General features: G+C 64.5%; 52 protein-coding genes, 1 tRNA gene and 1 other RNA gene (2 of these 54 cut by a window edge). 25 read left to right on the top strand and 29 right to left on the bottom strand.

All coding sequences use genetic code 11. The annotated features are described in order from the left end of the window. Positions 1 to 182: the beginning of an LPS-assembly protein LptD gene (locus tag AC6H0W_RS06235; protein ID WP_497576293.1), read on the bottom strand. It extends 2224 nt beyond the left edge of the window; the window shows 182 of its 2406 coding nt (coding positions 1-182); it begins with the start codon at positions 180 to 182; its stop codon lies off the left edge, out of view. A 63-nt stretch (positions 183 to 245) separates the two neighbouring features. On the opposite strand from AC6H0W_RS06235, the gene AC6H0W_RS06230 reads away from it, so the two are divergent. The 9 genes from AC6H0W_RS06230 (at position 246) to hemF (ending at position 9806) form a co-directional block, all read left to right on the top strand. After that, the gene (locus AC6H0W_RS06230; RefSeq protein ID WP_497576292.1) at positions 246 to 1247 is read left to right on the top strand and encodes an aminoglycoside phosphotransferase family protein; all 1002 of its coding nucleotides are present in this window, start codon (positions 246 to 248) and stop codon (positions 1245 to 1247) included. 20 nt (positions 1248 to 1267) lie between these two features. Further along, positions 1268 to 1948, top strand: coding sequence for an N-acetylmuramate alpha-1-phosphate uridylyltransferase MurU (murU, locus tag AC6H0W_RS06225; RefSeq protein ID WP_497576759.1), 681 nt, complete (start codon positions 1268 to 1270; stop codon positions 1946 to 1948). 60 nt (positions 1949 to 2008) lie between these two features. Then, positions 2009 to 3355 carry a Xaa-Pro aminopeptidase gene (gene pepP, locus AC6H0W_RS06220; protein WP_497576291.1) on the top strand — a complete coding sequence of 449 codons (1347 nt, stop codon included), beginning with the start codon at positions 2009 to 2011 and terminating at the stop codon, positions 3353 to 3355. Continuing rightward, positions 3348 to 4481, top strand: a complete 1134-nt coding sequence (locus tag AC6H0W_RS06215; RefSeq protein WP_497576290.1) for an FAD-dependent monooxygenase — start codon at positions 3348 to 3350, stop codon at positions 4479 to 4481. Before pepP ends, AC6H0W_RS06215 begins: the two co-directional genes overlap by 8 nt. A gap of 211 nt (positions 4482 to 4692) precedes the next feature. After that, on the top strand, positions 4693 to 5715 hold the full coding sequence (dusB, locus tag AC6H0W_RS06210) for a tRNA dihydrouridine synthase DusB (RefSeq protein ID WP_497576289.1): 1023 nt from the start codon (positions 4693 to 4695) through the stop codon (positions 5713 to 5715). Further along, positions 5712 to 5948 (top strand): helix-turn-helix domain-containing protein, encoded by a 237-nt coding sequence (locus AC6H0W_RS06205; protein ID WP_497576288.1) that lies wholly within the window; start codon positions 5712 to 5714, stop codon positions 5946 to 5948. The genes dusB and AC6H0W_RS06205 overlap by 4 nt, the downstream gene beginning before the upstream one ends. A gap of 49 nt (positions 5949 to 5997) precedes the next feature. Further along, positions 5998 to 7569, top strand: a complete 1572-nt coding sequence (purH, locus tag AC6H0W_RS06200) for a bifunctional phosphoribosylaminoimidazolecarboxamide formyltransferase/IMP cyclohydrolase (RefSeq protein WP_497576287.1) — start codon at positions 5998 to 6000, stop codon at positions 7567 to 7569. A gap of 39 nt (positions 7570 to 7608) precedes the next feature. Then, complete coding sequence (gene purD, locus AC6H0W_RS06195) at positions 7609 to 8886, top strand: phosphoribosylamine--glycine ligase (protein WP_497576286.1); 1278 nt, start codon at positions 7609 to 7611, stop codon at positions 8884 to 8886. 11 nt (positions 8887 to 8897) lie between these two features. Next, positions 8898 to 9806 carry an oxygen-dependent coproporphyrinogen oxidase gene (hemF, locus tag AC6H0W_RS06190; protein ID WP_497576285.1) on the top strand — a complete coding sequence of 303 codons (909 nt, stop codon included), beginning with the start codon at positions 8898 to 8900 and terminating at the stop codon, positions 9804 to 9806. A gap of 64 nt (positions 9807 to 9870) precedes the next feature. Here hemF and AC6H0W_RS06185 read toward each other — a convergent pair whose 3' ends face one another. Genes AC6H0W_RS06185 through hemC form a run of 4 tightly spaced genes read right to left on the bottom strand, consistent with a single transcriptional unit; the run spans position 9871 to position 14103 of the window. Beyond that, positions 9871 to 11043 (bottom strand): heme biosynthesis HemY N-terminal domain-containing protein, encoded by a 1173-nt coding sequence (locus AC6H0W_RS06185; RefSeq protein WP_497576284.1) that lies wholly within the window; start codon positions 11041 to 11043, stop codon positions 9871 to 9873. A 10-nt stretch (positions 11044 to 11053) separates the two neighbouring features. Next, the gene (locus tag AC6H0W_RS06180) at positions 11054 to 12295 is read right to left on the bottom strand and encodes a uroporphyrinogen-III C-methyltransferase (protein WP_497576283.1); all 1242 of its coding nucleotides are present in this window, start codon (positions 12293 to 12295) and stop codon (positions 11054 to 11056) included. A 24-nt stretch (positions 12296 to 12319) separates the two neighbouring features. Further along, positions 12320 to 13132 (bottom strand): uroporphyrinogen-III synthase, encoded by an 813-nt coding sequence (locus AC6H0W_RS06175; RefSeq protein WP_497576282.1) that lies wholly within the window; start codon positions 13130 to 13132, stop codon positions 12320 to 12322. A gap of 38 nt (positions 13133 to 13170) precedes the next feature. Continuing rightward, entirely contained in the window at positions 13171 to 14103 is a 933-nt protein-coding gene (gene hemC / locus AC6H0W_RS06170) for a hydroxymethylbilane synthase (protein ID WP_497576281.1), read from the bottom strand. A gap of 190 nt (positions 14104 to 14293) precedes the next feature. Between hemC and AC6H0W_RS06165 the strand changes: the two genes are divergently transcribed. After that, positions 14294 to 14731 (top strand): thioredoxin fold domain-containing protein, encoded by a 438-nt coding sequence (locus AC6H0W_RS06165; RefSeq protein ID WP_497576280.1) that lies wholly within the window; start codon positions 14294 to 14296, stop codon positions 14729 to 14731. Between the two features lie 50 nt (positions 14732 to 14781). After that, on the top strand, positions 14782 to 17535 hold the full coding sequence (ppc, locus tag AC6H0W_RS06160) for a phosphoenolpyruvate carboxylase (RefSeq protein WP_497576279.1): 2754 nt from the start codon (positions 14782 to 14784) through the stop codon (positions 17533 to 17535). An 81-nt stretch (positions 17536 to 17616) separates the two neighbouring features. Here ppc and AC6H0W_RS06155 read toward each other — a convergent pair whose 3' ends face one another. Both AC6H0W_RS06155 and AC6H0W_RS06150 read right to left on the bottom strand, forming a co-directional pair. Next, a complete protein-coding gene (locus AC6H0W_RS06155) occupies positions 17617 to 18360 on the bottom strand; it encodes a LytR/AlgR family response regulator transcription factor (protein WP_497576278.1) in 744 nt (247 codons plus the stop codon). After that, positions 18320 to 19381, bottom strand: coding sequence for a sensor histidine kinase (locus tag AC6H0W_RS06150; RefSeq protein WP_497576277.1), 1062 nt, complete (start codon positions 19379 to 19381; stop codon positions 18320 to 18322). The genes AC6H0W_RS06155 and AC6H0W_RS06150 overlap by 41 nt, the downstream gene beginning before the upstream one ends. A gap of 66 nt (positions 19382 to 19447) precedes the next feature. Here AC6H0W_RS06150 and argH point away from each other — a divergent pair, with 66 nt between their 5' ends. After that, complete coding sequence (gene argH / locus AC6H0W_RS06145; RefSeq protein ID WP_497576276.1) at positions 19448 to 20866, top strand: argininosuccinate lyase; 1419 nt, start codon at positions 19448 to 19450, stop codon at positions 20864 to 20866. 7 nt (positions 20867 to 20873) lie between these two features. Then, entirely contained in the window at positions 20874 to 21782 is a 909-nt protein-coding gene (locus tag AC6H0W_RS06140; RefSeq protein WP_497576275.1) for a fructosamine kinase family protein, read from the top strand. Between the two features lie 51 nt (positions 21783 to 21833). On the opposite strand, the gene grxD is transcribed toward AC6H0W_RS06140, so the two are convergent. The 10 genes from grxD to AC6H0W_RS06090 all read right to left on the bottom strand — a co-directional run bounded on the left by grxD (position 21834) and on the right by AC6H0W_RS06090 (position 31285). Next, the gene (gene grxD, locus AC6H0W_RS06135) at positions 21834 to 22172 is read right to left on the bottom strand and encodes a Grx4 family monothiol glutaredoxin (protein ID WP_497576274.1); all 339 of its coding nucleotides are present in this window, start codon (positions 22170 to 22172) and stop codon (positions 21834 to 21836) included. Between the two features lie 69 nt (positions 22173 to 22241). Continuing rightward, the gene (gene prmC, locus AC6H0W_RS06130; protein WP_497576273.1) at positions 22242 to 23099 is read right to left on the bottom strand and encodes a peptide chain release factor N(5)-glutamine methyltransferase; all 858 of its coding nucleotides are present in this window, start codon (positions 23097 to 23099) and stop codon (positions 22242 to 22244) included. Then, positions 23096 to 24166 carry a peptide chain release factor 1 gene (gene prfA / locus AC6H0W_RS06125; RefSeq protein ID WP_497576272.1) on the bottom strand — a complete coding sequence of 357 codons (1071 nt, stop codon included), beginning with the start codon at positions 24164 to 24166 and terminating at the stop codon, positions 23096 to 23098. Before prfA ends, prmC begins: the two co-directional genes overlap by 4 nt. Positions 24167 to 24208: 42 nt before the next feature. Next, on the bottom strand, positions 24209 to 25462 hold the full coding sequence (hemA, locus tag AC6H0W_RS06120) for a glutamyl-tRNA reductase (protein WP_497576271.1): 1254 nt from the start codon (positions 25460 to 25462) through the stop codon (positions 24209 to 24211). A 240-nt stretch (positions 25463 to 25702) separates the two neighbouring features. Then, a tRNA-Phe gene (locus tag AC6H0W_RS06115) sits at positions 25703 to 25778 on the bottom strand. Positions 25779 to 25825: 47 nt separating this feature from the next. Continuing rightward, entirely contained in the window at positions 25826 to 27307 is a 1482-nt protein-coding gene (locus AC6H0W_RS06110; protein ID WP_497576270.1) for a sensor histidine kinase, read from the bottom strand. Continuing rightward, positions 27282 to 27968 (bottom strand): response regulator, encoded by a 687-nt coding sequence (locus tag AC6H0W_RS06105; protein ID WP_497576269.1) that lies wholly within the window; start codon positions 27966 to 27968, stop codon positions 27282 to 27284. The genes AC6H0W_RS06110 and AC6H0W_RS06105 overlap by 26 nt, the downstream gene beginning before the upstream one ends. A gap of 345 nt (positions 27969 to 28313) precedes the next feature. Further along, positions 28314 to 29957 carry a chaperonin GroEL gene (groL, locus tag AC6H0W_RS06100; protein WP_497576268.1) on the bottom strand — a complete coding sequence of 548 codons (1644 nt, stop codon included), beginning with the start codon at positions 29955 to 29957 and terminating at the stop codon, positions 28314 to 28316. A 49-nt stretch (positions 29958 to 30006) separates the two neighbouring features. Further along, a complete protein-coding gene (groES, locus tag AC6H0W_RS06095) occupies positions 30007 to 30297 on the bottom strand; it encodes a co-chaperone GroES (protein WP_497576267.1) in 291 nt (96 codons plus the stop codon). A 244-nt stretch (positions 30298 to 30541) separates the two neighbouring features. After that, positions 30542 to 31285: a TrmB family transcriptional regulator gene (locus AC6H0W_RS06090; RefSeq protein ID WP_497576266.1), complete on the bottom strand. Its 744-nt coding sequence runs from the start codon at positions 31283 to 31285 to the stop codon at positions 30542 to 30544. Positions 31286 to 31621: 336 nt separating this feature from the next. On the opposite strand from AC6H0W_RS06090, the gene AC6H0W_RS06085 reads away from it, so the two are divergent. From AC6H0W_RS06085 to AC6H0W_RS06065, 5 genes are all read left to right on the top strand, one after another. Further along, on the top strand, positions 31622 to 32569 hold the full coding sequence (locus tag AC6H0W_RS06085) for a nitrilase-related carbon-nitrogen hydrolase (protein ID WP_497576265.1): 948 nt from the start codon (positions 31622 to 31624) through the stop codon (positions 32567 to 32569). 70 nt (positions 32570 to 32639) lie between these two features. Continuing rightward, positions 32640 to 33176: a TRAP transporter small permease gene (locus tag AC6H0W_RS06080; protein ID WP_497576264.1), complete on the top strand. Its 537-nt coding sequence runs from the start codon at positions 32640 to 32642 to the stop codon at positions 33174 to 33176. Next, positions 33173 to 34453, top strand: coding sequence for a TRAP transporter large permease (locus AC6H0W_RS06075; RefSeq protein ID WP_497576263.1), 1281 nt, complete (start codon positions 33173 to 33175; stop codon positions 34451 to 34453). The genes AC6H0W_RS06080 and AC6H0W_RS06075 overlap by 4 nt, the downstream gene beginning before the upstream one ends. A 42-nt stretch (positions 34454 to 34495) precedes the next feature. Beyond that, positions 34496 to 35539: a TRAP transporter substrate-binding protein gene (locus AC6H0W_RS06070; protein WP_497576262.1), complete on the top strand. Its 1044-nt coding sequence runs from the start codon at positions 34496 to 34498 to the stop codon at positions 35537 to 35539. A 45-nt stretch (positions 35540 to 35584) separates the two neighbouring features. Then, positions 35585 to 36208, top strand: coding sequence for a flavin reductase family protein (locus AC6H0W_RS06065; RefSeq protein WP_497576261.1), 624 nt, complete (start codon positions 35585 to 35587; stop codon positions 36206 to 36208). Positions 36209 to 36214: 6 nt separating this feature from the next. On the opposite strand, the gene AC6H0W_RS06060 is transcribed toward AC6H0W_RS06065, so the two are convergent. Both AC6H0W_RS06060 and AC6H0W_RS06055 read right to left on the bottom strand, forming a co-directional pair. Beyond that, positions 36215 to 37945 (bottom strand): autotransporter assembly complex protein TamA, encoded by a 1731-nt coding sequence (locus tag AC6H0W_RS06060; RefSeq protein WP_497576260.1) that lies wholly within the window; start codon positions 37943 to 37945, stop codon positions 36215 to 36217. Continuing rightward, complete coding sequence (locus AC6H0W_RS06055; RefSeq protein WP_497576259.1) at positions 37945 to 38946, bottom strand: class 1 fructose-bisphosphatase; 1002 nt, start codon at positions 38944 to 38946, stop codon at positions 37945 to 37947. Before AC6H0W_RS06055 ends, AC6H0W_RS06060 begins: the two co-directional genes overlap by 1 nt. Before the next feature lie 132 nt (positions 38947 to 39078). Between AC6H0W_RS06055 and AC6H0W_RS06050 the strand changes: the two genes are divergently transcribed. Further along, positions 39079 to 40335 (top strand): D-amino acid dehydrogenase, encoded by a 1257-nt coding sequence (locus AC6H0W_RS06050; protein WP_497576258.1) that lies wholly within the window; start codon positions 39079 to 39081, stop codon positions 40333 to 40335. Between the two features lie 97 nt (positions 40336 to 40432). Further along, complete coding sequence (locus AC6H0W_RS06045; protein ID WP_497576257.1) at positions 40433 to 41008, top strand: glycine zipper 2TM domain-containing protein; 576 nt, start codon at positions 40433 to 40435, stop codon at positions 41006 to 41008. 6 nt (positions 41009 to 41014) lie between these two features. Here AC6H0W_RS06045 and AC6H0W_RS06040 read toward each other — a convergent pair whose 3' ends face one another. The 8 genes from AC6H0W_RS06040 to dnaX all read right to left on the bottom strand — a co-directional run bounded on the left by AC6H0W_RS06040 (position 41015) and on the right by dnaX (position 47889). Further along, positions 41015 to 41485 (bottom strand): ClpXP protease specificity-enhancing factor, encoded by a 471-nt coding sequence (locus AC6H0W_RS06040; RefSeq protein WP_497576256.1) that lies wholly within the window; start codon positions 41483 to 41485, stop codon positions 41015 to 41017. Between the two features lie 46 nt (positions 41486 to 41531). Beyond that, positions 41532 to 42128, bottom strand: coding sequence for a glutathione S-transferase N-terminal domain-containing protein (locus AC6H0W_RS06035; protein ID WP_497576255.1), 597 nt, complete (start codon positions 42126 to 42128; stop codon positions 41532 to 41534). A gap of 101 nt (positions 42129 to 42229) precedes the next feature. Further along, positions 42230 to 42970, bottom strand: a complete 741-nt coding sequence (locus tag AC6H0W_RS06030) for a cytochrome c1 (RefSeq protein WP_497576254.1) — start codon at positions 42968 to 42970, stop codon at positions 42230 to 42232. Continuing rightward, positions 42967 to 44253: a cytochrome b gene (locus AC6H0W_RS06025; protein WP_497576253.1), complete on the bottom strand. Its 1287-nt coding sequence runs from the start codon at positions 44251 to 44253 to the stop codon at positions 42967 to 42969. Before AC6H0W_RS06025 ends, AC6H0W_RS06030 begins: the two co-directional genes overlap by 4 nt. Before the next feature lie 3 nt (positions 44254 to 44256). Next, the gene (gene petA, locus AC6H0W_RS06020) at positions 44257 to 44847 is read right to left on the bottom strand and encodes a ubiquinol-cytochrome c reductase iron-sulfur subunit (protein WP_497576252.1); all 591 of its coding nucleotides are present in this window, start codon (positions 44845 to 44847) and stop codon (positions 44257 to 44259) included. A gap of 102 nt (positions 44848 to 44949) precedes the next feature. Further along, positions 44950 to 45543: a recombination mediator RecR gene (gene recR, locus AC6H0W_RS06015; RefSeq protein WP_497576251.1), complete on the bottom strand. Its 594-nt coding sequence runs from the start codon at positions 45541 to 45543 to the stop codon at positions 44950 to 44952. A gap of 135 nt (positions 45544 to 45678) precedes the next feature. Further along, entirely contained in the window at positions 45679 to 46002 is a 324-nt protein-coding gene (locus AC6H0W_RS06010) for a YbaB/EbfC family nucleoid-associated protein (protein ID WP_497576250.1), read from the bottom strand. Between the two features lie 21 nt (positions 46003 to 46023). After that, on the bottom strand, positions 46024 to 47889 hold the full coding sequence (gene dnaX, locus AC6H0W_RS06005; RefSeq protein WP_497576249.1) for a DNA polymerase III subunit gamma/tau: 1866 nt from the start codon (positions 47887 to 47889) through the stop codon (positions 46024 to 46026). Positions 47890 to 48184: 295 nt separating this feature from the next. Here dnaX and katG point away from each other — a divergent pair, with 295 nt between their 5' ends. The 3 genes from katG (at position 48185) to AC6H0W_RS05990 (ending at position 52840) form a co-directional block, all read left to right on the top strand. Beyond that, positions 48185 to 50338 carry a catalase/peroxidase HPI gene (gene katG / locus AC6H0W_RS06000; protein ID WP_497576248.1) on the top strand — a complete coding sequence of 718 codons (2154 nt, stop codon included), beginning with the start codon at positions 48185 to 48187 and terminating at the stop codon, positions 50336 to 50338. A gap of 298 nt (positions 50339 to 50636) precedes the next feature. After that, positions 50637 to 51851, top strand: coding sequence for a cyclopropane fatty acyl phospholipid synthase (gene cfa, locus AC6H0W_RS05995; RefSeq protein ID WP_497576247.1), 1215 nt, complete (start codon positions 50637 to 50639; stop codon positions 51849 to 51851). A 101-nt stretch (positions 51852 to 51952) separates the two neighbouring features. Further along, the gene (locus tag AC6H0W_RS05990) at positions 51953 to 52840 is read left to right on the top strand and encodes a ZIP family metal transporter (RefSeq protein WP_497576246.1); all 888 of its coding nucleotides are present in this window, start codon (positions 51953 to 51955) and stop codon (positions 52838 to 52840) included. A 57-nt stretch (positions 52841 to 52897) separates the two neighbouring features. On the opposite strand, the gene ffs is transcribed toward AC6H0W_RS05990, so the two are convergent. Next, positions 52898 to 52996: signal recognition particle sRNA small type (gene ffs / locus AC6H0W_RS05985), an RNA gene on the bottom strand. A 32-nt stretch (positions 52997 to 53028) separates the two neighbouring features. Next, positions 53029 to 54561, bottom strand: coding sequence for a phospholipase D family protein (locus AC6H0W_RS05980; protein ID WP_497576245.1), 1533 nt, complete (start codon positions 54559 to 54561; stop codon positions 53029 to 53031). A 356-nt stretch (positions 54562 to 54917) separates the two neighbouring features. Between AC6H0W_RS05980 and AC6H0W_RS05975 the strand changes: the two genes are divergently transcribed. Further along, positions 54918 to 56048 (top strand): ABC transporter permease, encoded by a 1131-nt coding sequence (locus tag AC6H0W_RS05975; RefSeq protein WP_497576244.1) that lies wholly within the window; start codon positions 54918 to 54920, stop codon positions 56046 to 56048. Beyond that, positions 56045 to 56486: the 5' portion of an ABC transporter ATP-binding protein gene (locus AC6H0W_RS05970; protein WP_497576243.1), read on the top strand. 338 nt of this gene lie beyond the right edge of the window; only the first 442 of its 780 coding nucleotides appear in the window; the start codon lies at positions 56045 to 56047; its stop codon lies beyond the right edge, outside the window. The genes AC6H0W_RS05975 and AC6H0W_RS05970 overlap by 4 nt, the downstream gene beginning before the upstream one ends.

The following is a 56486-nucleotide window of genomic DNA, read 5'->3' as shown; positions in this document are numbered from 1 at the left end:
TTGCTCGCAGCGGGGACCGGCGCAACAATGGCACGACCGCCAAGCAAGGCAGGGTCGACACGCAGCGGCGCCATGGTGCCGGCGTGAGCCAAACCCGGAAAAGAGAGCAACAGCAGAGCCAGAAACTTCGGCCGCCGGCGTTCAAAAGTGTTGTCGCGCAAGCGCTCCCTCATCTTGCTCATGTTCGGTCTGGCCGGGCCCTTTGATAAACTCGCAAAATTCTACACCAGCAATGCGGGGAACCCGTGCAAAGACGCGCTCGGCTTGAAACTTGGCTTGCCTCCGTGCTGCCTGGACGGAACATCGAACTGAGCGTCGCTTCAGCCGACGCCAGCTTCCGCCGCTATTTCCGCGTGAATGCAACGGAAAACACCCCCAGCCTGATCGCGATGGACGCCCCGCCCGAGCACGAAGACTGCCGCCCGTGGCTGACTATCGCCAAGCTGTTCGCAGCCACCGGCGTGCATGTGCCGCAGATCGTCGCGGAGAATCTCGACGAAGGCTTCATCCTGATGTCGGATCTCGGCAACACCACGTATTTGCAGGCGCTCACGCCGGACAATGCTCCGGGGCTGTATGCCGAAGCGCTCGGCAGCCTGATTGCCATTCAGCAGGCGAGCCGAGCCGACGCTCTGCCCGAGTATTCGCGTGAGATGCTGGAGCGCGAGATGCGGCTGTTCGAAGAGTGGTACGTCGGGCGGCATCTGGGCGTGGAGCTCGACGAAGCCGGCCGCAACGCGCTCGAAAAAGTGTATCGCCGGGTACTGGAGGTCAATCTGGCTGAACCGCGCGTGTTCGTGCACCGCGACTATCACTCGCGCAACCTCATGAGGCTGGACGCGGGCAACCCGGGCATCATCGATTTCCAGGACGCGGTGTATGGGCCCATCAGCTACGACCTCGTGTCACTGTTGAAGGACGCCTACATTCACTGGGAGGAATCCTTCGAACTGGACATGCTGATCCGCTACTGGGAAGCCGCCCGCCAGCTCGGCCTGCCGGTGCGCGCCGACTTCCCAGACTTTCATCGCGATTACGAATGGATGGGCGTGCAGCGCCATCTCAAGGTGATGGGCATCTTCGCGCGCCTCGCTCACCGCGACGGCAAGACCGGCTACCTCAACGACATCCCCGTGGTGCGCATGCATCTGCGACGCGTGTGCGCCCGCTACCGTGACCTCAAGCCCTTGCTCAACCTGCTCGACCGGCTCGAGCCCGAGGCCGTGGCCGTCGGCTACACCTTTTGAGCGAGCACCCCATGCGCGCGATGATCCTCGCGGCGGGGCGCGGCGAGCGCATGCGCCCGCTCACCAACCACGCACCCAAGCCCTTGCTCGAAGCCGGCGGCAAGCCGCTCATCGTCTGGCAGATCGAACGGCTGCGCGCGGCCGGCATCACTGAAATCGTCATCAACCACGCCTACCTCGGCCACATGATCGAGGCCGCCCTCGGCGACGGTTCGGCGCTGGGTGTCTCGATACGCTATTCACCCGAAGCCGTCGCACTCGAAACCGCCGGCGGCATCCGTCAGGCCCTGCCGCTGCTGGGCGACGGGCCGTTCATCGTCGTCAACGGCGACGTCTTCAGCGATGTTGACCTGGCCGCCGTTCGCGCAGCCGCCGAGCTGCTGCGCACAAACGGCGACCAGGCCCATCTGGTACTGGTAAGCAACCCCGAGCACAATCCGAACGGCGACTTCGCGCTGCAGGGGAGCCGCATCGTCGAGCACGCCCCCGCGCTGACGTTCTCCGGCGTCGGCGCCTACCATCCGGCGCTGTTCGCCGACGTCCCGACCGGGCAGCCAGCCAAGCTCGCACCGCTGCTGCGGGCCGCAATCTCGCAGGGCCACGTCGGCGGCACACACCACGCAGGCAGCTGGATGGACGTCGGCACGCCGCAGCGGCTCGAGGAACTCGACCAGCAACTGCGCGTCTCTGGCAGACCCTGACTTCCGTTTACCATGCCCGGGGCCAACCTGCGGCCCTCGCAGCGGTGCCATAATCACAGCATGAACACCGTAACCACCGACCTCCGCCCCGACATCGCGCCCTTCCGCAGCCGCCGCGAACGCCTGATGGCGCGCATGCAAGCCGCAGGCGGTGGCGTAGCCGTGCTCGCCACCGCGCCCGAGCGGTCGCGCAACCGCGACACGCACTACCCCTATCGCTACGACAGCTACTTTCACTACCTCACTGGTTTCGGCGAACCCGAAGCCATCGTGGTGCTGATCGCCGGCGCCACGCCGAAGAGCGTACTGTTCTGTCGCAGCAAGGATGAAGAGCGCGAGATCTGGGACGGCCGTCGCTGGGGCCCGGAAGCAGCGCGCGAGGCTTTCGGCTTCGATGAAGCCTGGCCAGTCGACGCCTTCGACGCCAAGCTGCCGGAGCTTCTTGCCGATCAACCTCTGCTGTGGTGCGGTTTTGGCTACGACGATAACTGGGACAGCCGCATCACGCGCGCCCTCAACGCCGTGCGCGCCAAGACCCGCGCAGGCTCGACCGCACCGCACAGCATTCGCGATGCGCTGGCCGAGCTCGACGAGATGCGCCTTATTAAAGACGCTTCCGAAATCGCCATCATGCGCCGCGCGGGCGAAATCTCGGCCGAGGCCCACTGCCGCGCGATGCGCGCGAGCCGCCCGGGCCGTTTCGAGTACGAAATCGAAGCCGAACTGCTGCATGCCTTCCGCGCGGCGGGCAGCCCCTTCCCTGCCTATCCGTCCATCGTCGCCAGCGGCCCTAACGCCTGCATCCTGCATTACGTCGAGAACGACCGCCGCATACAGGACGGTGATCTGCTGCTGGTCGACGCGGGCTGCGAACTCGACGGCTACGCCTCGGATATCACCCGCACGTTCCCGATCAACGGTCGCTTCAGCGGCCCGCAGCGTGACGTCTACGAAATGGTGCTGGCCGCACAACACGCCGCCAAGGCCGAAGTCCGCCCCGGTCAGCACTGGAACGCCGCGCACGAAGCCGCCGTCGAAGTGCTCGCTCAAGGCATGCTCGACCTCGGCCTGCTGCAGGGCTCGCTCGACAGCGTGCTAGAACAAGGCAGCTACCGCCGCTTCTACATGCACCGCACCGGCCACTGGCTGGGCCGCGACGTGCACGACGCCGGTGAATACAAGCAGAACGGCGACTGGCGCTCGCTGCAGCCGGGCATGGTGCTCACCGTCGAGCCGGGCTGCTACATCCGCCCCGGCGAAGGCGTGCCGGAGGCGTTCTGGAACATCGGCATCCGCATCGAAGATGACGCATTGGTTACCGCCGACGGTTGCGAGTACCTCACCGAGGGCGTGCCGCGCGAAGTGGCCGACATCGAAGCGCTGATGCGCGACGGCAGGAATGGCTGATACCGATGTCCTGATCATCGGCGGCGGCCCTGCCGGCCTCGCGCTGGCACTCGCCTTGCGCGATTCCGGGAAGCACGTGGTGCTGGCCGACGCGCGAGCCCGCGAAGCCGTCACGAGCGATCCACGCGCACTGGCACTGGCTCACGGCTCGCAGCTCATTCTTGAACGCCTGGGTGTATGGCGCGAATTGAACGCCACCGCCATCGACACCATTCACGTTTCGCAACGCCACGCATTCGGCCGCACCGTGTTGCGCGCCAGCGAGCTCGGCGTCCCTGCGCTGGGCCACGTCGTTTCCGCCGGCGCACTCGCCGGCGCCTTGCGCAAGGCGGTGGAAGCCGCCGGAATCGAAGTGCGCGACAACACCCTCGTCAGCGACCTCATTCCCGCGACGGATTCGATCCAGGCGGCACTCAACGATCACGACGCCCTCACCGCCCGCCTGGCCGTGCGCGCCGAAGGCAGCCCTGGCCAAGGCGACGAAATCCGCTCACGCGATTACGCACAGCACGCCCTCATCGCCACGGTACGCCCGCAAACCGGACACGCTCACACCGCCTTCGAGCGCTTCACCGCCGAAGGGCCGCTGGCCTTGCTGCCGTTTGGCGACGATTACGCCTGCGTGCTGGTGGTGTCCGAGCATAAAGCCGACCACTTGAGCACTCTCGACGACGCCAGCTACCTTGCACACCTGCAGGAGGCCATCGGCCACCGCACGCAACTCGCGGCGGTCGGCCCGCGCGTGCGCTACCCGCTGGCGCTGCGCTACCGTCAAAGCTCGGCAGCACAACGCACAGCCTGGATCGGCAACGCGGCACAGACACTGCACCCGGTGGCGGGCCAGGGTTTCAACCTTGCGCTGCGCGACGTGTTTACGCTGGCCATGGCCATTCGCGACGCCGCCGACGCAGGCGATGCATTGCTTCTTTCGGACTGGTCGCGCAGCCGCCGCCTGGATCGTACCGGCACCATCGGTTTCACGGACGGTCTGATCCGCGTCTTCGCCAACGATTGCGGCCCGTTGTCGGCGGCACGAGGACTCGGCCTGGCGGCGCTCGATATGTGCTCACCGCTACGCGGCTTCGTGGCGCGGCGCATGATGTTCGGCGCACGCGCCTGGCCCTGAGCCCGCTGCATCGCCGGCCAGCGCGGCCTTGGCAGAAAGCACTCTGCCGCAGCAGATCGAGGCTCGCTCAATCCCCTTGAACAGCCCCGTTTGTCGCTTCCTTGCACCAGGCAACGCGGCCAACCCTCTTCCTGCCCGCCGAAGTCCGCAAGCCGGGTGTCGCTTGAGGTAGAATGGCGCCCTTCCAGCCGTCCTCCGGATTTTCACGCCCATGCAGTTTGCCGGTTTCACTCTCCGCAACAACCTCTTCGTGGCACCGATGGCCGGGGTGACGGATCGTCCGTTCCGCCAGTTGTGCAAGAAGCTGGGCGCGGGCGTGGCCGTATCCGAAATGGTCACCTCCAACTCGCTGCTGTACGGCAGCGCCAAGACGCAGCGGCGCGCCAACCACGATGGCGAGGTCGACCCGATATCCGTGCAGATCGCCGGCGCCGATCCGGCCATGATGGCCGAGGCCGCCCGCTACAACGCCGACCGCGGTGCGCAGATCATCGACATCAACATGGGCTGCCCCGCCAAGAAAGTGTGCAACGTCATGGCCGGCTCGGCGTTGATGCAGGACGAGCCGCTGGTGGCACGCATTCTCGAAGCGGTGGTCAAGGCCGTGCCCGACACCCCGGTCACGCTCAAATTCCGCACCGGCTGGAACCGCGAGAACAAGAACGCACCGCTCATCGCGCGCATTGCCGAAGAATCCGGCATTCGTGGCATCGCCATCCACGGCCGCACGCGTGCCGATCAGTACACCGGTGACGCCGAGTACGACACCATCGCGCTGGTGAAAAGTCAGGTGGGCATTCCGGTCATCGCCAACGGCGACATCACCACGCCCGAAAAAGCCCGTTTCGTGCTCGAGTACACCAAGGCCGACGGCGTGATGATCGGCCGCGCGGCGCAGGGCCGCCCGTGGATTTTCCGCGAGATCGAGCACTTCCTGAACACCGGCGAGCACCTCCCCCCACCGCTGGTGACCGAGATTCACCGCGTGTGCCGCGAACACCTCGAAGACCTCTACGGCTTTTACGGTGAAGAGACCGGCCTCAAGGTCTCCCGCAAGCACATCTCCTGGTACACCAAGGGGCTCGAAGGCTCGGCGGCATTCCGCAAGATGATGAACACGTTGGGTGACATCCAGACCCAGACGGCCGCAGTGGACGAATTCTTCGGCCAGCTTGCCGAACGCGATGCCCGCCTGCGTTATGAAGAAGAACCTCCGCAGGAGCTCGCCGCATGAGTCGCGAGAACGACATCTCCGAATCCGTGCATCGCACGCTGGACCAGTATTTTCGTGACCTGGATGGCGAAGAGCCGTCGGCGATCTACGACATGGTGATCCAGAACGTCGAACGCCCGATGCTGGCCTTCGTGCTCGACCGAGCCGGCGGCAACCAGTCGATCGCCGCACGCATGCTCGGCATCAACCGCAACACGCTGCGCCGCAAGCTCTCCGAGCACGACCTGCTGTAACTTCGCGCGTCGCCTTGACGCCACCCCCCTGCCTTTTTCTGCCGATCACATGAAAGCAACCCAAGCCCTACTGAGCGTCTCCGACAAACGTGGCGTAGTCGATCTTGCCCGTGAGCTGAACGCTCTGGGCGTCGCCCTGTTGTCCACCGGCGGCACCGCCGCGCTGCTGCGCGAAGCCGGCCTGCCGGTCACCGACGTCTCCGACCATACCGGCTTCCCCGAGATGCTTGATGGCCGCGTCAAGACGCTGCACCCCAAGGTGCACGGCGGCATCCTCGCGCGCCGCGACCTGCCCGAGCACCTCGACACCATCGCTGCGCATGGCATCACGCGCATTGATCTGGTGGTGGTGAACCTCTATCCGTTCGAGCAGACCAGCGCCAAGCCCGGCTGTACGCTGGAAGACGCCATCGAGAACATCGACATCGGCGGGCCAGCCATGGTGCGTGCCGCCGCCAAGAACCACGGTGACGCCGCTGGCGGCGTGGCCATCGTGACCGACCCGGACGATTACGGGCGCATCATCGACGAGCTCAAGGCCAACGCCGGCACGCTGTCGTACAAAACGCGCTTCGCGCTTGCGGCCAAGGCATACACGCACACTGCGCGCTACGACTCCGCCATCTCCAACTTCCTTACTTCGCTCACCGACGACGGCTCGCGCCAGACCTATCCGGAGCGCTTCCAGATCGCCTTCGACAAGGTGCAGGACCTGCGCTACGGCGAGAATCCGCACCAGAGCGCAGCCTTCTACCGCGAACCGAATGCGCCCGAGGGCAGCATCTCGCGGTACACCCAGCTGCAAGGCAAAGAACTGTCGTACAACAACATCGCCGACGCCGATGCGGCGTGGGAATGCGTCAAAGCCTTCGACACCGCTGCCTGCGTGATCATCAAGCACGCCAACCCGTGTGGCGTGGCGCTGGGAGTGAATGCGGCCGAGGCCTATGCCAAGGCCTTCCAGACAGATCCGACCTCGGCCTTCGGCGGAATCATCGCCTTCAATTGCGAGGTCGATCGCGCCACCGCCGAAAGCGTCTCGAAGCAGTTCATGGAAGTGCTGATCGCGCCGTCCTTTGCGGCCGATGCGCTCACATTGCTGGCAGAGAAGAAAAACGTGCGCGTACTGCAGTGCCCCCTCGGCAAAGCATCCGGCGCACGCGACTTCAAACGCGTCGGCGGCGGTTTGCTGGTACAGAGCGCCGATGAAGCCCATATCCAGATCGCGGACCTTAAAGTCGTCACCAAGCGTGCGCCCTCGCCCACCGAACTGGCCGACTTGCTGTTTGCATGGCGCGTAGCCAAATACGTCAAATCCAACGCCATCGTGTATTGCCGTGACGGCATGACGGTGGGCGTCGGCGCCGGCCAGATGAGCCGTGTGGATTCCGCCCGCATTGCCTCCATCAAGGCGGAGAATGCCGGGCTCGACATCCGCGGCTCGGTGGTGGCGTCGGACGCCTTCTTCCCGTTCCGTGACGGTCTCGACGTACTCGCCAACGCCGGGGCGACCGCTGTCATCCAGCCCGGTGGCTCAATGCGCGACGCCGAAGTCATCGCCGCGGCCGACGAACACGGCGTTGCAATGGTCTTCACCGGCTTCCGCCACTTCCGTCACTGATCGCCCCACAAACCTCAAGACAACAACGCGACGCCCAACATGAAAGTTCTCGTCATCGGCTCCGGAGGCCGCGAACACGCGCTGGCCTGGAAACTGGTTCAGTCCGGCAAGGTCACGCGCGTCGTGGTTGCGCCCGGCAACGCCGGCACACTGCTTGAGCCCCAAGTCGATACCGTCGCGGTCAGCGCGATCCCCGACCTCATCGAGCTCGCCCGCAAGGAAGAAGTCGCCTACACCGTGGTCGGTCCCGAAGCGCCGCTTGCAGCCGGCGTCGTCGATGCCTTCCGCGAAGCCGGTCTGCCGATCTTCGGCCCGGTCAAGGCGGCTGCGCAGCTGGAGTCCTCCAAGGACTTCGCCAAACGTTTCATGGCGCGTCACAACATTCCGACCGCCAAGTACGAAACCTTCTCCGATGCGCAAGCCGCACACGCGTACGTCGACCGCGAAGGCGCGCCCATCGTCATCAAGGCCGACGGCCTGGCGGCGGGAAAGGGTGTGGTCGTGGCGATGACGCTCGACGAGGCACATGCCGCCATCGACATGATGCTGCTCGACAACAAGATGGGCGACGCGGGCGCCCGCGTGGTGATCGAAGAATTCCTGCACGGCGAAGAAGCCAGCTTCATCGTCATGGCCGACGGCAGCAACGCGCTGGCGCTGGCCACCAGCCAGGATCACAAGCGCCTCAAGGACAACGACGAAGGCCCCAACACCGGCGGCATGGGCGCCTATTCGCCTGCCGCCATCGTCACGCCGGAAGTGCATGCCCGCGTGATGCGCGAGGTCATTTACCCGGTGCTGGCGGGCATGAAAGCAGAAGGCACGCCCTACACGGGGTTTCTGTATGCCGGCCTGATGATCGACGATGAAGGCCGTCCGCGCGTGGTGGAATTCAATTGCCGCATGGGCGACCCCGAGACGCAGCCGATCATGATGCGCCTCAAGAGCGAGCTCACCGATCTCATCGAAGCCGCGCTCGAATGCAAGCTCGACCTCGTCGAGGCCGAATGGGATCGCCGCTTCGCACTCGGCGTGGTGATGGCCGCCAGCGGCTATCCCGAACAGCCGCGCAAGGGCGACGTCATCACCGGCCTGCCCGCCGCCGCTACCGAAGATGCTCACGTGTTCCATGCCGGCACGGTCATGCAAGGTGATGATGTCGTCACCTCGGGCGGTCGCGTGCTGTGCGTCACGGCGCTGGGCGACAGCGCCCGCACGGCGCAGACCCGCGCCTACGCCATTGCCGACGCCATCCATTTCGACGGGGCTCAGTATCGCCGTGATATCGGCCACCGCGCTTTGGCGCGCAAAGGCTGAACACGTCGGTGATGGACACCACAGCAGTCAAGCATTACCTCACCGGCTTGCAGCAAAGCATCGTTGCAAGCCTCGAAGCCTTCGACGGCACCCCATTCCGCGCCGACGGCTGGGACCGTCCAGGCGGTGGGGGCGGCCTGACGCGCGTCATAGAAGAGGGTCGCTTCTTCGAGCGTGGCGGTGTGAACTTCTCGCACGTCGCCGGCGATGCCATGCCGGCATCGGCCACCGCGCATCGCCCGGAACTCGCCGGCCGCAGCTTCGAAGCCATGGGCGTATCGCTGGTCTTGCACCCGCGCAACCCCTACTGTCCGACCGTGCATCTGAACGTGCGCTGCTTCGTTGCCAGCGCGGCGGACAAGGCGCCGGTATGGTGGTTTGGTGGCGGCATGGACCTGACCCCCTACTACCCGGTGGAAGAAGACGTCCGCCACTTTCACGCCACCTGCCGCGATGCCGTGCTGCCGTATGGCGGAGAAGCAGAATACGCACGCCTCAAGGAGTGGTGTGACCGCTACTTCTTCCTGAAGCACCGCAACGAGCCGCGCGGCGTCGGCGGCTTGTTCTTCGACGACCTCGGCGCAGACGGCAACACCCCGTTCGAGCAGGCCTTCGGGCTGACGCGCTCGGTGGGGGACTCTTTCCTGAATGCCTATCTGCCCATCATCGAACGCCGTCGCGCCACACCTTACGGCGAGCGAGAGCGTGACTTCCAGGCGTATCGGCGCGGTCGCTACGTCGAGTTCAATCTGGTATTCGACCGCGGAACGCTCTTCGGCTTGCAATCGGGCGGGCGCACCGAATCCATCCTGATGTCGCTGCCGCCCATCGTGAAGTGGCGCTACGACTGGACGCCCGAGGCGGGTTCGCCGGAAGCCGAGCTGTACGAGAAATACCTCAAAGCACATGACTGGGCCTGAAGCAGCTCCGTTTGCACAATAAAAAAGCCGGCATCGCCGGCTTTTTTATTGGGGGCTTTCAGGCTCAACCAGCGACCAGACGCGCGGCGCAACGATACTGTTCGGCCGCCTCATCCGGGCGCTCCAGGCGCTCGAACAATTGCGCCAGCACCACATGCACTTCGGCGCGCGGCTGCCGTGCAAGCGATTCCTCGAGGTAGCTCTGCGCCTTGCCCCAGATCTGGGCATTCACGCATTGCAGGCCCAACGATGCCAGCAAGCCGGCGTCGTCCGAGTGCAGTGTTAGCCACTTCTCGGCGCGCGCCAGGCCGTCCCGAGCGTCATCACCTTGCGCACACAGGTAGTAGCGCCGCGCCAGATCGGAATCCCACTTCTCGTCCAGCAAGCGTTCCACCGTACGGCGCGCCAGCCCACCCTGCCCGACCTCGGCCAGCAGCGGCAACACCGTTGCGACAAACACCGGATCGGCAAGATCTTCTTTCGGGGCGTCGCGCCAGCAGGCAGCAAGCTCGACCGGATTGCCGGCTTGCGCTCTGAACCCGGCCAGCCGCGCCGCCCGCAGCAGCGCTCGCCCGTCTTCCTTGGGCAAGGCGCGCTCGGCCTGCAACTGATGTACCGCGGTGGCGACCTCTTCCCATTTGCCGAGACGGTGAGCAAGATCCAGCTCCAGTTTCAGCGAAGCCATGCTGCTGTGGCCACTGAGGCGCAGCGCTTCCAGCGTGGCAGCGGCTTCGTTCAACGCGCCGCGCTCCAACTCGAAACCGGCTTGCGCGAGCAGGCGCGGAATGCGCCCCCCCTCGCAGCTTTCGGCACGACCCAGCCACTCCTGCGTGCGGCGCGTGTCGTGCATGCGGTGCGCCGCATGGGCACCGATCAGCGCAACCTCGTAGCTGCGCGCCGCCGCATCGGCGGTCTTCACGTGGCTCAAGGCGTCGACCGAGCGCCCCTCCGCCAAGGCACGCAGGGCATTGTGCAAGGCAGCCGTGGCCTTCTCCTCCCGGCGACGCGCGCGGTAATGCGCCACGCGTGCGGGCAGGCCAAGCGTTTTGCGCAGCACGCGAATCAATGCGTAGGCCAGCACGAACGACAGCAGCAAGACGACGATGACGAGGTTCAACGACACCTGCGCACGCCACGGCGGGGAGACGATCAGCACGTAGCCTTCATTCGCGCTGGCCAGCATGGCCACGCCGGCCGCCACCGCGAAGATCGCGAGAATCCAGATCAGGGTTCGCATCGGCCGGCCCTCAGCGTGCCTGGTCCGCAGGCGCGCCCGCGGCGGGAACACCGTTGGCGCCCCGACTGCGCACCATGCCCAGCGCGGCGAACGTATCGGTCAGCGTCGGCGCCTCGGCCTGCATGTCGACAGCGGCCAGCGCTTCGATCTCGCCCAGCACGCGCTGCACCTGCACGTCACCGGTGTCGAAATAACGCTCGAGCCATTCCTTGGCCATGGCCAGGTCGGTGCCGTAGGTGCGCACATCGCTGGCCAGCAAGGCCAGGCGTGCGGTGAGCAAGCGGATCTTGACGTTCTCGCGCAGATAGACGCCTTGCGAGGGTGCCAGCAGGGCCGGATCGGCGCGGTCCATGCGCTCAAGCCGGATCATGCCGCGCACCTCGTTCCAGGCGTCGGAGCTCAGCGCATGCACGAAGCCCAGTGTCTTGTTCCACCACGCCTGCGCGCCTTCGCCGGGCGGCACCTCGGGCAGGTCGTCCATGGCGGCCGCAGTACCCGCCGGCTCTACGGCATAGGCCAACGGCAGGCGATCGATGTGCGAGAACAGCAGTTCGAGACGCATCGACGTGCCACTGAGGTCGATCTGCGGATGCGACTTCACCGCGTCGATGTCCTTCATGATGGCGCGGCGCAGATCATGGAACTGCCCGAATTCGGGCGCTGCCAGCCGAGACTCGGCGCTTTGCAGCGCGATCAGCGCAGCTTCGTAATTGCCCGCCAGACGGACTTGCTGCGCAGCGATGGTCACGGCCTGCGCCACTTCGGCCAGCACGCGATCGCTGCGGGTACGCGAGAACTCCTGGTACATCGATTCCAGCGCCGCCGCCTGACCTTCGGTCGCGGCAACCTTCGATTCGAGCGCACCGAAACGCCCCTGCAAGGCCGTGATGGATTCCTGCGACTGGCGTGACAGCGCACGCAATTCAGTCGCGCGCGAATCCGCCTCGGCCAGACGCTGAGCCACCTCGGTGCGTAGATCACCGGCGCCGGCTCGCATCTGATACACCTGCCAGCCAATCACGCCGACGCCGATCAGCGCCAGTACCGAAAGCGTCAGCGCAAGCTTTCCGCTGCCGCTTGAGCCGCGGGCCCGCGGAGCTGGCGCCGCGGGCGGAATGCGGCTACCCCCGTCGGCGGGCGGCAGCGTGTCGGAACGGGGGGCCTCGGCAGAGGAAGCGGCGGCGTCATCGACGCGGACATCTTCTTGAGCGTTCGGAGGCGGCTGAGTAAGCGCGGGAGTCTGTTTGTCCATGGCCGAAGTTTAACCGAGACGAGTTCAAAGAAAGGAGGTGCCAGTGGCACCGGAAGCCGGCCGAGCAGACAGGCTGCGCTCGATGCCGGCGACGATTCCAGCATCGCCGGCATCGGTTTCGATCATTCGACGGAAACCGGCTTCGAGCGCAAACGCGGCGATGCGAGGGTGCGGCACGAACACCGTGACATCTCGCAGCACTGCCATCCCCTCTGCACCGAGCATGCTTGCCAGATTACGCACACCTTCACTGCTTGTCAGCACAATGCCGTCGAGTGCGCCGCGGCGGGCGCAATCAAGCATGTCACTGCAATCCGACTGCGGGCAATACCGCCGATATACGGTCACGTATTCAACGCTGGCGCCGCGCTGCGTGAGCACTTCACCGAGCAGGTCACGCCCACCATCGCCACGGAAAACGACCAGCCTGCGCCCGCGCACGGCCGAAGCGGAAAACTGCGGCAGCGCCAGCACGGCCTCACTGTCAAAGCCCGCCACCGGAGCGATCACTTGCGAAAACCCCATCTGACGCAATGCCCGCTCGCTGCCGCCACCCACCGTGGCGACCGCCAGCCGTGGCGGCCACTGCCGGCGCGCCAGCACATGCCGCAAAGCGTACTCCACGGCATTCGGGCTGACGAAGAAAGCAATGTCGAAATCATCGAGGCGCGCGATCACGGCATCCAGCGGCGCCGCATCGACTGCAGGCGCGATGCCCAGCACAGGCAAGCGCAAAGCGTGCGCGCCACGCAGCTCAAGGGCCTCGCTCAATGCCTGTGCCTGCGCCTCGGGGCGCGTCACGACGATGGTTCTACCGTCCAGCGTACGCTGCACCATGCCTCTCCCACGCCGGCTTCACGGCTCGAGCCAAGCACTCAGTCGAGTGCGGCAAGAATCTCTTCGGCGCCTTGAGCGCGCAACTCTTCCGCCACGGCCAAACCGAGCTCTTCGGCCTGCTCGGGATAACCTTCGCGTTCGGCACACACCATGCGCGACCCGTCGGGCATGGCGACGAAACCGCGCAACCACAGACGCCCGTCACGCATCAGCGCATAGGCGCCCAGCGGCACTTCGCAACTGCCGGCCAGCGCGCGCGACACTGCGCGCTCGGCGGTCACGCGGGCCGCCGTCTCGACATCGTGCAGTGGCGCGAGGCACGCCAGCAGGTCTTCGCGGTCGGCACGGCATTCGATCCCTAACGCACCCTGCCCCACCGCCGGCAGCGACTGCTCGGCCGGCAAGACTCCACGCACGCGCTCGTCCATACCCAGGCGGCGCAAGCCGGCTTCAGCGAGGATGATGGCGTCATACTGACCTTCATCGAGTTTGCGCAAGCGTGTATCCAGGTTACCGCGCAGACTCGCCACTGACAGGTAGGGGAAGCGCGCACAGATCTGCGCCTGCCGACGCAAGGATGACGTGCCCACCACCGCGCCTGGCGGCAGGTCATCCAGGCTCTCGTAACGGTTCGACACAAATGCGTCGAGCGCGGCGCCACGATCGGTAATGCAGGCCAGCGCAAACTCGGGCTCAAGCGCCATCGGCACATCCTTCATGGAATGCACCGCAATATCGGCACGGCCATCCAGCAGCGCGGTCTCGAGCTCCTTGATGAACAGCCCCTTGCCGCCTACCTTGGCCAGCGGCCGGTCGAGAATCTGGTCGCCACGGGTGGTCATGCCAAGAAGCTCGACATGGCAACCGGGATACAATTGCTGCAGTCGCACACGCACATGTTCGGCTTGCCACAGGGCGAGACGGCTTTCTCGGGTGGCAATGACGATGCGCTCGGGCGGGTTCGGATTCATGTCTCGGGGCTACTCTGGACGGCGGGGCTATGGGCCCCGGAGGATGAAGATGACAGGTTTTCAGGCTGTGGCCAGACAACGTGCCACAGCAATCATGACGGCGCTCATTCTAGCATGCGTGCCTGCGGCCTCTTTTGCGCAGGCCGGCGCGCTGCCGGCCGCAACCGACCTTGCCGCAAGCGGGCGCAGCATGGCCGCCGACGGCGCCCCGCTGGTGGTGCTTTACAGCCAGGAAAGCTGTGGCTGGTGCGAGCGCGCCCGCAGCCAATTGGTGCCCATGTCGAAGCAAGCCGACATCGGCGCGCGCTTTGCCCAGATCGACATCGACCGGCCCACGGCGCTCGTCGATTTCACCGGGCAGCGCACCACGCATAGCGCCTTTGCGCGGGACGAAGGCATCCGCTTCACGCCAATGCTGGTAATCTATGGCCCCTCTGGCCAACGGCTGACGGAGCCAATAGCAGGCATTGGCGCCATCGACTTTTACGCCGATCAGGTCCTGCAGGCGATTGCCCAGGCGCGGGCAAAACTGAGCGCGCGCCGTGCTCAGTCCGCGCGCACTGCAAGCCCTGATGCACCACCCGGACCATTGGCTTCTCTGAATCGCAGCGCAGGATTTCGCCCTTGAGGCGAGCCGGCGCACGCCCCGAAACTGACAACAAGCAGGAATCTTCCTCCATGACCACTCAGGACAAGGACGCACCTCTGCGCGACGACATCCGGATGCTCGGCCGCCTGCTCGGCGACACGATCCGCGAACAACAAGGTGAGGCCACCTTCGAACTCATCGAGCGCATTCGCCAGACCTCGGTGCGCTTTCGCCGTGACGAAGACCATTCCGCAAAACGTGAGCTTGAAGAGCTCCTGGATGCGCTGGCGCGTGAGCAGACCATTCAGGTGGTGCGTGGCTTCAGCTACTTCTCGCACCTGGCCAACATCGCCGAAGACCAGCACCACATCCGTCGCAGCCGCTACCACCTGCGCATGCGCTCCACCTCGCGCCAGGGCACCTTGCCGCGCGCCATGGACGACGCCATCGAGCGCGGCATCACGCCTTCGGAACTGGCCGGCTTCTTCGATACGGCGATGATCTCGCCGGTGCTGACAGCCCACCCCACCGAAGTGCAGCGTCGCAGCATCCTGAATGCCCAGATGCGCATCGCCCGCCAACTCGACGACCGCGACCGCATCGAGCTCACGCCCGAAGAAGTCACACTGTCCGAAGAGGAAATGCGCCGTGCCGTGCTCACGCTTTGGCAGACGCGCATGCTGCGCCCGGTGCGCCCGTCGGTGGTTGACGAAGTCTCCAACGGCCTGTCGTATTTCGACATCACCTTCCTGCGTCAGCTGCCCAAGCTCTATGCCACCATCGAAGAACAACTGGCCGAGCGCGATCCGGCGCTGTCGAATACCGAGCTGCCCGCGTTCATGAAGATCGGAAGCTGGATCGGCGGTGACCGCGACGGCAACCCCTTCGTGACCGCCGAAGTGCTCGAGCGCACCTTCTCGCTGCAGGCCGAAACGGTGCTGGAGTATTACTTCACCGAAGTGCAGACGCTGAGCAACCGCCTGTCGCTGGCCGAAGGTCTGGTCAGCGTCTCCGATGCGGTGCGCGAACTCGCCGCCAAATCGCAGGATGCCTCGCGCCAACGTACCGACGAGCCCTATCGCCGCGCCCTCATCGGCGTGTACGAGCGCCTTGCCGGCACGTGGCGCGCGCTGCTGGGCAAACCGACGCAGCGCATCGTATTCATGGAAGGCGAGGCCTACGCGACGCCGGAAGAATTCCTTGCCGACCTCGACGTCATCCACCGCTCGCTGGTGGCCAACGGTTCCGCCACACTGGCGCGCGGCAAGCTGCGCCTGCTGCGTCGTGCCGTGAAGATCTTCGGCTTCCATCTGGCGCCGGTCGATCTGCGTCAGAACTCCGACGTGTTCGAACGCGTGGTGGCCGAGCTGCTCGCAACCGCGCGCATTGAAACCGACTACCTCGCGCTGGACGAAGATGCGCGTGTCGAGCTGCTGCTGGAAGAAATCAAGACCCCGCGCCCGTTGGTTTCGCCGCACGTCGAGTACTCCGAGCAGACCGAATCGGAACTCGCCATCTTCCGCACCGCGCGTGCCGTGCATCAGCGTTTCGGCAAAGCGGCGATCACCAACTTCATCATTTCCAAGACCGACAGCGTCTCCGACCTGCTCGAGCTTGCGCTGCTGCTGAAGGAGGCCGGCATCCTGCGTCCGCACGAAGATGCGCTCGACGGCAACATCATTCCGCTGTTCGAGACCATCGAGGATCTGGCCAATGCGCCGCGCATCATGGATGCGCTGTTCTCGATCCCGCAGTACATGAAGCTGCTGGCCGGCGCGCGCGGCCGCATGCAGGAAGTGATGCTGGGCTATTCCGACAGCAACAAGGACGGCGGCTTCCTGACGTCCGGCTGGTCGCTCTACAAGGGTGAAATCGGCCTCGTCGAAGTGTTCGCCAAACACGACGTGCGTTTGTGCCTGTTCCACGGGCGCGGCGGCTCGGTCGGCCGCGGTGGCGGCCCGAGCTATCAGGCCATCCTGGCGCAGCCGGGCGGCGCGGTGCAGGGGCAGATCCGCCTCACCGAGCAGGGCGAGGTCATCGCCGCCAAGTACGACAACCCGGAAGTGGGCTTCCGCAACCTCGAAGTCATCGTTGCCGCCACGCTGGAGGCCACGCTGCTGTCGGGCGACAAGCCTGCGCCGCGCGAGGAATTCCTCGACACCATGCAGACGCTGTCGGACGAGGCGTTCGCCGCATACCGCGGCCTGGTCTACGAGACCGAGGGCTTCGAGAAGTACTTCTGGGAATCCACCGTGATCTCGGAAATCTCCGAACTCAACATCGGCTCGCGCCCGGCCTCGCGCAAGAAGGGCCAGCGCATCGAAGATCTGCGCGCCATCCCGTGGGTGTTCAGCTGGTCGCAGTGCCGCCTGATGCTGCCGGGCTGGTACGGTTTCGGCACCGCGGCACGCAAGTTCATCGAGGCACATCCGAAGGACGGCCTCGAGCGCCTGCGTCAGATGAACCGCGAATGGTCGTTCTTCGCTTCGCTGCTGTCGAACATGGACATGGTGCTGTCGAAGACCGATCTGGCCATCGCCTCACGCTACGCCGCTCTGGTGAAAGACGCCACACTGCGTGACGCCATCTTCGGCCGCATCCAGGCCGAGTGGCACGAGACGGTGAACATGCTGCTGGCGATCACCGAGCAGCAGGAACTGCTCGACGGCAACCCGCTGCTGAAGCGTTCGATCCGTAACCGCTTCCCGTACCTCGATCCGCTCAACCACGTGCAGATCGAGATGCTGCGTCGTCACCGTGAAGACCCCGAAGACGAGCGCATCCGTCTGGGCATTCACCTGTCGATCAACGGCATCGCGGCCGGCCTGCGCAACAGCGGCTGACACCTGCCTGCACTCGCACAGGAAAGAGCGGCACCTAGAAAGGTGCCGCTCTTTTTCATTCGTGCATGCCTTTTCGCGCGCTTACAGCCGCAGTGCCTGCTTGACGGCTGGCCATTGCCGTCGGCTCACCGGCAAGCGTTCACAGCGCCCGCGCACCACGATGTCCCAATGCGGCTCGCCGCCCTCCTCGCCGGCACGCTCCACACCCGCCACGGCGTCGCGCGCCACCAGACAGTTACGGTGTACGCGCAGAAAGCGCGTCGCGAACTCATCCTCGATATGCACGAGCGACTCGTCGAGCACGTATTCGCGCTCGAGTGTGATGGCGGTGACGTACTTGAGCTCCGCCCGCAGGATCAGCACATCCGCCACCGGCACCAGCGCAATGCGCCCACGTTCGGTCACGCTGAAATGCTGGCGTGGTCCGCTGTCGCTGCGCGCCTGCGCCGCGCGCACGCGCGCCAGCGAAGCCGCCAGGCGTTCGGCGCGCACCGGCTTGAGCAGGTAATCGGTGGCCGCCAGCTCGAAGGCTTCGACGGCGTAATCGTCATACGCCGTGGTGAAGATCACGCGCGGCGGATGCGGCAACTGCGCCGCCTGGCGCGCAAACTCCACACCGTCCATGGACGGCATGCGCACGTCGGCCAGCACCACATCTGCCATCTGCGTCTGCAGCAGGCGCAAGGCCTCGACACCGTTGGCGGCCAGGCCGACGATCTGGTTGGGTTGTTCGGTCGCGATGTCGCCCAGCAGATCACGCAGCCGGCTACGCGCCGGCGCCTCGTCATCCGCGATCAGCACCCGCAGCGGTGGGGTCGGCTGCATCTGGTTTCCTCCGGAAAGGCAGACGAATGGTGACACGATAACGGCCGTCCGAGCGGACGGCCTCCAGGCGCGCTTCGAGATCGAAAAAGAGTTGCAGGCGTTCGCGGATGTTGTCGAGCGCAATGCCGTTGCCGGCATGTCGTGCCGCCAGGGCCGGCGCCTGCTCGGCGACGGGGTTATCGACTTCGATCAGCAACTCGGCACCGCTGCGCCGCACGCTCACACGCACTTCGCCCGGCGCAATCAAAGGCTCCACGCCATGATAGATGGCGTTCTCGAGCAGCGGCTGCACCATCAGCGGGGGCACCAGCACGTCTTGCGTGCCCGCCTCAATGCACCAATCGAGCGACAAGCGCTCGCCCAGTCGCAGCGATTCGATGTCCAGATACCGACGGCACAGATCCAGCTCGTCGCGCAGCTCCACCAGTTCGCCGTTGTCACGCATGAACACGCGAAACAGCTCGGCCAGCTCTTCAAGCGCACGCTCCGCGCGGCGCGGGTCGGAGCGCATCACGCCCAGCACACCGTTGAGGGCATTGAACAGGAAATGCGGCCGGATGCGCGCCGTCAGGGCCATCAGGCGCGCCTCCACCAGCGATGGGGTGCGACGATGCGCGAGGTAATCGAAATAGAACAGGATCACGCCGGTAGTGCCCCACCCCCACAGCACCCAGCGCCATGCATGCTCGACCGGTGTCGCAACCAACGGGAACAGCGCGCAAACGATCAGCGCCACGCTCAACAGAATGACGCCGACGCCCACCCCGTAACGCACCCGCACCAGCCACGGAGAAGCTGCAAACAGCAGCAACACGCTGAGCATCAGCGGCAATTGCAAACGCCCCAGAGTCAGCACGAAGGCCTCGCCCAACCGCAGCACATCGGGCTCGACCACCAGCACCGTGAGCACCACCAGCAGGTTCGCCAGCAGCAGCACGCGCAGCACGACACCGAGATTGCGGAAATCCGGCAGATGGCGGCGTGAAACGGGGCGTACCGGCTTTTGCTTTATACTCTGCACGCTTTTCAGTCCCCCGCCGATCGGTATCGCGATGCCGTCAGGCCCATTGCCGCATTTCCGCTCATTATGACAGACACCTCTTCCGCTCAAGCGCCCAAGGCCTGGTCCGGCCGCTTCTCCGAACCCGTTTCCGACTTGGTGAAACGCTACACGGCCTCGGTCTTCTTCGATCAGCGCATGGCCGCGCAGGACATTCGTGGCTCGCTTGCCCACGCCAAAATGCTGGCGCGCCAAGGCATCATCGGCGCTCAGGATCTGGCCGACATCGAGCGCGGCATGGCGCAGATCGCGGACGAGATCGAACGCGGCGAATTCGCCTGGAACCTCGACGACGAAGACGTTCACCTCAACATCGAGAAGCGTCTCACCGCACTCGTGGGTGATGCCGGCAAGCGCCTGCACACCGGCCGCAGCCGCAATGACCAGGTCGCCACCGACATCCGCCTGTGGCTGCGTGACGCCATCGACAGCATCCTCGCGCTGATCGCCGAATTCCAGAAGAATCTGCTCGACGTCGCCGAAGCGCACGCCGACACCGCCCTGCCCGGCTTCACGCACCTGCAGGTCGCCCAGCCCGTCACCTTCGGCCATCACCTGATGGCTTACTACGAGATGACGCGCCGCGATGCCGAGCGCTTCACCGATTGCCGCCGCCGCACCAATCGTCTGCCGCTGGGCAGTGCCGCGCTGGCCGGCACCAGCTACCCCATCGACCGTGAGTTCGTCGCCAAAGAGCTGGGTTTCGACGAAGTCTGCTACAACTCGCTCGACGCCGTCAGCGACCGCGACTTCGCCATCGAATTCTGCGCCGCCTCGGCGCTGTTGATGACGCACCTGTCGCGCCTGTCCGAAGAGCTCATCGTGTGGATGAGCCCGCGCGTGGGCTTCATTGACCTGGCCGACCGCTTCTGCACCGGCAGCTCGATCATGCCGCAGAAAAAGAACCCCGACGTGCCCGAGCTGGTCCGCGGCAAGACCGGCCGCACCAACGGCAACCTGATCGCCCTGCTGACCCTGATGAAAGGCCAGCCGCTGGCCTACAACAAGGACAATCAGGAAGATAAAGAGCCGCTCTTCGACACCGCCGACACGGTGATTGACACGCTGCGCATCTACGCCGACATGATCACCGGCATCCGCGTGAAGGCCGACGCCATGAAGAGCGCGCTGACACAGGGCTTCGCCACCGCCACCGATCTGGCCGACTATCTCGTCAAGAAAGGCCTGCCCTTCCGTGACGCGCACGAAGCCGTCGCACTGGCCGTGCGCGCTGCCGAGCTCAAGGGCTGCGACTTGCCGCAGTGCTCGCTCGACGAACTGCGCATCGCCATGGACCACGTGCCGGGCGCCGTCGAGCGGCTGGGTGAAGACGTGTTCTCGGTGCTCACCGTGGAAGGCTCGCTGGCCTCCCGCAGCCACGTCGGCGGCACGGCACCGGAGCAAGTGCGCAAGGCCGTCGCGGCGGCGCGTGCACGCCTGGGCTGATGCGGCAATGAATGCGCTCGGCACCCTCACGCGCATCGAGCGCAGCGTCCGCGAAGCCACCGGCAACGCCTTTCGCATCACCGATTCACGCGCGATTTCGGGGGGCGACACCCATCGCGCGCTGAGCGTGTCGGACGGCCGCGTGCGCTATTTCGTGAAGCACGGCGGTGCCGAGACGCTCGACATGTTCGAGGCCGAAGCCAACGGCCTGGCAGCACTGGCCGACACCGGCGCACTGCGCGTGCCGGCGGTGATCGGCCTGGGCGCTGACGACAACGGCGCCTGCCTGATCCTTGAACACCTCGAATTGCGCCCGCTGCAGAGCATGGACGATGGCACCCGCTTCGCCGAGGCGCTGGCCGAAATGCACCATTTCACCGGCGAGCACTTTGGCTGGGAGCGCGACAACTTCATCGGCCGTAACCCGCAAGCCAATGCCCCGACCGCCAACTGGGCGCGCTTCTTTGCCGAACAGCGCCTGCGCCCGCAACTGGCATGGGCGCGTGAAAACGGTTTCACGGGCGAGCTGCAACGCCACGGTGAGCGATTGATCGCACGCCTGCCGGCGATGTTCCTCGACTACCGCCCGCAGCCGGCACTGCTGCATGGCGACCTGTGGCACGGCAATGTCGGCATGACCGAAAGCGGCCAGCCGGCGGCCTTCGATCCGGCAGTGCATTACGGCGACCGCGAATCCGACATCGCCATGAGCGAGCTCTTCGGCGGTTTCCCGCCCGCCTTCTACGCGGCCTACCGCAAGACATTCCCGCTTAACGACGGCTTCGAGGCTCGCAAGCCTTTGTACGCGCTCTACCACATGCTGAACCACCTCAACCTGTTCGGTCGCAGTTATCTGGGCGAATCCGAGCGGCTCATCTCCCGCCTCGATCACGCGCTGGGAACACGCAGCGAATAAAAAAAGCCGCTCACGAAGAGCGGCTTTTTTCTTGCCTCCGGGCAGCCTGCGTCAGGCCTGCGGCTGGCTCACATCCGGATCCGCAGCGGCCAACATTTGCTGCAACTCACCCGTCTCGAACAACTCCTTGACGATGTCACAGCCGCCGACGAACTCGCCCTTGATGTAGAGCTGCGGAATGGTCGGCCAGTTGGCGAACTGCTTGATGCCCTGACGCAGATCTTCGCTCTCCAGCACGTTGAAGGCCGCAACCTTGGTCAGGCCGGACTGCTTGAGCACCTGAATGACGGTGGACGAAAAACCGCACTGCGGGAACTGCGGCGTACCCTTCATGAAAAGCACGACCGGGTGGGTGTTGACCTGCTCGCGGATGAATTCCTGGATGTCCATGTATGGCTTCCCTTCGGGCTAATGCCCGAGTCAAATAGTAGGTTATTTTATGAATCGCGCTGCGGTGCGTCAAGCCGTGGCCGCACCGCCGCGTCCCAGCCACTGCCCGCCCGACACCCGCTCGATGCCTCCCAGATCTCGCCAAGAGGCAATCTGCGCGAAGCCGGCATCGGTGAGCAGGCCACGCACACGTGAGGCCTGATCGTAGCCGTGTTCGATGAACAGCCAGCCGCCAGCTTCCAGGTGGTACGGCGCATGCGCCACGATGCCGGCGATGTCGTCCAGCCCCTCGGGGCCGGACACCAGCGCCGTCTGCGGCTCGAAACGCACGTCGCCTTCGCCCAGATGCGGGTCGGACGCCGCCACATAGGGCGGGTTGGTGACGATCAGGTCGAAGCGATCCCCTTCCAGCGCCGAAAACCAGTCACTCACCACGAAGGACACCGACACGCGCAGGCGGGCCGCATTGGCCATCGCCACCAGCAGGGCTTCGCGCGAGCGGTCCACTGCGGTCACGTCGGCATCGGGCAACTCTTTGGCCATGGCCACGGCAAGCGCGCCGCTTCCGGTGCCCAAGTCGAGCACGCGGCTTTTGGGCAGATGCCCGAAATGCGCCAGCGCCAATTCCACCAGCAGCTCGGTTTCATGGCGCGGGATGAGCACCGCCGGCGTGACCATCAGGCTGTAGCCGAAGAACTCGCGCTCGCCGGTCAGGTAGGCAATCGGCTCACCGGAAGCGCGCCGCGTGACGAAATGGCGGAATTCGTCCCACTCGACGTCTTGCAACAAGGCCTCGGGATGCGACACCAGCCGCGCGGCGGAGCACCCCAGCACGCGGCGCAGCAGAATGCGGGCGTCCGCCAGTTCGATGCGTTCGCGCGCCCAACCAAGGGCACTGGAGACGTCGGGAATCGATGCGTCGATCATGCTTCTCCTGCCAGTTCGGCCAACTGATCGGCCTGATGCTCGAGCGTCAATGCATCGACGAACTCATCCAGTTCGCCCTCCATGACGGCGTCCAGCCGATACAGCGTGAGGTTGATACGGTGGTCGGTCACCCGGCCCTGCGGGAAATTGTAGGTGCGAATGCGCTCGGAGCGGTCACCGCTGCCCACCAGACTCTTGCGCGTGGCGGCTTCCTGCGACTGCCGGGCGCGCACCTGCTGGTCGTGAATGCGCGCCGCCAGCACCGACATGGCCTGCGCCTTGTTGCGATGCTGCGAGCGATCATCCTGACACTCCACGACAATCCCCGTGGGGATGTGCGTGATGCGCACCGCAGAGTCGGTCTTGTTGATGTGCTGGCCGCCGGCACCGGACGCGCGGAAGGTGTCGATGCGCAGGTCGGCCGGGCTGATGGCGACTTCCGTCAGTTCGTCGGCCTCGGGCATCACCGCCACGGTGCACGCCGAGGTGTGGATGCGCCCCTGCGTTTCGGTGGCGGGCACGCGCTGCACACGGTGACCACCGGACTCGAACTTGAGCCTGGCATACGCGCCCTGCCCGGCGATGCGCACGATGACTTCGCGGTAGCCCCCCAGATCGGATTCGCTGGCCGACACGATCTCGACCTTCCAGCGCTGACGCTCGGCATAGCGCGAATACATGCGCAGCAGATCGCCGGCAAACAGTGCCGCCTCATCGCCGCCCGTGCCCGCCCGCACTTCGAGGAACAGGTTGCGGCCGTCGTCCGGGTCTCGCGGCAACAAGGCGCGCTGCAGATCGGACTCCAGCGCCTCGATGCGCACCTCGCCAGCCTCGACTTCACCCTCGGCCAGCTCACGCATTTCCGGGTCGGCCAGCATTTCGCGGGCGCCGGCGGTATCACGCTCGGTCTGCACATACTCGCGGTACAGCAGCACCACCGGCTCGATCTCGGCACGCTCGCGACCGAGTTCGCGGATGGATTCGACCTCGCCCGAAGACAGCTCGCGGTCGAGCTCTTCCAGGCGCGTGGCCAGATGTTCGAGTTTGTCGCGGATGCTTTGCTTCATGCGGCTAGAGGTATCTCGGGGCGTGTCCGCCAGCGGCGCGCTTCAATCCTGACCATCCAGATTGAAGATGCTACGCACGATGCGGCTGGCGTCGGCTTGCTTGTCGCCTTCGGATTGATTCAGGTAGTGCACCGGGCCGTGCAGCAGCTTGCGCGCCAGCCCGCGCGAGAGCATGTCGAGCACCGCCTCGGGGTCTTCACCGCGCGCCAGCATGCGGCGCGCGCGCTCAAGCTCGCTGGCGCGCAGCGCCTCGGCGTGGCCGTGCAGCGCACGGATGGTAGGCACTGCGCCGCGCGTCTGCATCCAGTGCAGGAAGCCATCGACGCGCTCGGCAATGATGCCCTCGGCCTCGACCACGGCCTGCTGGCGCGACTCCAGGCCGGCATCGACGACCTGCGCCAAGTCATCCACGGTGTACAGAAAAACGTCGTCGAGCTTGGCGATTTCGGGTTCGATGTCGCGCGGCACGGCCAGATCGACCATCACCATCGGCTTGTGACGACGCGCCTTGACGGCCCGCTCCACCATCCCGAGGCCGACGATCGGCAGCGGCGCGGCCGTACAGGACACCACGATATCGAAGCGCGGAAGAGCCTCGGCCAATGCATCGAGGCGCATCACCTCACCGCCGAAACGACTCGCCAGCACCTGGGCACGCGCCTCGGTGCGGTTAGCCACGGCAATGCCGGCCGGGCCAGAGGCACCAAAGTGCGCCGCACACAATTCGATCATCTCGCCCGCACCGATGAACAGCACGCGCTGCTCACCCAGACGCTCGAAGATACGCTCCGACAACCGCACGGCAGCAGCGGCCATCGACACGACGTTGGCCCCGATGGCGGTGGTCGAGCGCACCTCTTTGGCCACTGCAAAGGTATTCTGGAACAGCTTGTGCAGCAAGGTCCCCAGCGTGCCGGCCTCTTCGGCGCAACGCGCGGCCTCCTTCACCTGGCCCAGAATCTGCGGCTCGCCCAGCACCATCGAATCCAGCCCCGATGCCACGCGGAACATGTGCCGCACCGCATCGCGCTGCGGGTAGGCGTAGAGATAAGGAGAGACTTCAGCCAATGGCAGCTGATGAAAGCCCGCCAGCCAGTCGGCCGCAGCCTGCGGCTGCTCGGCGGCAAAATAGAGTTCGGTGCGATTGCAGGTAGACAGAATGGCCGCTTCACGCACCGGCCCGGCATGAGTCAGATCGTGCAGGGCATCCCCCAGACGCTCAGGCTGAAACGCCACGCGCTCACGAATCGCAAGCGGCGCGGTGTGGTGATTCAGGCCGAGGGCATAGAGCTGCATGCGCGGTGAGGGGAAAAAAGACGAAGCATTATATCACCGCCCCCTGATCCACCCTGTGCCGCCTTGTGCTTTCCCCCAGCAGAATCAAGGCCTCTGCGGGGGCTGAGGACAGCGTCTCCAGACGGCCAGCGGCGGGGGCGCCGACGGCGCGCCGCATGGACGCATCTCCGCATGTCGAACATGCGAAATGCAGCCCCGAAAACGAAAAACCCCGACCGTTTCCGGGCGGGGTTTTGAATCTGGTGGCCAGGGACGGAATCGAACCGCCGACACGCGGATTTTCAATCCGCTGCTCTACCGACTGAGCTACCTGGCCAAAGAGAGGGCGCATTATAGCTCAATCCTGAGCGTCGTCAATTCCCATCAGAACCATCCCGTGCGATTTGTCGAGCGCGCTGCGGCGTGGCGCAAGCCAGGGTGCACAAAGCTCACCCGCGCCAGTGTCCCCTGCCCCTCGGGCACGTCTTCCAGACGCACGGTGGCGCCATGCAGATCGGCGATTTCCCGCACGATGGGCAGCCCAAGGCCGGACCCATCCTCGCCACTTTCGAGCACGCGATAAAAGCGTTCGAACACGCGCTCGCGATCTTCTTCGGGAATGCCGATGCCGCTGTCCTCGACCTCCACCACCGGCACGCCCCCCTGACTCACGGCGCGCGCGGTGACGCTGCCGCCACGAGGGGTGTATTTGATGGCGTTGTCGATCAGGTTCTTGAACATTTCGCGCAGCAGCATCGGGTTGCCCTCGACCAACGCCGCGCCGGACTCGCCCTCGACCCCCAGGTCGATATGCTTGGCGAGCGCTCGCGGAAAAAGCTCGCCCGCCACGGCACGTACCACATCGGCCAGATCGACCGGCTCCATGGTGTAGACGCGCTCCGAGCCGGCCTCGGCGCGCGCCAGCAGCAGCAACTGATTGATGAGGTGAGTGGCGCGCTCGGCGCTGTCCGCAATGTGGTCGAGCGAACGGCGCAGCTGATCCGGGTCGGTCTCGCCCTGGGCGAATTCGGTCTGGGTCTTGAGACCCGTCAACGGCGTGCGCATCTGATGGGCCGCATCGGCGATGAAACGCTGCTGGGCCTGCATGTTGGCGTCGAGCCGCGCCATCATGTCATTGAAGGAGATTATCAGCGGCCGCGCCTCCTCGGGCACATTGGCCGGCTCGATCGGCGAAAGGTCGGTGGGGCGCCGCCGCGCGATGCGCCCTTGCAGACTGCTGAGCGGCGCAATACCGCGCGACAGCCCCACCCACACCAGAATCACCGCCAGCGGGATGATGGCAAACTGCGGAAACAGCACTTCGGTGACCACCCGCGAAGCCAGATTGCTGCGCTTGTTGAGCGTTTCGGCCACCTGCACCAGCACCAGCGGCTCGTCCTCACGCACCGGCTGCAGAAACTGGTAGGCCACGCGCACCTCTTCACCGTGAACATAGGCATCGCGAAACAGCACGTGCTCGGGGAGGATCTCTTCCGGCGGGGCGACCTGCGGCAATTCGCGGTCGCCGTTGGCCAGCTCGCCGCCGGCAACCGCCACCTGATAATAGAAGACGTCGTCCTGATCCGAGCGGAACAGCACGCGCGGCGAGGCCGGGAAATCAACCCACACCACGCCGTCGGTGACCTGCACGAGCCGCGTCAGCGCACGCACGTTGTCGGCCAGCACCAGGTCGTAGGGCTGGTTGGCGATGTTGTCGGCAACGTTGTGCGTGAAGATGATCGAGATCGGCCATAGCACCAGCAGCGGTGCCAGCAGCCAGTCGAGAATCTCGCCGAAGAGTGAATTCGGCTGCGCCTGCTTTCCCGAAGCGGAGGCCTGATCAGGCCTTCTGCGTCGCAGCCTCATCCCTGTGCTCCAGACAGTAGCCCAGGCCGCGCACGGTCACGATGCGCAGATCGGTGTCTTCGAGCTTCTTGCGCAGGCGATGCACATACACCTCGATGGCGTTGTTCGACACTTCCTCGCCCCAACCGCACAAGTGGTCGACCAGTTGATCCTTGCTGACCAGCCGGCCGGCCTTGAGGATGAAGACCTCCAGCAACCCGACTTCGCGCGCAGAGAACTCGACCACTTCGCCATTCACGCGCACCACGCGGTCCGCCTGATCGTATTCCAGCCGCCCGAAACCGATGCGACGCGGTTGCCCGGTGCCGCGACGCGTCAAGGCGCGTACACGCGCTTCGAGCTCCGGCAGGGCAAACGGCTTGGTGAGGTAATCGTCAGCCCCGGCATCGAGCCCCGCCACGCGATCATCCACGCCGTCCTGCGCGGTGAGAATCAGCACCGGCAGCGCCGACTTGCGGGCACGCACGCGTTTGAGCACATCCAGGCCCGATAGCTTGGGCAGGCCCAGATCAAGCAACAACAGATCGTAGGACTGCGAAGCCAGCGCCGTATCGGCATCCAGCCCGTTGGCAACGTGATCCACCGCGTAACCGCCGCGACGCAAAGCACGGGCAAGGCCATCGGCAATCACGTGGTCGTCTTCGGCGAGCAGGATACGCATGGGTAGATCCTTTTTGCAGTCAGTCACGCATATTCACCGATTGTGACGGACAAAAAAAGCCCCCACGCTTGCCACTGCATGGCGGCGCTGCCCCCCGAGGGGGCGGTTTTGTCTTGGGGGCGGCCCGGCGACAAAATAAAGCCCCCACGCTTGCCACTGCGTGACGGCGCTGCCCCCGAGGGGGCGGTTTTGTCTTGGGGGCGGCCCGGCGACAAAATAAAGCCCCCACGCTTGCCACTGCGTAGCAGCGCCTTGATCCGCGAGGCGCTCTCCTCGTGACGCGGCTGGCCATAAAAAAAGCCCCGCTTTCGCGGGGCTTTTCCGGGTACGACTGGAACAGGCGAATTACATGCCCATGCCCATGCCGCCCATACCACCCATGCCGCCCATATCGGGCATGGCAGGCTTCTCTTCCGGCAGCTCGCCGACCATGCAGTCGGTGGTGAGCATCAGGCTGGCAACCGAAGCGGCGTTCTGCAGCGCAGTACGCTCGACCTTGGTCGGGTCCAGCACGCCCATCTCGACCATGTCGCCGTACTCGCCAGTGGCCGCGTTGTAGCCGAAGTTGCCCGTACCTTCGAGCACCTTGTTGACCACCACGGACGGCTCGTCACCGGCGTTGGCCACGATCTGGCGCAGCGGCTCTTCGATGGCGCGCAGCACGATCTTGATACCGGCGTCCTGATCGGCGTTGTCGCCTTTCAGTTCGCTGATGGTGGCACGAGCACGCAGCAGCGAAACGCCGCCGCCCGGAACGATGCCCTCTTCCACTGCAGCGCGGGTGGCGTGCAGGGCGTCTTCGACGCGAGCCTTCTTCTCTTTCATCTCGACTTCGGTGGCAGCACCGACCTTGATGACGGCAACACCGCCAGCCAGCTTGGCAACGCGCTCTTGCAGCTTCTCGCGGTCGTAGTCGGAGGTGGCTTCCTCGATCTGGGCACGGATGGTCTTGACGCGCGCTTCGATGGCCGAGCCGTCACCGGCGCCGTCGATGATCGTGGTGTTTTCCTTGCCGACTTCGATGCGGGCAGCCTGGCCCAGATCGTCCAGCGTGGCTTTCTCGAGCGTCAGGCCGACTTCTTCGGCGATGACCTGGCCACCGGTCAGGATGGCGATGTCTTCCAGCATGGCCTTGCGACGGTCACCGAAGCCCGGAGCCTTGACGGCCACGACTTTCAGGATGCCGCGGATGGTGTTGACCACCAGGGTCGCCAGCGCTTCGCCTTCGACATCTTCAGCGATGATCAGCAGCGGACGGCCGGCCTTGGCCACTTGCTCCAGCACCGGCAGCAGGTCGCGGATGTTGCTGATCTTCTTGTCGAACAGCAGCACGAACGGGTTTTCCAGAATGGCGATCTGGCGTTCCGGGTTGTTGATGAAGTACGGCGACAGATAGCCGCGGTCGAACTGCATGCCTTCGACGACGTCGAGTTCGTTGTTGAGCGACTTGCCGTCTTCAACGGTGATCACGCCTTCCTTGCCGACCTTCTCCATGGCGTCGGCGATGATCTTGCCGATGTCGGTATCGGAGTTGGCGGAGATGGAACCCACCTGAGCGATTTCCTTGGCGGTCGAGCACGGCTTGGACAGGTTGGCCAGCGAATCGGTGATGGCGACCACGGCCTTGTCGATGCCGCGCTTGAGGTCCATCGGATTCATGCCGGCGGCAACGTACTTCATGCCTTCGCGCACGATGGCCTGAGCCAGCACGGTGGCGGTGGTGGTGCCGTCACCGGCGATGTCGGAAGTCTTGGAAGCGACTTCCTTGACCATCTGGGCGCCCATGTTCTCGAACTTGTCTTTCAGCTCGATTTCCTTGGCGACGGACACGCCGTCCTTGGTGACGGTCGGGGCGCCGAAGCTGCGCTCGAGCACGACGTTGCGGCCTTTCGGGCCGAGGGTGACCTTGACGGCGTTGGCGAGGATATTGACGCCGGCGACCATGCGATCGCGCGCGGAATCACCGAATTTGACTTCTTTAGCTGCCATGTTGAATTAACTCCTTGAATTCGTTTGAGTAACAGAACGCGAGAGAGGCTCAGCCCTCGACCACGCCCATGATGTCTTCCTCGCGCATGACGAGCAGCTCGTCACCATCGACCTTCACGGTCTGACCGGCGTACTTGCCGAACAGCACCTTGTCGCCAGCCTTCACGGCCATGGCGCGCACGCTGCCGTCGTCCAGGATCTTGCCGTTGCCAACTGCAACGACTTCGCCCTGATCGGGCTTTTCACCGGCGGAATCGGGAATCACGATGCCGCTGGCGGTCTTGCGCTCGGCTTCGAGGCGCTTGACGATCACACGGTCATGCAAGGGACGGATTTTCATCGTTTTACTCCTGTACGGGTTCAAGCCACACGGGCCACATGGCCCGCATTGAAATCAGAATGCCGGATGTCCGGCCGCGAGGGCCTGTTAGCACTCACCCCCGGCGAGTGCTAATAATAGGGACGCGATATTGCCTTTTCAAGAGGCGACATCGAATGAATTCGCAAAACCGCAGGACACGCGGCGCAATCGCGGAAGAGGCACGCCCCGCGCACGTGGCGAGCGGGGCGCGACAAAAGCGCTCTCAGGCCTCGGCAGACAAGGACCAGAGCGTGTCGAACAACTGCCGCTGCATCGAAGCGAATTCCTCGCTTTCGATGATCAGGCCGTAGTTCTCTCGCCGTGAGGAAATCAGGCAAACGCGGTGGTCATAGATGATGGTGGTCATCGCCAGAATCATCGACTCGGGCGCGAAACGCAGTTCGCGCAACTCTTCTTCGCTGGTGGGCCAGATCGGCTCAATGTCTTTCTGGCGGGAGCGCACGACACGCAGACGAACACCCTTGGCTGCACGCGCGGCGATGAAGCGGTTCATCTCAGCCAGCCCGGGCACCTCGCTCAATTCGTCCATCGAGAGAATGCCGCGCAGCACCTTGGGCTCGTCCGTCACGGTCAGCGTGTCCCACAAGGCGGTGCGGATGCCCTCCACTCCCTCGTAATACCGCATGCGCGGCTTGCCCTTGAGCAGGTTGTACATGGAGCGCAACTCAGGCATCAGCTCGCCCAGCATCTGGCGCCGCCCTTCGAGCCGCTCCAGCAGCACGCCAGGGTCTTCCGCCACGACGATGCGCTTGCCGTTGCGCGTCTCCAACACGACCAGGCCCTCTTGTTCCAGGCGCGACAAGGCATCGTAGGCGGTGGTGCGCACCAACCCGGCGCGTGCGGCGATGTCGGCAATCGGCGCCTCGCCAAGCTCGATGGCTGCGGCATAGAGTTTGAATAGCGTTCCGGTGATCCCGATCTTTGCCAGCTTGCCTTCCAGACTCATTCCCCTCTCCGCTTGCATCTCACGCCAATCGGCTGCACGAACGCGACCGTACCGAACTCGGGTACGCCTGTCGATAAACATTCGACATGCAGTCGAAAATTTTCGTCGAAAATGCCCGACAACATAAGCCAATAAACTCACTATTTTGGTGCATCGCAACAGATTTACGCACCAACATCAAACACAATTACGTGAATATAAAGGGATTATTATTAGAACCTTGAAAAAATTCATTGACGACAGATTCCGACAGATCAATACTAAAACCGTGTCGAAACTGATCGACAAACTCTCACGAATGGCGTGGCGATTGCCGCACAGAACCAGGAGCAGCACATGCACGTAAACGTCTCAGTGATTCAGGCCGGATCGATTCCGTTCGACATCGAAGGCAGCCTGGGCAAGGCCGAGCGACTGATTGCCGATGCGGCCAAGGCAGGCAGCCAGCTGATCGTGTTCCCCGAGGCCTACCTCGCCGCTTACCCCAAAGGCCAGAACTACGGCGTCAGCATCGGCGTGCGCACTCCGGCCGGACGCGAGGAGTTTCGCCGCTACTTCGACAGCGCGATTGCGGTACCTGGCCCCGAGACCGAACGTCTCGGTCAGGCCGCCGCAGCCGCCAACGCGCACGTGGTGATGGGCGTAATCGAACGGGACGGCGGCACGCTGTACTGCACCGTGCTGTTCTTCGCCCCCGACGGCGCGCTGCTGGGCAAGCATCGCAAGCTCATGCCGACCGCCGGCGAGCGCCTGGTGTGGGGCTTCGGCGACGGCTCCACGCTGCCGGTGTTCGACACCGAAATCGGCAACCTCGGCGCGGTGATCTGCTGGGAGAACTACATGCCGATGCTGCGCATGGCGATGTACGGCAAGAAAATCGAGCTGTACTGCGCGCCCACCGCCGACGACCGCGAAACCTGGTTGCCGACGATGCGGCACGTAGCCCTCGAAGGCCGCTGCTTCGTGCTGACCAGCTGTCAGGTGCTGCGCAAGGGTGACTTCCCGGAAGGCTACGAAAGCGCCATCGAAGGCGCGCCCGACACCATCGTGATGCGCGGTGGCAGCGCCATCATCGACCCGCTCGGCCGCGTGTTGGCCGGCCCGCTGTTCGACGAAGAGGGCGTACTCACGGCGACACTGGACCTGGATGAGATTCCGCGCGCACGCTTCGACTTCGACGCCGCCGGACACTATGCCCGCCCCGACGTCTTCCGGCTGCACGTCAATGAGAACCCGCGTCCGGCCGTCGTCTTCGACTCCGGGCCCCGCGGCCGGGCGGACTGACTCCCTGCCCTCCGCAGCGGTTCACGAGACCGCACGCGGAACGAGCCCGCTCCACTTCAGGGAGAACCCCATGGAACGCACCCTACGCCATGTCGTCACCGCACTCGACATCGTCAGCGGCAGCCTGTTCGCACTGGCCATCGGCCTGAACTTTGCCAATGTGGTCGGCCGCTACGCCTTCCACACCCCGATCTTCTGGGCCGAGGAGATCACTACGCTGCTGGTGGTATGGGCGGTGTGCCTGCTGTCTTTCCGGCTGACCTATCGCGGCGAGCATCTGGTGACCGAGGTCACCCCGCTGTTCCTTCCGCCGCGCGCGGTGTGGGTGCTGCGCATCATCGCAACGTCGCTATGCACGGGCGCTGCTGTGTTCCTGGGCTTTTACGCGTACAAGATCGTCGAAATGCTGAGCCGGTTGTCGCAGGTGACGATTGCCGCCGAGATACCCAAGGCCTTTGCCAACGGCGCCATTCTGGCGGCCTTCATGCTCGCTGCGCTGGGCGGGGTGTGTCGCATCGTCCGGCTGTGCCGCGAATGCCCCTCACGCAACGAGAGCCCCACACCGCTGTCAGCCAACGTCATTTCGGCTGAAGGGGGTGTGAAATGAGTATTGCCCTCGCCCTCGCCACGCTGCCGCCGATCCTGCTGTTGGCGGGCATACCGATCTACATGGTGTTGCTGATCTCGGCCAGCGCGGCGATTCTCGGCTTCATGACGGTGCCGCCGCTGATGATCCCGCAGATCATGTTCGGCAGTCTCGACAAGTTCGCGCTGCTGTCGGTGCCGTTCTTCATCTTTGCCGGCGAGATCATGGCGCGCGGCGGGGTGTCGCGCCGCATCGTCAACTGCGCGCTGTCGATGTTCGGCGGCGTCAAGGCCGCACGCCCGCTCACGACAATCGCCGCCAGCGAGTTCTTCGGCGCGGTGTCCGGCTCCAGCCCCGCCACCGTGGCGGCCATGGGCAAGCTCATGTACCCCAGCCTGCGCGAAGGTGGCTACAGCGAGAAGTTCTCGCTCGGCCTGATCACTTCGTCCGGCGGGATTGCCAGCGTGATGCCGCCGAGCATCCTGATGATTCTTTACGCTGCATCGTCCGAGCAGTCGGTCATCGAGCTGTTCGCAGCCGGCGTCCTGCCCGCGCTACTGCTGGGCCTCGCAACGGTGTTCTACATCCTGTGGCACACCCGCTCGGTCGAGGCTCCGCTCGAGCCGCGCCGCAAGCTGATCGAGATCGCCGCCCTGGTGCTGGCTGCACTGCCCGCACTCGGCACCCCGGTGCTGATTCTCGGCGGCATCTACGCCGGGATCTTCTCGCCCACCGAGTCGGCCGGCATGGCCGGCATCTACGGCTTGCTGGTAGCGCGCTTCGTGTATCGCGAAGTGAGCTGGAAGGACGTTTGGGACGCGGTCATCAGCTCCACACGGCTCACCGCCCAGATTCTCATCGTGGTGGCCGCCTCGGGCGTGTTCTCCTGGGTGCTGACCACCAGCGGCATTCCGCAAGCACTGGTGCACAGCGTTGGCGTGCTGTCGGAAAACCCGTGGGTCATTCTGCTGGCGATCAATATCTTCCTGCTGATCGTCGGCTGCCTGGTCGACCCGGTGTCGGCCATCATCCTGCTCACACCCATGCTGGTGCCACTGGCGCAGCACCTGGGCATCGATCTGATCCACTTCGGCGTGATCATGGCGGTGAACCTCAGCATCGGCATGTTCACTCCGCCTTTCGGCCTGAACATCTTCACCTCGCATGCCCTGTTCGGCGCGCCGATCTCGACGATCTCCTCCGGTCTGGTGCCGTTCATCGCGCTGCAGATCGCCACGCTGCTCCTCATCACCTTCGTTCCATGGCTGTCCCTCGTCGGCGCGGGCCTGATCCGCTGATCCATGCTCACGCCCTCACCTCTCACCCCAAGGAGAACTGCAATGCACGCATCGTCCGCTTCGACCCCGCTGCACTCACGCTTCACCCGATGGGCCCGCGGCACCGGTCTGGCTGCACTCACCATCGGGCTCTTCGCGCTGCAACCCGTACATGCCGCCGACTTCACGATGAAACTCGCCACCGCCACGGTGAATGACGTGCAGACCGAAGCCATCAAGCGCTTTGCCGCACGCATCGAACAGCGCAGCAACGGTCGCATCAAGACCGAGCTGTACCCCGCCGCGCAGCTCGGCTCCAACGCCCGCATGATCGAAGGCCTGCAGTTCGGAACGATCGAGTTCTACACCGGGCCGGCGGTGTATCTGGTGGGGGTGGACCCGCGCTATCAAGTGATGGACATGCCGGGCGTATTCACCGACGCACGCCACGCCCAGCGCACCTTCAGCGACCCGGCCTTCCGCAAGGCCTTTCTCGGCATCGGGGAGTCCAAGGGCCTCGTCGGGCTGGGCACCTACATTTACGGCAATACCGCCTTCGCCACCCGCTTCCCGGGCAGCAAGGTCAGCGACTTCTCGGGCAAGAAGCTGCGCGTGCTCGCCTCGCGCATCGAGCGCAAGGGCGTCGAGCTGATGGGCGGCACGGCCGTGCCCGTCGATTTCAGCGAACTCGTCACGGCACTGCAACAAGGCACCATCGACGGCCTCAAGAGCTCACCGCCCGCCTTCACCTCACTCAAGCTCATCAACACGGTCAAGTACGTCACCGCCACCGAAGACGGCGTAATGGGCGAGGTCATGCTGGTCAGCAAGGCTTGGTGGGATCGTCTGCCTGCCGACCTGCAGACCATGCTGCGCGAGGAAGCCGTGGCGCTCGAACCGGAGCTCTACGACTTCGTGCTCGAAGATCAGGCCAAAGCCTACAAGTTGTGGGAAGAGCAAGGCGGCACGGTGTACCGCCTGCCGGAAGACGAGCGCAGCGCGCTGCTCGCCAAGATGCGCGAAGGTGCGACCGAGATCCTGCGCGAGAACAAAGGCACTGCTGCCATGCTGGACGTGATGCTTGAAGCGGCCGAACGGGTGAAGTGACCCACGACGCTGCGGCGGCGCCCGCCGCCGCAGCGAGGAGATTCCATGCAGTTCGATTTTGAACACTTGCCGGCGCTGAGCCGCTACAACCTCTTGTCGTCGCTGGTGGTACCGCGCCCCATCGCCTGGGTGACGACACGCTCGGACAACGGCGCCATCAACCTCGCGCCGTACAGCTTCTTCAACGTCATGGGGCATGAGCCACCGCTGGTTGCGTTGGGCATTCTCGCCTCACCCAGCAAAGGCTTGAAAGACACGTTGCGCAATATCGAGGCGCAGCGCGAATTTGCCGTGAGCCTCGTCACCGAGCCACTGCTGCCAGGCATGAACCTCAGCGCTGGCGATCTACCCTACGGCGTGAGCGAGGCCGAGTTGGCCGAAGTCACCCTGACTCCGGGCCGGCTGATCGACGTGCCGCACGTGCTCAGCAGCAATGCCGCGCTGGAGTGCCGCCTGCTGCAGAGCCTGGCGGTGTCCGAGCGCCAACGTGTGGTGCTGGGGGAGGTGGTGTGCGTGCATGTCGCCGATGAGTTGGTGCTCGACGCCGCACAAGGCTTCGTCAACGTCGCACGCCACGCGCCGGTTGCGCGCATGGGCGGCTCCGCCATGTACTGCCGCTCGACCGACCGCTTCGAACTCGAGCGCCCCGACGACGCCCGCGTGCGCTGAGGCACTTCAGAACGCGATGGCTACCGAGAAGTGCAGGCGCACTTTCTTGTCGTCCTGCCCATAGGCCACATCGAGTGCAATCGGGCCTGCCGGGCTGCGCCAACGGCCACCCACGCCGAAGCCGAGCTTGGCGTCGTAATCCTGCCAGGAGTCCGCCGCGTCACCGACGTCGATGAAGGTGGCGACACCCAGCTGCGGGCGGAACCAGTTGATGTATTCGACGCTGCCCGTAGCCAGATAGCGTCCGCCCAGCGTCGCGGAGCCCTCCTTCACGCCAAGGCTCTCGTAAGCGTAACCACGCACCGATTGCGAGCCGCCGGTGCGGAACAGATAGTCGAGCGGAATGCCGTCACGACTGCTCGCCAGGGTCGAGCCAAGCTCCCCGCGCAGGATGACTGTGTCGCCGTCGCGCACCGGTATGTAGCTGGCGAAGCGGCCATACAAGCGCAGGAAATCCTGATCCGACAGCACCGACTTCGAGCCCCCGCCGATTTCGGCACGCAATACGTAGCCTTCACGCGGGTCGAGCACATCATTCACGCGGCGACGCGTCCACGAGACGCTGGGCGTCAGTGCCGCGTTGCGCGTTTCATCACCGCCGTCGGGCCGCAAACGCTCACGCTGATAGCGCAGCGAAACCGCGGTCTCGTCATCTCCGCGCAACCACGTGCGTACGGCGCCGATGGCATAGCGCGTGGTTTTCAGGTTTTCGATATCGCTGGCTTCGGCCATGGTGCCGAAACTGTCACGCACGTTATCGCGCGTGGGAGGCAGAAAGACGTCAGCGAACACGCTCTGGCGCTTTTGCTCCAGGCGCAGACCGGATTCCAGTTCCCAGCCTCGCCCCATGAAATTCACGTTGCGCCAACCCACTTCGGCGCGCGCGCCGGTGTTGGTCGAGAAGCCTGCACCGAAAGCGAGGCGGCGCGACTCTGCCTCGGACACCTGCACGCGCACCGGCACCGCGTCGGCCAGCGCCGGATCGCGCGGAATATCCACGCCCACCGACGCGAACTGCGGCAGGTTCTGCAAAGTGCTTTGCAGCGTCAGCAGGCGCTCCTGGTCGAAGCGCTCGCCCTCTTCCAGCGTGTAATACCGCTCAACGAAATCCGGCGGCAGCAATTCGAGGCCGGTGACGTTGAGCTGGCCGATGCGGAACGGCGGCCCGGAATCGACGGTGACTGCCAATCGCACGGCAGAGGCATCGACGTCGACCTCGGCACGACTGGCGACGATGCGTGCAGTGGCATAGTCGCGTGTAGAAACGTCGTAGAGCAGAGATTGCTTGGCGCCATCCCAGTCGGACTGGCGGAAGAACTGGCCGGGCTTGAGCGCCCAGCCCGATCGCAAGGCCTCGCGCCGCGGCTCACTGCCGTCGTGCGATGCCAGGTGCCCTTCGAATGCAATGTCGACCCCGGCAATGGCGGCGCGCGGCCCCGGCTCGACGATGATGCGCCAGCGCTCGGCCGCCTCGCGTTCGAAATTGATCACTGGCGAAAAATAGCCTTCGGTGGCGAGCAAGGATTCGATGTCGCGTCGCGAGCGACGAATCAGCGCAATGCGATCCGCAATGCGCTCGGGGATTGCCTGCTCGACTCGCAGCAAACGTACGTGACGCTCGAGCAAGGGCCGCACGGCATCCGGCGCTTCCAGCGCGACCGAAAGCTGCCCCTCCTGCGCAGACACCGGCGCTGCATAACAGATCAGCGCCGCCGCCAGGATCCGAGCTGCCCGCATCAGCCCGCGCTGTAATACTCGACGACACGCTTTACTTCAGCGGTCGAGCCAAGCACTACCGGAATTCGTTGGTGCAACTTGGTGGGCTGGACTTCCATGATGCGCTCACGCCCGGTGCTGGCCGCACCGCCCGCCTGCTCGATGAGCATGGCCATCGGGTTGGCCTCGTACATCAGGCGCAGACGGCCGCCCTGAGCACGGCATTTCTCGTCCAACGGATACATGAAGACACCGCCACGGGTGAGGATGCGATGTACGTCGGCTACCATCGCCGCCACCCAGCGCATGTTGAAGTCGCGCCCGCGCGGCCCCGCCTTGCCCTGCTGCAGTTCATCGATGTAGCGCTTTACCGGCGCTTCCCAATGGCGCGCATTGGAAGCGTTGATGGCGTATTCGGACGTCTCGTGCGGCACCGTCATGAACGGATGGGTGTAGATGAAGCTGCCCATCTCGCGGTCCAGCGTGAAGCCGTGCACGCCGTTACCGATGGTCAGCACGAACATGGTAGAAGGGCCGTACAGGCCGTAGCCCGCAGCAACCTGCTCGGTGCCCGGCTGCATGAAGGCGGCCTCGCTCGGCTCGCCTTCGGACGGCGGATTCTTCAGAACCGAAAAAATCGTGCCGACAGAGATATTGACGTCGATGTTCGACGAACCATCGAGCGGATCGAACAACAGCAGAAAGCCGCCCTTGGGGTAATCGAAGGGGATCTGATGCACCTCTTCGACTTCCTCCGACGCCATCGCCGCAAGGTGGCCGCCCCATTCGTTGGCCTGCAGCAGGATGTCGTTGGCCAGCACGTCGAGCTTCTTCTGGGCTTCGCCCTGCACGTTGTCGCTGCCGGCGTTGCCGAGCACGCCGGCCAGCGCGCCCTTGGAAATGCTCACGCTGATGGCCTTGACGGCGCGCGCCACGACTTCGATCAACAAACGCAGGTCAGCATTGATGCGGCCTGCCCGCTGCTGTTCGATGAGGTGCTGGGTAAGGGTGACGCGTGCCATGTGAGGCTCCATGCAGGTCCGGCCAAGCCGGGAACGGAATGAAAGGATAGAATTATCCTGATTGCGGCTCGCCCCGACCAGCATCAAGTCGAAACAAACACTCAGGGCCGTTCACTTCCCTCCAGATTCCTTATGCACGTAATGGTTCTCGGTGCAGGCGTTACCGGCGTCACAACCGCCTGGTATCTGCTGCAAGCCGGCTTCGAAGTCAGTGTGGTTGAGCGCCAGCCCGGCCCGGCGCTGGAGACCAGTTTCGCCAACGGTGGGCAGATCTCCGTCAGCCATCCTGAACCGTGGTCAAGCCCCGCCGCGCCGATGATCGCGCTGCGGTCGATCGGGCGCGCAGAAGCACCGCTGCGGCTGCGCATCGGCCTGGAGCCGGCTCGCTGGGCCTGGCTGTTGCGCTTCCTGCACGAATGCTCACCCGCCCGCCACCTGCGCAACGCAGATGCAATCGCCAGCCTCGCGGTGCATAGCGCCGATTGCCTGCGCCAGCTGCGCGCCGACACAGGGCTGCAGTACGAAGAGCGCACGCGCGGCATCCTGCATCTGCTCTACAACGAGCGCGAGCACGAGCACGCCGAGGCACGCATGGCGCTGCTGGAACGGCACGGCATTCCCTGCGAACTGCGCACCCCGCAAGAATGCGCCGTCATCGACCCCGCCCTCGCCCACATCGCTCCGCAATTGGCCGGCGGCTTGTACGCCCCGAACGACGAATCCGGCAATGCACGCCTGTTCACTGCTCGGCTGGCAGAGCTTGCCGCTCGCGCTGGAGCCCGCTTTCACTTCGAGACTGAAATCACCGCCCTGGAGCTGAATGCAGGCCGCCTGCGCGCGGCGCAAGTACGTACCGCGGACGGCACCGATCGCCTCAGCGCCGACGCCTTCGTGTTGTGCCTGGGCAGCCACGGCGCGCGACTGCTGGCGCCGCACGGCGAGCATCTGCCGATCTATCCGGTCAAAGGCTATTCGGTGAGCGTGCCGGTGGTGGATGAGGCACTCGCACCCACCATCAGCCTCACTGACGAATCGCGCCGCCTGGTGGCATCGCGGCTCGGCGAAAACCTGCGCGTCGCCGGCACCGCCGAAATCTGCGGCTACGATGCCTCACCCAACCCCGCGCGCACTCGCCCCCTGCTACGCTGGATCGACGAACTCTTTCCGGGCGCCTGCGACACCTCTCGCGCCGAAATGTGGGCCGGACTGCGCCCTTGCACACCGTCTTACGTGCCGATCATCGGGCGTTCGAAAGTCGACGGCCTGTGGCTCAACACCGGTCATGGCTCGCTGGGCTGGACACTGGCCTGCGGCTCGGCACAACTCCTCAGCACCTTGATCTCCGGGCGCACCAGCAATGTGCCGGACTTCCCGCTGCACGCCTTTTAAGCCCGCTTATCCGCTTTGCAATCGGTTGCATAGCTTATCTACTGCCACAAATGCGTCAGGACTAGAATCCATCACCCATAGCCTGAGGGGATTCATCATGAACGCATTCTCCCTACGCGCACTGCTGGCGGCTGTCGGCGCAGTTCTGGTTGGCAGCGCACCGATCATCGTTTCGGCCGCGCCGCCGGCGCACGCTCCCGCACACGGCTGGCGCGCCAAAAACGCCCCCTCCTACGCCGGGTACACCGGACATCGCTGGGAACGCGACTACGGCATCCTGGATGGGCGATGTGACCGCAGCAGCGTCGCTGCAGTGCTGGGTGGCGTATTGGGCGGCGCGGTGGGAAGTCAGGTTGGTGATGGCAGTGGCCGCGTCATCGCGATTCTTGCGGGCACGGTCATCGGATCGCTGATCGGCGCAGAAATTGGCGGCCGCATCGATCGTGCCGACGAGGCCTGCATCGCCCACAGTCTCGAGCTCGGACGACAGGGCCAGTCAGTGCGCTGGAACGGAAACGGCGGTTTGAATTACGCCCTCACACCGCTCGGTACCTATTCGGGCCGACCGGAGTGCCGTGAATTCTCACTGAACGTGGACGGAGCAGCGCGCAACTCGAAGCGGGGCCATGGCTGCCGCCGTGGAGACGGAAGCTGGACCTTGCACGGGCTGTGAGCACACTTACTTGACGACCTTGAGATGGCCACCGCGCCCGCCGCGAGGTGGCGGCTCGTCATCGGGCGGCGACGTATCCGACTCCGGTGCTGCTTGCAGGTCGGCCAGCTCTTCGCCCGCGATTTCCTCTTCACCCGCATCCGGGTTCAGTTCGAAGGCAACGCCCTGCGTAAAGGCAAGACCACGACCGGTTTCACGGGCGTAAATCGCCAGCACGTTGGCGTATGGCACCCACAAGTCATGCGCCACACCGCCAAAGCGCGCCTGGAAGCCGATTCCCTCTTCAGAGAACGACAGGCCGTTGGTGGCATCCGGATCAAGATTGAGCACGATCTGGCCTTCGCGCGCATAGCCTTGCGGCACCAGCACATCACCATCGACGCGCGCGACGACATACGGCGTCATCGCATTGTCGAGGCACCACTCGTGAATGGCGCGGACCAGATAAGGGTGGGGAGAAGCAGAGAAAGGATTCATAGCTTTTCAATGCACGAGCGGCCTCGCCGCTCGTGCATCGCAGCGCTCAGCGGCGCATTACCTTTTCGGACGGCGTCAGAGCGTCGATGAAGCCCTGGCGGCTGAAGATGCGTTCGGCGTATTTCATGATGCCGGCCGCAGTCTTCGGCAGTTCGATGTTGTAGTGCTCCAGACGCCACAGCAGCGGTGAAATCGCCACGTCCAGCATCGAGAACTCGTCGCCCAGCATGAACTTCTGCTTGGTGAACACCGGAGCGAACTGCACAAGTTGATCTCGCACGGCGGCTCGGCTTTTCTCGGCCGCCTTCTGGCCTTTCTCGAGCTGCTCGATATGTACGAAGAGCTCTTGCTCGAAGCTGTGCAGCAACTGACGAGCACGAGCACGCAGGATGGGGTCGGGCGGCATCAACTGCGGATGCGGAAAACGCTCATCGATGTACTCGTTGATGATGTTGGCGTCGTACAGCACCAGATCACGGTCGACCAGCACCGGAACACGGTTGTACGGGTTGATCACGGCAATGTCTTCGGGTTTGTTGTAGAGATCGACGTCGATTACCTCGAAGTCCATCCCCTTCTCGAAGAGCACGATCCGGCAACGGTGACTGAAGGGATCGGTCGTTCCGGAGTAAAGGGTCATCATGAGATTGCAACTCCCGGTTCGGAAAACAAAGCGCACCACGCGTTCACCGCGTGGTGCGTCTCATCAGGCCGGCATGGCCGCAACAGCGGCCCGCCGCTCCGTCAGTGAATGTCTTTCCAGTAGTTTTTCTTGAGTGCGTAAGCGAGCACAGAGAACGCCGCGAAGAAGATCAGCACGAACACGCCGATCGACTTGCGCTTCTCGGCACCCGGCTCGCCCATCCATACCAGGAAGGACACAAGGTCGGCCACGGCCTTGTCATACTCTTCCGTCGTCATCAGGCCCGGCTTCACCAGCTTCAGCTCGGTTTTGCCGTCGACATGCTCGGCCACCTGCTCACCCTGCAGCTGCCACAGCACGTGCGGCATGCCAACGTTCGAGAAGATCACGTTGTTCCAGCCGGTGGGACGCTCCGGATCACGGTAGAACTGACGCAGGTAGGTGTAGAGCCAGTCTGCACCGGAGCCATCACCCGAGTTGCGCTGACGCGCAATCAGCGTCAGGTCCGGCGGCGGGGCACCAAACCAGCCACGGGCTTCAGCCGGGCGCATCGCGATGGTCATCAGGTCACCGACGCGTTCGCCGGTGAACATCAGGTTGTCGCGAATCTGATCTTCGTCCAGACCGAGTTCGGTCAGCTTGTTGTAACGCACGAAGCTGGCCGAGTGACAGTTCAGACAGTAATTCACGAACATCTTGGCGCCGTGCTGCAGGGCCGCCGGATCCGTGCTCACCGGAGCACGGTCAAGCTCGACCGACACTGCCGCACCGAACGCCAGCGTGGGCGCGAGGATCGCGGCCAAAGCCAGCCGCTTCAGGGTCTTGATCATTCGGATACTCATTTGAAGGTCACCCGTTCCGGTTCCGGTTTGCACTTGTCGATCTTGGTGTACCACGGCATCAACAGGAAGAACGCGAAGTACAGCACCGAGCAGATCTGCGCGACCGGAGCGCCCGGGATGACACCGAAGAATGCGTACTCGGGCGGCTTGACGCCGAGGAAGCCGAGGATCACGAAGCAGATCACGAACAGCACCAGCGCGGTCTTGTAGATCGGGCCACGGTAACGGATCGACTTCGCCGGGCTACGGTCGAGCCACGGCAGGAAAGCGAGGATGACCACTGCCGCCCCCATTGCAACCACGCCGAGGAACTTGGCATCCAGGCCGAACAGCGAGAAGGTGACCGCACGCAGGATCGAGTAATACGGGGTGAAGTACCACACCGGCGCGATGTGCGGCGGCGTCTTCAGCGGATCGGACGGAATGAAGTTGTTGTACTCGAGGAAGTAACCACCACCTTCCGGATAGAAGAACAGCACCGCCGAGAAGAAGAACAGGAACACGCCCACGCCCACTACATCCTTCACGGAGTAGTACGGGTGGAACGGGATGCCGTCGAGCGGGATGCCGTTTGCGTCCTTGTGCTTCTTGATCTCGACGCCGTCCGGGTTGTTCGAGCCGACTTCGTGCAGCGCAATGATGTGCGCAGCCACCAGACCGATCAGCACCAGCGGCACGGCAATGACGTGCAATGCGAAGAAGCGGTTCAGCGTCGCATCGCCGATGACGAAGTCACCACGCAGGACGATGGTCAGGTCCGGGCCGATGACCGGGATCGCCGAGAACAGGTTGATGATCACCTGCGCGCCCCAGAACGACATCTGGCCCCACGGCAGCAGATAGCCCATGAAGGCTTCGGCCATCAGGCACAGGAAGATCAGCACGCCGAAGATCCACAGCAGTTCGCGCGGCTTGCGGTACGAGCCATACAGCATGGCGCGGAACATGTGCAGATACACCACCACGAAGAACGCCGAGGCGCCGGTGGAGTGCATGTAGCGGATCAGCCAGCCGCCCGGCACTTCGCGCATGATGTATTCGACACTGGCGAAGGCGATGGGGATGCCAGCCGCATTGAGCGAAGCATCGGGTTTGTAATGCATGACCAGGAAGATGCCGGTCACGATCTGGATCACCAGCACGAGCAGCGCAAGCGAACCGAAGAAATACCAGAAGTTGAAGTTCTTCGGCGCGTAGTACTCGGAGAGATGGGCCTTGTAGTTCGACGTCAGCGGAAAGCGCTCGTCGATCCAGTTCAGCAGAGCCTGGGGTTTGGTCGTCATCGCTTAGGCCTCGTCTTCGCCCACGAGGATCGTGGTATCGGAAACATACATGTGCGGCGGAACCTCGAGGTTGTCCGGCGCAGGCATGCCGCTATAGACACGACCGGCGAGATCGAACATCGAACCGTGGCACGGGCACAGGAAGCCACCAGCCCATTCAGCGCCCAGACCGCTCTCGGCGCCCATGCGGAAACGCGAAGACGGGGAACAGCCGAGGTGAGTACAGATACCGATGGTAACGAGGTACTCTTCCTTGATCGAGCGATACTTGTTCTGCGCATAGGCAGGCTGCATCTCTCGCTGGGATTCCGGGTCGCTCACACGGCTGTCGGTCTGGTCGAGCGATGCGAGCATCTCGGGCGTGCGGCGCAGGATCCACACCGGCTTGCCTCGCCACTCAACGGTCATCATTTCGCCCGGAGCCAGCTGGCTGATGTCGGCCTCGACCGGGGCACCCGCTGCCTTGGCTCGATCCGACGGCGTCAGACTCGCGACGAAGGGCACTGCCACTGCAGCAGCGCCGGCTCCTCCGACCACCGACGTCGCAACCAGCAGGTTGCGGCGACTATTGTCGATCTTTTGTTCCACGCTCATGGCCTCTTCCTGAAGGAATGCTAAATTCCGGTTCAAAAAACCTGCGCATTATAGGGGAAAACCTCAGGCCATAAAAAGCCCGTCACGGCGAATGAGGCTCGATCAGAGCGTACGGCGGTCGAGCAGGGCCTGCGCGACGGTGCCCGCATCCACGTGCTCGAGCTCGCCGCCGACCGGCACTCCGCGCGACAAGCGGCTCACGCGAATGCCGCGCGCGCCCAGCAACTCCGAGATCATATGGGCCGTGGCTTCACCTTCATTGGTGAAGTTGGTCGCCAGAATCACTTCCTGCACCTCACCATCCGTCGCGCGCGCAATCAGACGCTCCAGCCCGAGCTCACGTGGGCCGATGCCATCGAGCGGCGAGAGCCGCCCCATCAGCACGTAAAAGAGGCCTTTGTAGGCTTGGGAATGATCGATCACCGCAAGGTCGGCCGGCATTTCCACGACGCACAGCACGCTGCGGTCATGCTGCGGGTCGGCGCAACGGCGACAGATCGCTTCCTCCGTAAAGCTGTTGCACAGCTCGCAATGCTTCAGCACCGCCAATGCCCCCTGCAATGCGCCGGCCAGAGCAGCGGCACCGCGCTGATCACGCTGCAGCAGGTGGTACGCCATGCGCTGGGCGGACTTCGGCCCAACGCCGGGCAGACAACGCAGGGCTTCGATCAGGGCATCAAGGCTGGAGGGGGACATGGGCGGACGAAAAGTCTCGTGAATCGGAGCTTGCCGGCCTGGTGCTTCGAGTGGGCGCGGGGCGCTCCCCTGCCGAAGGTGAGCCCGCCTTACCTCCTCTGGAGGGGAGAAAAGGCGGCTTTCGGCAGACGGGGATCAGAACGGCAGTTTCATGCCCGGCGGCAGATTCATGCCGGAGGTGAAACCGGACATCTTCTCTTGCGTGGTGGCTTCGACGCGGCGCACGGCGTCGTTGACGGCGGCCGCCAGCAGATCTTCGAGCATTTCGCGATCATCCATCACCGAATCATCGATGGAGACACGGCGCACGTCGTACTTGCAGGTCATCTGCACTTTCACCATGCCGGCGCCGGACTGACCTTCAACTTCGATGGTCGCCAGCTGCTCCTGCATTTTCTTCATGTTTTCCTGCATCTGCTGGGCCTGTTTCATCAGCCCGGCGATTCCGCCTTTCATCATTGCTTCAGTCTCCGAAGGTTTTCAAAGAGGTCGGACCGACTCTTCGACAAAGCGTGCGTCGAAGCGCTCGATCACCTCACACACGAATGGATCACTTTCCAGCGCCTCGACGGCCGCGGCATGCCGCGCCTGACGCTCGACTTCGTTGCGTTGCGCCGGGGTCTGGCTTTCGATGGCACCGATCTCGACCCGCGCACGCAGGGCTCGACCGGCCTTGGTGCTCAGCAGCTCGGACAGACGGACCGTGGCGTTGGCATTCATTTCCAGCAAATGATGGTGCGTATTGGCCAACCGCAGCACCAAGGTGTCGCTCTCCAGCCCTACCCATTCGCAATGCAGGCACAGCTCGCGCAACATGCCTGTGGGTGCGATGGCGCGCTGCAAGGCATGCCAATCGGCCGCTGCCAGGGCGGCAGACACCTCTCCTGCGGAATCCGCAGCCACCGCTGCCTGGACCGCCGGAACTGCGGGAGCAGCCCTCGCCGGCGCGGGCTCATCGAATATCTCGTGCGCGGACACCGGCTGGTCGTCCGGCATGGCCGAGGGCACATCCTCCCACGGGGGCGGCTCAGCCGCCGCCGCGGCCGGCTTGGGCGGCGGCGCGGCAGGTTCGGCGCGACGCAGCTCGCCGACTGGTGCTGAAGACGTTGCGGCAGCTGGTGCTGCCGCAACGGGGGCCGGAGTAGCAGCGGCCGGGCGAGCAGGCGCGGCTGCGGGCGTGGGCGTAACCGAAGGGCGTGCCGGCATCGGTTGAGCGCGCCCTACTCCGCCGCCAGCCGGCCCAGGGCCGCCCAATGCAGAAGGCTGCTCCGGCCGGAAGGCGTGCAAACGCAGCAGCGTCATCGTGAAGCCGGTGTATTCGTCCGGCGCGAGCGCCAGCTCGTCGCGCCCGTGGATGGCCATCTGATAGGCCAACTGCAGGTATTCGGCGTCCAGCGCCTCGGCATACGGCGCGATGCGGGCGCGCTCGGCTTCATCGGCGATCGCGCTCGGCGCAAATTGCGACAGCGCAATGCGCGACAGCAACGAGGCAAGTGCCTGCAACGCAGAGTCGAAGGACAGACTGCGACTTTCCATGGCCTCGGCCACGTTCAGCATGGCCTGCACGTCGCCCGCCACGAGTCCGTCGAGCACGCCGTACAGATGGTCGTCACCGACCGTGCCGAGCATGCGCGAGACGCCCTCTTCCTCGACCTTGCCGGCGCCGTGCGCAATGGCTTGATCGAGCAGCGACAGCGCGTCGCGCATCGAACCGCCCGCCGCGCGCGCGATGTGCGACAGCGCGGGGCGTTCGAAGGTGATGGTTTCCTCGCCAAGGATGTGCGAGAGGTGGTCGACGATGGCGCCCTGCGACATCTGCTTGAGGTTGAACTGCAGGCAGCGCGACAGCACCGTGACCGGGATCTTCTGCGGATCGGTGGTGGCCAGGATGAATTTGACGTGCTCGGGCGGCTCTTCAAGCGTTTTCAGCATGGCGTTGAAGGCATGCCCGGTGAGCATGTGCACTTCATCGATCATGTAGACCTTGTAGCGCCCCTGCACCGGTGCATACACGGCGCGGTCGAGCAGCGCAGCCATGTCGTCGACGCCGCGGTTGGAGGCGGCATCCATTTCGACATAGTCGGGGAAGCGATCCGCGTCGATGGCGCGACAGGCATCGCACACACCGCAAGGTTCGGCCGTCATGCCGGTTTCGCAGTTCAGCGCCTTCGCCAGGATACGGCTGATGGTGGTCTTGCCGACCCCGCGCGTCCCAGTAAACAGCCAGGCGTGATGCAGGCGGCCGGTCTCGAGCGCATGCGACAGCGCACGCACGACGTGATCCTGCCCCACGAGGGTGGCGAAGGAACGGGGGCGCCATTTGCGCGCGAGGACCTGGTAGCTCATGGCGTTGGATTCTAACAGGGCGAATCGCCGGTTCGATATTCACTGCAATCGCAGGATGATAAGAAAAAACAATCAAAGGAATTCAAATCATCGATTAGACCTATTGAATTTAGATGCCTAATCTTCGTTCGTACGTAGCCGCAGGCTGCGACGACCTGAGGGGGACACAACATGTTGCGGATGAAGCCTGCCGTCGATGCGGCATTCGAAACCTTGTGCGCCGTTCTCGCCGACCTGGCCGCAACGGCCTGAGTGGAATCGCCGTTCCAACAATGAAATCAAGGAGGAGAAGATCATGAGCAAATGCCCCGTAATGCATGGATCCAACACCGCAGCCGAAAGCTCGGTGACGGAGTGGTGGCCCAAGACGCTGAATCTCGACATCCTTCACCAGCACGACACCAAGACCAACCCCTTGGGCGAAGACTTCGACTATCACGAAGAAGTCAAAAAACTCGACTACGCCGCCCTCAAGAAAGACCTCCACGCCCTGATGACCGACAGCCAGCCCTGGTGGCCGGCTGACTGGGGCCATTACGGCGGGCTGATGATCCGCATGGCCTGGCACGCGGCCGGCTCCTACCGTCTGGCCGATGGCCGCGGCGGCGGTGGCACCGGCAATCAGCGCTTCGCCCCGCTCAACTCCTGGCCCGACAACGCCAACCTCGACAAGGCGCGCCGCCTGCTGTGGCCGATCAAGAAGAAGTACGGCAACAAGCTCTCGTGGGCCGACCTGATCATTCTGGCCGGCAACGTCGCCTATGAATCCATGGGGCTCAAGACCTTCGGCTTCGGTTTTGGCCGCGCAGACATCTGGCATCCCGAGAAGGACATCTACTGGGGCTCCGAGACCGAATGGCTGGCGCCCACCGACAACCCGAACAGCCGCTATTCGGGCCAGCGCGACCTCGAAAACCCGCTCGCCGCGGTGATGATGGGCCTGATCTACGTGAACCCGCAGGGCGTCGACGGCCAGCCCGATCCGCTCAAGACGGCGCGCGACGTACGTGAAACCTTCAAGCGCATGGCCATGAACGACGAGGAAACCGCCGCGCTGACCGTCGGCGGCCACACCGTCGGCAAGTGTCACGGCAATGGCGACGCTGCATTGCTCGGCCCCGAGCCGGAAGCCGCCGAACTCGAAGAGCAGGGCCTGGGGTGGAACAACCACACCAAGCGCGGCATCGGCCACGACGCGGTAACCAGCGGCCTTGAAGGCGCCTGGACCACTCACCCCACGAAGTGGGACAACGGCTACCTCTACCTGCTGTTCACCTACGAGTGGGAGCTCAAGAAGAGTCCGGCCGGCGCCTTCCAGTGGGAGCCGATCAACATCAAGGAAGAAGACAAGCCGGTCGACTCCGAAGACCCGAGCATTCGCCGCAACCCCATCATGACCGACGCCGACATGGCCATGAAGATGGACCCGGTCTATCGCGAAATCTGTGAGCGCTTCTACAAGGACCCGGCTTACCTCTCCGAAACCTTCGCCCGCGCCTGGTTCAAGCTCACCCACCGCGATATGGGCCCGAAGGTGCGCTACATCGGGCCGGAAGTGCCCGCCGAAGACCTGATCTGGCAAGACCCGGTGCCGGCCGGCAACAAGGGCTATGACGTCAATGCCGTCAAAGCCAAGATCGCCGCCGCAGGCCTGTCGGTCAGTGAACTGGTCAGCACGGCGTGGGACAGCGCCCGCACCTACCGCGGCTCGGACATGCGCGGCGGCGCCAACGGGGCACGCATCCGTCTGGCCCCGCAGAAGGATTGGGCCGGCAACGAACCGCAACGTCTGGCCAAGGCTCTGGCGGTGTACGAAAAAATCGCCAAAGAGAGCGGCGCCAGCATTGCCGACGTGATCGTTCTGGGCGGCAACGTGGGGCTTGAGCAGGCCATCAAGGCGGCCGGCTTCGACTTGCCGGTGCCGTTCGCACCGGGGCGTGGCGACGCCAGCGCCGAGCAGACCGATGCCGAGTCCTTCGAAGCACTCGAGCCGGTGCACGACGGCTTCCGCAACTGGCTGAAGCAGGACGACTACATTCCGAAGCCCGAGGAGATGCTGCTTGACCGCGCCCAGTTGCTCGGCCTCACGGCACACGAGATGACCGTGCTCATCGGCGGCATGCGCGTGCTCGGCACCAACCACGGCGGCAGCAAACACGGGGCTTTCACCGATCGCGTCGGCGTGCTGACGAATGACTTCTTCGTCAATCTCACCGACATGGCCTACTCGTGGAAGCCGACGGGCAAGAACAGCTACGAGATTCGCGAGCGCAAAACGGGCGCCGTGAAATGGACGGCCACTCGTGTCGATCTGGTGTTCGGCTCCAATTCCATCCTGCGCGCCTATGCCGAGGTGTATGCCCAGGACGACAGCAAGGAGAAGTTCGTGCGCGACTTCGTGGCGGCTTGGACCAAGGTAATGAACGCCGACCGCTTCGATCTCGCCTGACGGGACGAGACTCGACTGCAGGCTTCGGGGCCTGCTCCCATGTACGTGGCTGGCGCGTGGGGGCAGGCCCCGAAGCCGTTCACCGCACCAAAAACCATCCAACACACTGAAATAACTGCGATTTAGCAATCCGCAACGACTGAGCTACAGTAAATCGTGATCAACCCCTGCCCGGCGCTCAACGCGTTGGGCACGCATGCTCCGGCCCGCCGTGGCCTCAACCCCGGGACGCCCGCCGAAACGGCTACAGCCTTGGCCCACGCTCCAGCCGTGCGCGCCCTCCGGCATGAGGAAGACGATGGAACAGGCACGCTCCGCAACCGAAGCATCCCGCCTCCCCGCTCGCCATGGCGGCCAGTCGCGCGTACCGCCTCACTTGCCCACGGCGCCGCGCCGCAAAGACCGCGCGGCACTCGACGCCGTGGCCGAGCTGCTGGCCGAAGCCGACGTGCAGGTCGGCGGTGATCGCCCTTGGGATCTACGCTTCCATCACCCCGAAACGGCTGAGCGCATCCTCGCGCGCGGCAGCCTGGGGTTGGGCGAGAGCTACATGGAAGGCTGGTGGGATTGCGACCGGCTGGATGAATTCTTCGCCCGTGTATTGGCCGCCCATCTCGACGAAAAGGTCGGCCATAGCGCCTTGATCGTGCAAGGCCTGCGCGCGCGCCTGTTCAACCTGCAAAGCCTGCGCCGCGCCTGGCAGGTCGGCCACGAGCACTACGACATCGGCAACGACCTGTTCGAAGCCATGCTCGATGAGCACATGGCCTACACCTGCGGCTACTGGGCCGAGGCCGAAAACCTGCATGACGCGCAGACCGCCAAGCTCGACCTGATCTGCCGCAAGCTCGGGCTGAAGCCCGGCATGCGCATGCTCGACATCGGCTGCGGCTGGGGCAGCCTGATGCGTTACGCCGCGCGTGAATACGGCGCGCACTGCAGCGGCGTCACCATCTCCAGGGAGCAGGCCGACTACGGCGCCACGCGCTGCTCCGGTTTGTCCGTGGAGTTTCTGCTGAAGGACTACCGGGAGCTTGACGGTGAATTCGACCGGATCGCCTCGGTCGGCATGTTCGAGCACGTCGGCCGCAAGAACCATCGCAGCTTCTTCGAAGTGGCACATCGCGTACTCGCCGCAGACGGGCTGTTCGTGCTGCACACCATCGGCAAGAATCTGCGCGGGGCGCCCACCGACCCGTGGATCGATCGCTATATCTTCCCCAATGGTGACCTGCCCTCGCTGGGCGAGATCGCCGACGCGGCGGAGCCCTTCTTCGTCGTCGAAGACGTGCACAACTTCGGCGCCGATTACGACCGTACCCTGATGGCCTGGCATGCCAACTTCGAGGCGGCCTGGCCGCGCTTCGCCGACAAGTACGGCGAGCGCTTCTATCGCATGTGGCGCTACTACCTGCTGGCCTGCGCCGGAACGTTCCGCGCACGCACCACGCAGCTGTGGCAAATCGTGCTTGCGCCAACGGGCGTCGCAGGCGGATACCGCTGCCCGAGGTGAAGATTCAAATTAACTATCGAATGGTTTTTTAAGTTCAATTGGAGCTATCGAAAGCGCTGCTCCATACTTGAAGCGTCATCAAGCCCTTCAAGGAGCTCGCCATGGTAGCCAAAGTCGCCCGCCTGCATTATCAGCGCGCCGGCATGCCCGGCTTCCTGCGCGCGCTCAGCGGTTGGGGCATCGCTCTGACCGGCCTTGCGCTGATTGTCTTCCAGCTCTCACAAACTGCGCCGGACTTGCCGCACGGCCTGCGGGGGGCATTGGCCGGTGGCCTCATGGCCGCTGCAGCCACGGCGCTGGGCGCCTTGCCGGTACTGGTGATGCGCCGGATCTCAGCCGGAGTGCAAGGCGCCTTGCTGGGCTTCGGTGCCGGTGTGATGCTGGCCGCCAGCGTCTTCTCGCTGCTGCGTCCGGCCTTCGACAACGCGCTTGCCGGAGGCGCCAGTGAAACCAGCGCCGCGCTGCTGGTGGCAGGCGGCCTCGCCATCGGCGCCATGCTGCTGTTGGCAATGGACCGCGCCCTGCCCCACACCCACCAACCGGGGCGCGAGCGTACCGTCGCAGCGGTATGGCTGTTCGTGTTCGCAATCGCGGTACATAACATTCCGGAAGGTCTGGCGATCGGCGTGGCCGCCAACGATGCCGGCACCGCCAATGCGGTCGCCACCGGCATCTCGCTGCAGAACGTGCCGGAAGGCCTGATCGTTGCCATCGCCCTGGCCGCCGCCGGCTACGGGCGCACGCTGGCCTTCGGTGTGGCCGTGCTGTCGGGACTGGTGGAGCCGCTCGCCGCGCTGGTGGGTTCGGTTGCCGTTGCGGTTTCGGCCGCGTTGCTGCCGTGGGGGCTGGCCGCCGCAGCCGGCGCCATGCTCTTCGTGGTGAGCCACGAGATCATTCCCGAGTCGCATCGCCGCGGCCACGAGACGCTGGCCACGGCCGGACTGATGATCGGCTTCATCACCATGATGCTGCTCGACACCTTGCTGTAAGTGGCCGGCACAAAAAGCAAACGGGCGTCGCGCAATGCGACGCCCGTTTCATGTTGGGGTGGCGAGCCTGACCCCCGGCACTTGCAGGTTGCAGCTGTGGCTGCTGCCTTCCGGCCCTGACCAGGTTCACCGCTCTGCAATGCGGGGAGACCCGCCACGGCATGCATTGTAGCAGCTTCGGCGCGCCGCTAAAGCAGCCACTCGATGGGCAGGATCGACAGGAAGTGAATACCGAAGCGCTGCAGGGGCCCTGTGCCCGGCTCCTGCAAATGGCGCAGTTCGCCGTCGGGAGAGCGTTCGAGCCAGTACAAGCGCCCTTCTTCGGACAGCTTCACCTCGTAGGCATTGAAGGGAATGGTGGATTCGAACGCATCGGACACTTCAAAGGCCAGCGCCGGACTTTCGATCACGAAGCCGAGTTCGGTGTTGAGGTTCATCGAGCGTGGATCGAAGTTGAACGAGCCCACGAACACCCGCTCGCCATCGATGGCGAAGGTCTTCGCATGCAGGCTGGAGCCGGAGCTTCCGAACGGCCCAACGCGCTTGTCCGGCTCGTGATCGTCGACCGGGTCCTTCAACTCGAACAAGGTCACGCCGGCACGCAACAAGGCTTCGCGGCGCTTGGCATAGCCGGCATGCACCACCGCCACATCCGTGGCCTCGAGCGCGTTGGTGAGGACACGCACCCGGATACCCTGCTGCACCATGCGCGCAAAGGCATCTACACCGGCAGCCGTCGGCACGAAGTACGGCGACACCAGATCCACCGAGCGCTTCGGCTCACCCAGAATCACCTGCAACTGCGGAATCAGCAGCCCCTTGCGATCCGCCTTGCCCAGGCCCTTGGCCGGGTCGTCACTCACCATGCGCGTCTCGGCCCACTCCAGCGGCAGCTTGCCGGCCTGCAGGGCGCGCAGGAAACCCGATCGCCGCACGGCCAACTGATACTCGGAAGCGGCGTCGGTGCTCTCGACCTCCTCGCCGAGGGCTTTCAGTTGCGCTAGGGCATCCGGCGCGGGTCGGGCCAGAATGCGCTCGGCCGGATAGGAGGATGCGCTGGCCCAGTAGAGGTCGAAGTCGCGAGAAACGTCATCCACCACCGGGCCAATGGCCAGCACGTCCAGATCGGCGAAGATCAGCCCCTCTGCCGCGCCGAAATACTCGTCTCCGATGTTGCGCCCGCCGATGATGGTGACCTGATTGTCGGCGGTGTACGACTTGTTGTGCATGCGCCGGTTGAGCCGGCCGAAATCGAAGAGAAAACCCACGTATTTCGGGGTGCGCAAGCGGAACGGGTTGAACAGCCGCACTTCGATGTTGGGGTGGGTATTCAGCGCCGCCAGCGCCTCATCCTTGGCCGTACCGTGATCATCGAGCAGCAGGCGCACGCGCACACCGCGCTCGGCCGCCGCCAGCATTTCATGCAGCAGCAGCGTGCCGGTGACGTCGTCACGCCAGATGTAGTACTGCACATCCAGGGTTTTCTCGGCACCACGCGCCAGCAGCACGCGCGACGCGTAAGCGTGGCGGGCGTCGGCCAACGGGTGAATGCCGCTCTTGCCTTCGTGTTCCGGCACGAGTTTCCGCACGGCCTTGCCCAGACGGGTTTCACGGGTGTCGTACTGCGAGGGGGCGAAACTCACCGAGCGGTCTTCCAGCGTCGGCAGCATCGAACAACCCGACAACAACACCAGCAAGCCCAACGCACCAAGCAGCGTCATCCGCCGCAGGCGGGCAGCGAAGATTACGTACTGCGGAATTGCGCACCCTGCGTTCACACCCACCTCCGGCCCCTGCGATCAATACGACAGCATCCGCCCCAAGTGGCCAGCGTCATGCGCATCGGGATGATAGCCGCGGCGTGCCCGAAGGGCTGCGGAAACGGCCGCCGTTGCACGCCTGAATGATTTCCAGATGTATCGGTAGCGCACCCTAAAGCGGCCTTGATGCTCAATTGCGCATAGTTGGATACCATGATTGCGCCCGCCTGTAGCCTGCGGCACAGCCTTCATTCACGGAGATCGCATGACCTTCACCTTGGCTTCAAACCATAGGGCCCCTTCGGGCGAGCTTCGCCTTGGCTGAAAATTCCGGTATAGCCGACCTCTCTTCTTCGGACGACGGCCTCACCTTGCGGGTGCATGGGGAGTGGACACTGGCCCACTACCGCGCCCTACGCTCGCGCGTGGCCACGCTGCGTGCCCGCGCCGGTGAAATTGCGGGCGTGGACGTTTCCGGCATCAGCGCACTCGACACGGCCGGCGCGAGTCTCCTGTGCGACCTGCTCGACGACGAGCGCCTAGAAGCCGCATTGACCAGCCTGCCCCCCGAGCGCCAGGCCTTACTGCGCACCGTGCATGACGCGCGCAAACGTGCCGATCTCACACTGCGCTCGGACGATCGCTACACACCGGGTGACATCCTCGCCAAGATCGGTCAGACAACCCTCGATTTCCGCGACCACATGATGGGCGTGTGCGGGCTGCTCGGGCTGACGCTGGAAACCATCTTCCGCGTGCTGCTGCGTCCGTCGCGCTGGCGCGTGACGTCTTTTCTGGTGCATCTGGAGCGCACCGGGCTTGATGCCGTGCCCATCGTGGCACTGCTCACCTTCCTCGTCGGCGCGGTGGTGGCTTTTCTGGGTGCCACGGTGCTGGCGAACTTCGGTGCCAGCGTCTACACCATCGACCTGGTGGCGTACTCGTTTCTGCGTGAGTTCGGCGTGTTGCTGGCGGCCATTCTGGTGGCAGGCCGCACCGCCAGCGCCTTCGCCGCGCAGATCGGCTCTATGCGCGCCAACGAAGAGGTGGACGCCATCCGCGTGCTGGGCCTCTCGCCGGTCGAACTGCTTGTGGTGCCGCGCGTTTTCGCCCTGCTCATCGCGCTCCCCATTCTCACCGTGGTAGCCATGGGCTCGGGCCTCGTCGGTGGCATGCTGGTAAGTGCCATCAAGCTCGACATCTCGCCGGCAATGTTCCTCACCACGGTGGAAAACAACATCGCGCTGCGACATTTCATCATCGGCTTGGTCAAGGCGCCGATCTTCGCCTTCCTGATCGCCCTGATCGGGTGCCACGAGGGCTTCAAGGCCGCTGGCAGCGCGCAATCAGTGGGCGAGCACACCACCTCGGCGGTAGTGCAGTCGCTGTTCGCGGTGATTGTCGTCGATGCGATTGCGGCATTGATCTGCATGGAGATGGGCTGGTGAGCGCGCCGGACAACGTCATCGAAGTGCGCGGCCTCGAGAACCGCTTCGGCTCGCAAGTCGTGCACGAAGGGCTCGACCTCGACGTACGCCGCGGCGAGATCCTCGGCGTGGTGGGCGGCTCGGGCACCGGGAAATCGGTGCTGCTCAGAACCATCGTCGGGCTCAACCGGCCGGCACAGGGCAGCATCAAGGTGCTGGGCGCCGACCTCACCACCATGGCCCCCGACGAGCGCAGCCACATCGAACGCCGCTTCGGCGTGCTGTTTCAGCAGGGCGCGCTGTTCTCGTCACTGACCGTGGCCGAGAACGTCATGTTGCCGCTGCGCGAACACGCCGGCCTGCCGCTCGATGAAGCCGCCGAACTGGCCCAGCTCAAGATCGCGCTGGCCGGGCTGCCGCCCGAAGCAGGAGGCAAGTACCCGTCCGATCTGTCCGGCG

It is taken from the genome of Pseudazoarcus sp. NS20 (genome assembly GCF_059703745.1).
The sequence above is the reverse complement of the archived record's forward strand: the minus strand, read 5'-3'. Positions and strand labels throughout refer to the sequence as shown.

Excerpts from the sequence above, each read along its gene's own strand:
- groL (WP_497576268.1), bottom strand. The coding sequence starts at position 29,957 with ATGGCAGCTAAAGAAGTCAAATTCGGTGATTCCGCGCGCGATCGCATG.
- cfa (WP_497576247.1), top strand. The coding sequence starts at position 50,637 with ATGGAACAGGCACGCTCCGCAACCGAAGCATCCCGCCTCCCCGCTCGC.
- AC6H0W_RS06155 (WP_497576278.1), bottom strand. The coding sequence starts at position 18,360 with ATGCAGCCGACCCCACCGCTGCGGGTGCTGATCGCGGATGACGAGGCG.
- AC6H0W_RS06165 (WP_497576280.1), top strand. The coding sequence starts at position 14,294 with ATGGCCGCCGACGGCGCCCCGCTGGTGGTGCTTTACAGCCAGGAAAGC.
- recR (WP_497576251.1), bottom strand. The coding sequence starts at position 45,543 with ATGTCCCCCTCCAGCCTTGATGCCCTGATCGAAGCCCTGCGTTGTCTG.
- dnaX (WP_497576249.1), bottom strand. The coding sequence starts at position 47,889 with ATGAGCTACCAGGTCCTCGCGCGCAAATGGCGCCCCCGTTCCTTCGCC.
- AC6H0W_RS06040 (WP_497576256.1), bottom strand. The coding sequence starts at position 41,485 with ATGAATCCTTTCTCTGCTTCTCCCCACCCTTATCTGGTCCGCGCCATT.
- AC6H0W_RS06010 (WP_497576250.1), bottom strand. The coding sequence starts at position 46,002 with ATGATGAAAGGCGGAATCGCCGGGCTGATGAAACAGGCCCAGCAGATG.
- AC6H0W_RS06185 (WP_497576284.1), bottom strand. The coding sequence starts at position 11,043 with ATGCGAACCCTGATCTGGATTCTCGCGATCTTCGCGGTGGCGGCCGGC.
- AC6H0W_RS06045 (WP_497576257.1), top strand. The coding sequence starts at position 40,433 with ATGAACGCATTCTCCCTACGCGCACTGCTGGCGGCTGTCGGCGCAGTT.
- ppc (WP_497576279.1), top strand. The coding sequence starts at position 14,782 with ATGACCACTCAGGACAAGGACGCACCTCTGCGCGACGACATCCGGATG.
- murU (WP_497576759.1), top strand. The coding sequence starts at position 1,268 with ATGATCCTCGCGGCGGGGCGCGGCGAGCGCATGCGCCCGCTCACCAAC.
- AC6H0W_RS06075 (WP_497576263.1), top strand. The coding sequence starts at position 33,173 with ATGAGTATTGCCCTCGCCCTCGCCACGCTGCCGCCGATCCTGCTGTTG.
- dusB (WP_497576289.1), top strand. The coding sequence starts at position 4,693 with ATGCAGTTTGCCGGTTTCACTCTCCGCAACAACCTCTTCGTGGCACCG.
- AC6H0W_RS06175 (WP_497576282.1), bottom strand. The coding sequence starts at position 13,132 with ATGGTGCAGCGTACGCTGGACGGTAGAACCATCGTCGTGACGCGCCCC.
- AC6H0W_RS06085 (WP_497576265.1), top strand. The coding sequence starts at position 31,622 with ATGCACGTAAACGTCTCAGTGATTCAGGCCGGATCGATTCCGTTCGAC.
- prmC (WP_497576273.1), bottom strand. The coding sequence starts at position 23,099 with ATGATCGACGCATCGATTCCCGACGTCTCCAGTGCCCTTGGTTGGGCG.
- AC6H0W_RS06035 (WP_497576255.1), bottom strand. The coding sequence starts at position 42,128 with ATGATGACCCTTTACTCCGGAACGACCGATCCCTTCAGTCACCGTTGC.
- AC6H0W_RS06110 (WP_497576270.1), bottom strand. The coding sequence starts at position 27,307 with ATGAGGCTGCGACGCAGAAGGCCTGATCAGGCCTCCGCTTCGGGAAAG.
- pepP (WP_497576291.1), top strand. The coding sequence starts at position 2,009 with ATGAACACCGTAACCACCGACCTCCGCCCCGACATCGCGCCCTTCCGC.
- katG (WP_497576248.1), top strand. The coding sequence starts at position 48,185 with ATGAGCAAATGCCCCGTAATGCATGGATCCAACACCGCAGCCGAAAGC.
- AC6H0W_RS06030 (WP_497576254.1), bottom strand. The coding sequence starts at position 42,970 with ATGAGTATCCGAATGATCAAGACCCTGAAGCGGCTGGCTTTGGCCGCG.
- argH (WP_497576276.1), top strand. The coding sequence starts at position 19,448 with ATGACAGACACCTCTTCCGCTCAAGCGCCCAAGGCCTGGTCCGGCCGC.
- AC6H0W_RS06205 (WP_497576288.1), top strand. The coding sequence starts at position 5,712 with ATGAGTCGCGAGAACGACATCTCCGAATCCGTGCATCGCACGCTGGAC.
- AC6H0W_RS06065 (WP_497576261.1), top strand. The coding sequence starts at position 35,585 with ATGCAGTTCGATTTTGAACACTTGCCGGCGCTGAGCCGCTACAACCTC.
- prfA (WP_497576272.1), bottom strand. The coding sequence starts at position 24,166 with ATGAAGCAAAGCATCCGCGACAAACTCGAACATCTGGCCACGCGCCTG.
- grxD (WP_497576274.1), bottom strand. The coding sequence starts at position 22,172 with ATGGACATCCAGGAATTCATCCGCGAGCAGGTCAACACCCACCCGGTC.
- AC6H0W_RS06180 (WP_497576283.1), bottom strand. The coding sequence starts at position 12,295 with ATGGACAAACAGACTCCCGCGCTTACTCAGCCGCCTCCGAACGCTCAA.
- AC6H0W_RS06090 (WP_497576266.1), bottom strand. The coding sequence starts at position 31,285 with ATGAGTCTGGAAGGCAAGCTGGCAAAGATCGGGATCACCGGAACGCTA.
- hemA (WP_497576271.1), bottom strand. The coding sequence starts at position 25,462 with ATGCAGCTCTATGCCCTCGGCCTGAATCACCACACCGCGCCGCTTGCG.
- hemC (WP_497576281.1), bottom strand. The coding sequence starts at position 14,103 with ATGAATCCGAACCCGCCCGAGCGCATCGTCATTGCCACCCGAGAAAGC.
- purH (WP_497576287.1), top strand. The coding sequence starts at position 5,998 with ATGAAAGCAACCCAAGCCCTACTGAGCGTCTCCGACAAACGTGGCGTA.
- groES (WP_497576267.1), bottom strand. The coding sequence starts at position 30,297 with ATGAAAATCCGTCCCTTGCATGACCGTGTGATCGTCAAGCGCCTCGAA.
- AC6H0W_RS05990 (WP_497576246.1), top strand. The coding sequence starts at position 51,953 with ATGGTAGCCAAAGTCGCCCGCCTGCATTATCAGCGCGCCGGCATGCCC.
- AC6H0W_RS06080 (WP_497576264.1), top strand. The coding sequence starts at position 32,640 with ATGGAACGCACCCTACGCCATGTCGTCACCGCACTCGACATCGTCAGC.
- AC6H0W_RS06105 (WP_497576269.1), bottom strand. The coding sequence starts at position 27,968 with ATGCGTATCCTGCTCGCCGAAGACGACCACGTGATTGCCGATGGCCTT.
- AC6H0W_RS06140 (WP_497576275.1), top strand. The coding sequence starts at position 20,874 with ATGAATGCGCTCGGCACCCTCACGCGCATCGAGCGCAGCGTCCGCGAA.
- hemF (WP_497576285.1), top strand. The coding sequence starts at position 8,898 with ATGGACACCACAGCAGTCAAGCATTACCTCACCGGCTTGCAGCAAAGC.
- petA (WP_497576252.1), bottom strand. The coding sequence starts at position 44,847 with ATGAGCGTGGAACAAAAGATCGACAATAGTCGCCGCAACCTGCTGGTT.
- purD (WP_497576286.1), top strand. The coding sequence starts at position 7,609 with ATGAAAGTTCTCGTCATCGGCTCCGGAGGCCGCGAACACGCGCTGGCC.
- AC6H0W_RS06060 (WP_497576260.1), bottom strand. The coding sequence starts at position 37,945 with ATGCGGGCAGCTCGGATCCTGGCGGCGGCGCTGATCTGTTATGCAGCG.
- AC6H0W_RS05980 (WP_497576245.1), bottom strand. The coding sequence starts at position 54,561 with ATGACGCTGCTTGGTGCGTTGGGCTTGCTGGTGTTGTTGTCGGGTTGT.
- AC6H0W_RS06050 (WP_497576258.1), top strand. The coding sequence starts at position 39,079 with ATGCACGTAATGGTTCTCGGTGCAGGCGTTACCGGCGTCACAACCGCC.
- AC6H0W_RS06215 (WP_497576290.1), top strand. The coding sequence starts at position 3,348 with ATGGCTGATACCGATGTCCTGATCATCGGCGGCGGCCCTGCCGGCCTC.
- AC6H0W_RS06055 (WP_497576259.1), bottom strand. The coding sequence starts at position 38,946 with ATGGCACGCGTCACCCTTACCCAGCACCTCATCGAACAGCAGCGGGCA.
- AC6H0W_RS06025 (WP_497576253.1), bottom strand. The coding sequence starts at position 44,253 with ATGACGACCAAACCCCAGGCTCTGCTGAACTGGATCGACGAGCGCTTT.
- AC6H0W_RS06070 (WP_497576262.1), top strand. The coding sequence starts at position 34,496 with ATGCACGCATCGTCCGCTTCGACCCCGCTGCACTCACGCTTCACCCGA.